Annotated in this window: 58 protein-coding genes (2 of these 58 running past the window's edge); 43 read left to right on the forward strand and 15 right to left on the reverse strand. The window is 60.1% G+C overall.

The genetic code is table 11. The features are described 5' to 3' along the window. The 4 genes from IE127_RS17690 to IE127_RS17705 all read left to right on the forward strand — a co-directional run. On the forward strand, window positions 1-23 hold the end of the coding sequence (locus IE127_RS17690) for an ectoine synthase (protein ID WP_189427108.1). Its footprint begins 382 nt before the window's first position; the window shows 23 of its 405 coding nt (coding positions 383-405); its start codon lies off the left edge, out of view; its stop codon occupies window positions 21-23. Window positions 24-64: 41 nt separating this feature from the next. After that, the gene (gene thpD, locus IE127_RS17695) at window positions 65-1,000 is read left to right on the forward strand and encodes an ectoine hydroxylase (protein WP_189427109.1); all 936 of its coding nucleotides are present in this window, start codon (window positions 65-67) and stop codon (window positions 998-1,000) included. A gap of 73 nt (window positions 1,001-1,073) precedes the next feature. Further along, on the forward strand, window positions 1,074-2,540 hold the full coding sequence (locus tag IE127_RS17700) for an aspartate kinase (protein WP_189427110.1): 1,467 nt from the start codon (window positions 1,074-1,076) through the stop codon (window positions 2,538-2,540). Between the two features lie 94 nt (window positions 2,541-2,634). Continuing rightward, window positions 2,635-3,663 carry a 4-hydroxythreonine-4-phosphate dehydrogenase PdxA gene (locus tag IE127_RS17705; protein ID WP_189427111.1) on the forward strand — a complete coding sequence of 343 codons (1,029 nt, stop codon included), beginning with the start codon at window positions 2,635-2,637 and terminating at the stop codon, window positions 3,661-3,663. Here the strand turns inward: IE127_RS17705 and otnC are convergent. From otnC to IE127_RS17720, 3 genes are all read right to left on the reverse strand, one after another. After that, the gene (gene otnC, locus IE127_RS17710) at window positions 3,660-4,301 is read right to left on the reverse strand and encodes a 3-oxo-tetronate 4-phosphate decarboxylase (protein WP_189427112.1); all 642 of its coding nucleotides are present in this window, start codon (window positions 4,299-4,301) and stop codon (window positions 3,660-3,662) included. The genes IE127_RS17705 and otnC overlap by 4 nt on opposite strands. Next, window positions 4,298-5,548: a 3-oxo-tetronate kinase gene (otnK, locus tag IE127_RS17715; protein WP_189427113.1), complete on the reverse strand. Its 1,251-nt coding sequence runs from the start codon at window positions 5,546-5,548 to the stop codon at window positions 4,298-4,300. The genes otnC and otnK overlap by 4 nt, the downstream gene beginning before the upstream one ends. Window positions 5,549-5,645: 97 nt before the next feature. After that, complete coding sequence (locus IE127_RS17720; protein ID WP_189427114.1) at window positions 5,646-6,683, reverse strand: LacI family transcriptional regulator; 1,038 nt, start codon at window positions 6,681-6,683, stop codon at window positions 5,646-5,648. Between the two features lie 244 nt (window positions 6,684-6,927). On the opposite strand from IE127_RS17720, the gene IE127_RS17725 reads away from it, so the two are divergent. The 7 genes from IE127_RS17725 (at window position 6,928) to nagA (ending at window position 16,432) form a co-directional block, all read left to right on the forward strand. Further along, complete coding sequence (locus tag IE127_RS17725) at window positions 6,928-8,247, forward strand: extracellular solute-binding protein (RefSeq protein WP_189427115.1); 1,320 nt, start codon at window positions 6,928-6,930, stop codon at window positions 8,245-8,247. 97 nt (window positions 8,248-8,344) lie between these two features. Then, the gene (locus IE127_RS17730) at window positions 8,345-9,235 is read left to right on the forward strand and encodes a carbohydrate ABC transporter permease (RefSeq protein ID WP_189427116.1); all 891 of its coding nucleotides are present in this window, start codon (window positions 8,345-8,347) and stop codon (window positions 9,233-9,235) included. Continuing rightward, complete coding sequence (locus IE127_RS17735) at window positions 9,235-10,050, forward strand: carbohydrate ABC transporter permease (RefSeq protein WP_189427117.1); 816 nt, start codon at window positions 9,235-9,237, stop codon at window positions 10,048-10,050. The genes IE127_RS17730 and IE127_RS17735 overlap by 1 nt, the downstream gene beginning before the upstream one ends. A gap of 4 nt (window positions 10,051-10,054) precedes the next feature. Next, window positions 10,055-13,219, forward strand: a complete 3,165-nt coding sequence (locus IE127_RS17740; protein ID WP_189427118.1) for an alpha-mannosidase — start codon at window positions 10,055-10,057, stop codon at window positions 13,217-13,219. Between the two features lie 274 nt (window positions 13,220-13,493). Beyond that, complete coding sequence (locus tag IE127_RS17745; protein ID WP_189427258.1) at window positions 13,494-14,258, forward strand: GntR family transcriptional regulator; 765 nt, start codon at window positions 13,494-13,496, stop codon at window positions 14,256-14,258. A 9-nt stretch (window positions 14,259-14,267) separates the two neighbouring features. Continuing rightward, the gene (locus tag IE127_RS17750; protein ID WP_189427119.1) at window positions 14,268-15,296 is read left to right on the forward strand and encodes an SIS domain-containing protein; all 1,029 of its coding nucleotides are present in this window, start codon (window positions 14,268-14,270) and stop codon (window positions 15,294-15,296) included. After that, window positions 15,293-16,432 carry an N-acetylglucosamine-6-phosphate deacetylase gene (nagA, locus tag IE127_RS17755; protein WP_189427120.1) on the forward strand — a complete coding sequence of 380 codons (1,140 nt, stop codon included), beginning with the start codon at window positions 15,293-15,295 and terminating at the stop codon, window positions 16,430-16,432. The genes IE127_RS17750 and nagA overlap by 4 nt, the downstream gene beginning before the upstream one ends. A gap of 5 nt (window positions 16,433-16,437) precedes the next feature. Here nagA and IE127_RS17760 read toward each other — a convergent pair whose 3' ends face one another. Next, window positions 16,438-17,181 carry an SDR family oxidoreductase gene (locus IE127_RS17760; RefSeq protein ID WP_189427121.1) on the reverse strand — a complete coding sequence of 248 codons (744 nt, stop codon included), beginning with the start codon at window positions 17,179-17,181 and terminating at the stop codon, window positions 16,438-16,440. 386 nt (window positions 17,182-17,567) lie between these two features. Between IE127_RS17760 and IE127_RS17765 the strand changes: the two genes are divergently transcribed. The 3 genes from IE127_RS17765 (at window position 17,568) to IE127_RS17775 (ending at window position 21,501) form a co-directional block, all read left to right on the forward strand. Then, the gene (locus IE127_RS17765; protein ID WP_189427122.1) at window positions 17,568-18,902 is read left to right on the forward strand and encodes a hypothetical protein; all 1,335 of its coding nucleotides are present in this window, start codon (window positions 17,568-17,570) and stop codon (window positions 18,900-18,902) included. Between the two features lie 165 nt (window positions 18,903-19,067). Continuing rightward, window positions 19,068-20,855: an OmpA family protein gene (locus tag IE127_RS17770; protein WP_189427123.1), complete on the forward strand. Its 1,788-nt coding sequence runs from the start codon at window positions 19,068-19,070 to the stop codon at window positions 20,853-20,855. A 154-nt stretch (window positions 20,856-21,009) separates the two neighbouring features. Then, window positions 21,010-21,501: a helix-hairpin-helix domain-containing protein gene (locus tag IE127_RS17775; RefSeq protein WP_189427124.1), complete on the forward strand. Its 492-nt coding sequence runs from the start codon at window positions 21,010-21,012 to the stop codon at window positions 21,499-21,501. On the opposite strand, the gene IE127_RS17780 is transcribed toward IE127_RS17775, so the two are convergent. Beyond that, a complete protein-coding gene (locus IE127_RS17780; protein ID WP_189427125.1) occupies window positions 21,494-22,435 on the reverse strand; it encodes an alpha/beta fold hydrolase in 942 nt (313 codons plus the stop codon). The genes IE127_RS17775 and IE127_RS17780 overlap by 8 nt on opposite strands. A 40-nt stretch (window positions 22,436-22,475) precedes the next feature. Next, window positions 22,476-24,512 carry a lytic transglycosylase domain-containing protein gene (locus tag IE127_RS17785; protein WP_189427126.1) on the reverse strand — a complete coding sequence of 679 codons (2,037 nt, stop codon included), beginning with the start codon at window positions 24,510-24,512 and terminating at the stop codon, window positions 22,476-22,478. A gap of 222 nt (window positions 24,513-24,734) precedes the next feature. Here IE127_RS17785 and dapA point away from each other — a divergent pair, with 222 nt between their 5' ends. Both dapA and smpB read left to right on the forward strand, forming a co-directional pair. After that, window positions 24,735-25,616, forward strand: coding sequence for a 4-hydroxy-tetrahydrodipicolinate synthase (gene dapA, locus IE127_RS17790; protein WP_189427127.1), 882 nt, complete (start codon window positions 24,735-24,737; stop codon window positions 25,614-25,616). Then, complete coding sequence (gene smpB, locus IE127_RS17795; protein WP_189427128.1) at window positions 25,616-26,098, forward strand: SsrA-binding protein SmpB; 483 nt, start codon at window positions 25,616-25,618, stop codon at window positions 26,096-26,098. Before dapA ends, smpB begins: the two co-directional genes overlap by 1 nt. Here smpB and IE127_RS17800 read toward each other — a convergent pair. Then, window positions 26,095-26,748 (reverse strand): uracil-DNA glycosylase, encoded by a 654-nt coding sequence (locus IE127_RS17800; RefSeq protein ID WP_244640310.1) that lies wholly within the window; start codon window positions 26,746-26,748, stop codon window positions 26,095-26,097. The genes smpB and IE127_RS17800 overlap by 4 nt on opposite strands. A gap of 61 nt (window positions 26,749-26,809) precedes the next feature. Next, window positions 26,810-27,385, reverse strand: coding sequence for a LabA-like NYN domain-containing protein (locus tag IE127_RS17805; protein WP_189427129.1), 576 nt, complete (start codon window positions 27,383-27,385; stop codon window positions 26,810-26,812). 231 nt (window positions 27,386-27,616) lie between these two features. Here IE127_RS17805 and rpoZ point away from each other — a divergent pair, with 231 nt between their 5' ends. From rpoZ to IE127_RS17855, 10 genes are all read left to right on the forward strand, one after another. Continuing rightward, window positions 27,617-27,997 (forward strand): DNA-directed RNA polymerase subunit omega, encoded by a 381-nt coding sequence (rpoZ, locus tag IE127_RS17810; RefSeq protein WP_189427130.1) that lies wholly within the window; start codon window positions 27,617-27,619, stop codon window positions 27,995-27,997. Window positions 27,998-28,139: 142 nt separating this feature from the next. Continuing rightward, a complete protein-coding gene (locus IE127_RS17815) occupies window positions 28,140-30,410 on the forward strand; it encodes a RelA/SpoT family protein (RefSeq protein WP_189427131.1) in 2,271 nt (756 codons plus the stop codon). Next, window positions 30,410-30,994 carry an orotate phosphoribosyltransferase gene (gene pyrE / locus IE127_RS17820; protein WP_189427132.1) on the forward strand — a complete coding sequence of 195 codons (585 nt, stop codon included), beginning with the start codon at window positions 30,410-30,412 and terminating at the stop codon, window positions 30,992-30,994. The genes IE127_RS17815 and pyrE overlap by 1 nt, the downstream gene beginning before the upstream one ends. Next, complete coding sequence (gene acpS / locus IE127_RS17825) at window positions 30,991-31,410, forward strand: holo-ACP synthase (RefSeq protein ID WP_189427133.1); 420 nt, start codon at window positions 30,991-30,993, stop codon at window positions 31,408-31,410. Before pyrE ends, acpS begins: the two co-directional genes overlap by 4 nt. A 30-nt stretch (window positions 31,411-31,440) precedes the next feature. Then, entirely contained in the window at window positions 31,441-32,253 is an 813-nt protein-coding gene (gene lepB / locus IE127_RS17830; protein ID WP_189427134.1) for a signal peptidase I, read from the forward strand. Window positions 32,254-32,267: 14 nt separating this feature from the next. Further along, window positions 32,268-32,975, forward strand: a complete 708-nt coding sequence (gene rnc, locus IE127_RS17835; RefSeq protein WP_189427135.1) for a ribonuclease III — start codon at window positions 32,268-32,270, stop codon at window positions 32,973-32,975. Continuing rightward, a complete protein-coding gene (era, locus tag IE127_RS17840) occupies window positions 32,972-33,889 on the forward strand; it encodes a GTPase Era (protein ID WP_189427136.1) in 918 nt (305 codons plus the stop codon). The genes rnc and era overlap by 4 nt, the downstream gene beginning before the upstream one ends. A gap of 29 nt (window positions 33,890-33,918) precedes the next feature. After that, window positions 33,919-34,626 carry a DNA repair protein RecO gene (gene recO, locus IE127_RS17845; protein WP_189427137.1) on the forward strand — a complete coding sequence of 236 codons (708 nt, stop codon included), beginning with the start codon at window positions 33,919-33,921 and terminating at the stop codon, window positions 34,624-34,626. A gap of 79 nt (window positions 34,627-34,705) precedes the next feature. Beyond that, window positions 34,706-36,955, forward strand: coding sequence for a DNA topoisomerase IV subunit A (gene parC, locus IE127_RS17850; RefSeq protein WP_189427138.1), 2,250 nt, complete (start codon window positions 34,706-34,708; stop codon window positions 36,953-36,955). An 11-nt stretch (window positions 36,956-36,966) separates the two neighbouring features. After that, entirely contained in the window at window positions 36,967-37,275 is a 309-nt protein-coding gene (locus tag IE127_RS17855; protein WP_189427139.1) for a Dabb family protein, read from the forward strand. Between the two features lie 54 nt (window positions 37,276-37,329). Here the strand turns inward: IE127_RS17855 and IE127_RS17860 are convergent, their stop codons facing one another. From IE127_RS17860 to hemB, 3 genes are all read right to left on the reverse strand, one after another. Further along, the gene (locus IE127_RS17860) at window positions 37,330-38,052 is read right to left on the reverse strand and encodes an arginyltransferase (RefSeq protein WP_189427140.1); all 723 of its coding nucleotides are present in this window, start codon (window positions 38,050-38,052) and stop codon (window positions 37,330-37,332) included. 58 nt (window positions 38,053-38,110) lie between these two features. Continuing rightward, the gene (locus tag IE127_RS17865; protein WP_189427141.1) at window positions 38,111-38,605 is read right to left on the reverse strand and encodes an RDD family protein; all 495 of its coding nucleotides are present in this window, start codon (window positions 38,603-38,605) and stop codon (window positions 38,111-38,113) included. Window positions 38,606-38,683: 78 nt separating this feature from the next. Continuing rightward, window positions 38,684-39,697, reverse strand: a complete 1,014-nt coding sequence (gene hemB, locus IE127_RS17870; RefSeq protein ID WP_189427142.1) for a porphobilinogen synthase — start codon at window positions 39,695-39,697, stop codon at window positions 38,684-38,686. A 107-nt stretch (window positions 39,698-39,804) separates the two neighbouring features. Here hemB and IE127_RS17875 point away from each other — a divergent pair, with 107 nt between their 5' ends. From IE127_RS17875 to IE127_RS17890, 4 genes are all read left to right on the forward strand, one after another. Beyond that, a complete protein-coding gene (locus IE127_RS17875; protein WP_189427143.1) occupies window positions 39,805-40,191 on the forward strand; it encodes a DUF6163 family protein in 387 nt (128 codons plus the stop codon). Between the two features lie 182 nt (window positions 40,192-40,373). Further along, on the forward strand, window positions 40,374-40,883 hold the full coding sequence (ldtR, locus tag IE127_RS17880) for a transcriptional regulator LdtR (RefSeq protein ID WP_189427144.1): 510 nt from the start codon (window positions 40,374-40,376) through the stop codon (window positions 40,881-40,883). Window positions 40,884-41,146: 263 nt separating this feature from the next. After that, window positions 41,147-42,391: a L,D-transpeptidase family protein gene (locus IE127_RS17885; protein WP_189427145.1), complete on the forward strand. Its 1,245-nt coding sequence runs from the start codon at window positions 41,147-41,149 to the stop codon at window positions 42,389-42,391. Between the two features lie 20 nt (window positions 42,392-42,411). Then, the gene (locus tag IE127_RS17890; protein WP_189427146.1) at window positions 42,412-42,627 is read left to right on the forward strand and encodes a DUF6898 family protein; all 216 of its coding nucleotides are present in this window, start codon (window positions 42,412-42,414) and stop codon (window positions 42,625-42,627) included. Between the two features lie 21 nt (window positions 42,628-42,648). On the opposite strand, the gene IE127_RS17895 is transcribed toward IE127_RS17890, so the two are convergent. After that, on the reverse strand, window positions 42,649-43,104 hold the full coding sequence (locus tag IE127_RS17895; protein ID WP_189427147.1) for a BA14K family protein: 456 nt from the start codon (window positions 43,102-43,104) through the stop codon (window positions 42,649-42,651). A gap of 147 nt (window positions 43,105-43,251) precedes the next feature. Between IE127_RS17895 and IE127_RS17900 the strand changes: the two genes are divergently transcribed. The 5 genes from IE127_RS17900 (at window position 43,252) to IE127_RS17920 (ending at window position 47,440) form a co-directional block, all read left to right on the forward strand. Next, window positions 43,252-43,626 carry a VOC family protein gene (locus IE127_RS17900; protein WP_189427148.1) on the forward strand — a complete coding sequence of 125 codons (375 nt, stop codon included), beginning with the start codon at window positions 43,252-43,254 and terminating at the stop codon, window positions 43,624-43,626. Window positions 43,627-43,759: 133 nt separating this feature from the next. Beyond that, a complete protein-coding gene (glyA, locus tag IE127_RS17905) occupies window positions 43,760-45,064 on the forward strand; it encodes a serine hydroxymethyltransferase (protein WP_189427149.1) in 1,305 nt (434 codons plus the stop codon). A gap of 3 nt (window positions 45,065-45,067) precedes the next feature. Continuing rightward, window positions 45,068-45,547 (forward strand): transcriptional regulator NrdR, encoded by a 480-nt coding sequence (gene nrdR / locus IE127_RS17910; protein ID WP_189427150.1) that lies wholly within the window; start codon window positions 45,068-45,070, stop codon window positions 45,545-45,547. 130 nt (window positions 45,548-45,677) lie between these two features. Then, entirely contained in the window at window positions 45,678-46,157 is a 480-nt protein-coding gene (gene nusB, locus IE127_RS17915; protein WP_189427151.1) for a transcription antitermination factor NusB, read from the forward strand. A 59-nt stretch (window positions 46,158-46,216) separates the two neighbouring features. Continuing rightward, the gene (locus IE127_RS17920; RefSeq protein WP_189427152.1) at window positions 46,217-47,440 is read left to right on the forward strand and encodes an MFS transporter; all 1,224 of its coding nucleotides are present in this window, start codon (window positions 46,217-46,219) and stop codon (window positions 47,438-47,440) included. On the opposite strand, the gene IE127_RS17925 is transcribed toward IE127_RS17920, so the two are convergent. Next, on the reverse strand, window positions 47,437-47,892 hold the full coding sequence (locus IE127_RS17925) for an outer membrane protein assembly factor BamE (RefSeq protein WP_189427153.1): 456 nt from the start codon (window positions 47,890-47,892) through the stop codon (window positions 47,437-47,439). The two genes, IE127_RS17920 and IE127_RS17925, sit on opposite strands and share 4 nt — an antisense overlap. A gap of 164 nt (window positions 47,893-48,056) precedes the next feature. On the opposite strand from IE127_RS17925, the gene IE127_RS17930 reads away from it, so the two are divergent. The 6 genes from IE127_RS17930 to IE127_RS17955 all read left to right on the forward strand — a co-directional run bounded on the left by IE127_RS17930 (window position 48,057) and on the right by IE127_RS17955 (window position 52,273). Further along, the gene (locus tag IE127_RS17930) at window positions 48,057-48,590 is read left to right on the forward strand and encodes a ubiquinol-cytochrome C chaperone family protein (protein ID WP_189427154.1); all 534 of its coding nucleotides are present in this window, start codon (window positions 48,057-48,059) and stop codon (window positions 48,588-48,590) included. Beyond that, entirely contained in the window at window positions 48,590-49,129 is a 540-nt protein-coding gene (locus IE127_RS17935; RefSeq protein WP_189427155.1) for a YceD family protein, read from the forward strand. Before IE127_RS17930 ends, IE127_RS17935 begins: the two co-directional genes overlap by 1 nt. A 109-nt stretch (window positions 49,130-49,238) precedes the next feature. Then, window positions 49,239-50,321, forward strand: coding sequence for a phosphate acyltransferase PlsX (gene plsX, locus IE127_RS17940; protein ID WP_189427156.1), 1,083 nt, complete (start codon window positions 49,239-49,241; stop codon window positions 50,319-50,321). After that, on the forward strand, window positions 50,318-51,295 hold the full coding sequence (locus IE127_RS17945; protein ID WP_189427157.1) for a beta-ketoacyl-ACP synthase III: 978 nt from the start codon (window positions 50,318-50,320) through the stop codon (window positions 51,293-51,295). Before plsX ends, IE127_RS17945 begins: the two co-directional genes overlap by 4 nt. A 182-nt stretch (window positions 51,296-51,477) precedes the next feature. Continuing rightward, a complete protein-coding gene (locus IE127_RS17950; RefSeq protein WP_189427158.1) occupies window positions 51,478-51,789 on the forward strand; it encodes an integration host factor subunit alpha in 312 nt (103 codons plus the stop codon). Between the two features lie 22 nt (window positions 51,790-51,811). Then, entirely contained in the window at window positions 51,812-52,273 is a 462-nt protein-coding gene (locus tag IE127_RS17955; protein WP_189427159.1) for a MerR family transcriptional regulator, read from the forward strand. A 19-nt stretch (window positions 52,274-52,292) separates the two neighbouring features. On the opposite strand, the gene IE127_RS17960 is transcribed toward IE127_RS17955, so the two are convergent. Beyond that, window positions 52,293-53,843, reverse strand: coding sequence for an MDR family MFS transporter (locus IE127_RS17960; RefSeq protein WP_189427160.1), 1,551 nt, complete (start codon window positions 53,841-53,843; stop codon window positions 52,293-52,295). 101 nt (window positions 53,844-53,944) lie between these two features. On the opposite strand from IE127_RS17960, the gene IE127_RS17965 reads away from it, so the two are divergent. Together IE127_RS17965 and iolG are read left to right on the forward strand one after the other, a co-directional pair. Continuing rightward, complete coding sequence (locus IE127_RS17965; protein WP_189427161.1) at window positions 53,945-54,505, forward strand: MarR family winged helix-turn-helix transcriptional regulator; 561 nt, start codon at window positions 53,945-53,947, stop codon at window positions 54,503-54,505. A 91-nt stretch (window positions 54,506-54,596) separates the two neighbouring features. Continuing rightward, complete coding sequence (iolG, locus tag IE127_RS17970; protein ID WP_189427162.1) at window positions 54,597-55,634, forward strand: inositol 2-dehydrogenase; 1,038 nt, start codon at window positions 54,597-54,599, stop codon at window positions 55,632-55,634. Here iolG and IE127_RS17975 read toward each other — a convergent pair. Then, window positions 55,631-56,588 carry the 3' portion of a LacI family DNA-binding transcriptional regulator gene (locus tag IE127_RS17975; protein WP_189427163.1) on the reverse strand. 89 nt of this gene lie beyond the right edge of the window, so 958 of the gene's 1,047 nt are visible here — the last part of the coding sequence; its start codon lies off the right edge, out of view — the gene reads right to left on this strand; it ends in the stop codon at window positions 55,631-55,633. The genes iolG and IE127_RS17975 overlap by 4 nt on opposite strands.

Below are 56,588 nucleotides of genomic sequence, written 5' to 3' on the forward strand. Positions count from 1 at the left end.
AGGCTGTATCCGAGAACGCGTAAAGCGCGATCAAAGTACAACCACGAACTGAAAGGCATTTCAGATGAGTATCTCTGCTGCTCAGAACAGTACCAACACAGCCGACGCCTACCCGACGCGGCTGAACGAGGAACAGTGGCTTGAGCGCAAGGATCCTGTCTTCTGGGGCAACTGGACCCCGCAGGCCCCGCTGACCCGTGCCGAAGCGGAAAGCTTCGACAAGAATGGCTATCTCGTTCTCAAGAACGTGTTTTCGCCCGCTGAAGTCGCGTCACTGCAGGAAGAATCGCGTCGTCTGCGAAGCGGCAAGGGAAATCTTGATCCGGATTCCACGATCACCGAGCCAGGCTCGGATGAAGTACGCACCGTGTTCCGGCTGGATGAACAGAATGCGCTCTTTGATCGCCTCGCACGCGACGAGCGTGTTGCTGGCCGCGTTCGTTTCCTGCTCGATGACGAGGTGTACCTTCACCAGTCCCGCCTGAACTACAAGCCGGGCTTCACGGGCAAGGAATTTTATTGGCACTCCGATTTCGAGACATGGCACGCCGAAGACGGCATGCCGCGCATGCGTGCGATCTCTGCGTCCATCCTGTTGACGGATAACGATGCCCTCAACGGTCCGCTGATGCTGATCCCCGGCTCGCAGAAGACATACGTCTCCTGTGCGGGCGAGACGCCGGATGACAACCACAAGTCCTCGCTGAAAAAGCAGGAAGTTGGTGTGCCGTCGCCGGATACCCTCAAGCAGATGGCTGACAAGTTCGGCATCGATTACGCCTCGGGCAAGGCCGGCACTGTCATCCTGTTTGACTGCAACACGCTGCACGGTTCCAACGGCAACATTACGCCGTTCCCGCGCTCCAATGCGTTCTTCGTCTACAACGCATGGTCAAACCTCGTGACCGATCCGTTCGCTGCCAACAAGCCGCGTCCGGCTTTCCTCAGCAAGCGTGACCCAGAGGGTCCGCTCAAGGTGGCTTCAGGCAAGCTCATATAACGAGCCGGCGCCAAGCACTGAATTCCATAAAGAAAGCACCCCCGACAGGCTCGGGGGTGCGGGCGGAGTAAGCATGACCAACACCTCGAGCCCATCCCATACAGTCGAAAAGATCGGCGGTACGTCGATGTCCCGCACCAGCGAATTGCTGGATACGGTTCTGATCGGCGATCGAAAAGGCGAAGACCTCTACAATCGCATCATGGTTGTTTCGGCTTACGGCGGCATGACCGATGCCTTGCTGGAGCATAAGAAATCAGGCGAGCCGGGCGTTTATTCGCTGTTCGCAAGTTCTGAAAGCGGCTGGACCTGGGGCGACGCGCTGAGCAAGGTTGCGCAGCGCATGCTCGAGAAGAACGCCGATATCTTCACCGATGATGGCCCGCGCGAAGCTGCAGATCGCTTTGTGAAGGATCGGATAGAAGGCGTCAGATCCTGTTTGATAGATCTGGCGCGGCTATGCTCATTCGGCCATTTTCAGCTTGAGCAGCACCTGCTGACCGTACGTGAGATGCTGTCTTCGCTTGGTGAGGCGCAGTCTGCCCACAACACCGCATTGCTGCTGAAGATGCATGGCGTCAATTCGCGTTTTGTCGATCTGACTGGGTGGCGCGACGAGAACCAGTACACGCTGGACGAGGTTATAGATCGCGCATTCGCCGATATCGACCTGAGCCGGGAATTGCCGATTGTCACCGGCTATGCCCAGTGCAGAGAAACGCTGATGAAGACCTATGACCGCGGCTATAGCGAGGTTACCCTGTCTCGCGTCGCAGTCGTCACCGGCGCTGCGGAAGCCGTCATTCACAAGGAATTCCACCTGTCCTCCGCCGACCCGAAGATTGTCGGCGAAGATGCAGTGCGCGTGATCGGCGAGACCAACTACGATGTCGCCGACCAGCTTTCGAACATGGGCATGGAAGCAATCCACCCACGAGCCGCCAAGAGCTTGCGTCAGGCCGGTATTCCGCTGCGGGTCAAGAATGCGTTTGATCCAGACCATCCGGGCACCGTGATCCGCTCGGATCTCGAAACCCGTGAGCCGCATGTGGAGATGGTGACAGGTCTCAAGGGCGTGTTCGCGCTTGAGTTCTACGATCAGGATATGGTCGGGGTGAAGGGTTACGACTCCGAGATCCTCGACGCGCTGACCCGGCATAAGGTTTGGATCATTGCCAAGACTTCGAATGCCAACACCATCACCCATTTTCTCAAGGGGTCGCTGCAGGCGATCAAGCGGGTTGAGACCGACTTGGCAAAGGCCTTCCCGAATTCTGATATCGGGCTGCGAAAGCTGGCACTTGTCTCCGCAATCGGTCGCAGCCTCAATGAGCCCAGCATCCTGCCCAAGGCGATCGCTTCGCTTGCCGAGGAAGGCATCATGCCCCTTGGCGTGCATGACCTGATCCGCAAGGTGGATCTGCAGGTTCTTGTTGAAGAAACCGATTTCGAAGCAACTCTGCGTGCGCTGCATCGCGGTTTGATTGAGAATTGGACCGGAGAGCGCTCGGACCAGTCTGCACTGGAAGCGGTGGCCTAAACCGTTTGCGCAGTTACCAAAAGGCCCGCGGTCTTGCCGCGGGCCTTTTTTGTGAGCAGTGTTTCAAGAGAGGCCTGCTGGAGGAGGAAGCATCGTGTCAAAGCCAGTCATTACAATCGTTCTGGGAGATCCGGGAGGGGTTGGCCCTGAATTGGTCGGTCATCTGCTCGCCGACCCTGACACTCTGGCCAGCGCCGACGTTTTGGTAATTGCCGACCAGCACGAGTTCGATGAAGGTCTGCGGATTTCCGGTGCCAGTCTCCAGTATGCGACGGTGTCTGAACGCCCCGGTTCAAGGCCGGCCGAGGGCGTGACGCTCTGGAATTTTCGCGGGTCGGAGACTCAGCCGTTCAGCCGTGCTGAAGTCAGCGCAGCCAACGGCCGCTACGCTTTGGACACGCTGGAACAGGCGGTGCTTCTCACCCAAAAGGGCATTGGCGATGCGTTTCTATTTGCGCCGCTCAACAAGTCTGCCCTGCATCTCGGTGGCCTCGATCTTGATGATGAGGGGCAGATGTTCGCCCGTGTTCTCGGCTCAAAGACGCCGCATGGGGAGCTCAATGTGCTCGATAATTTGTGGACGAGCCGCGTCACCAGCCACGTAGCCCTCAGGGATGTTTCGGCGCTGATTACGGAAGAGCGTATCCACCGCTCGATCAAGCTCTTGCACGATGCTGTGACTGACGCCGGTATCGCCAGCCCGCGCATCGCAATCTGCGGCCTCAATCCGCACAATGGCGAGAACGGCAGCTTCGGCCGCGAGGAACTGGACGTTATCATGCCCGCCGTAGAGTCGGCGAAGCGGGCAGGGTACCCCGTTGAGGGGCCGTACCCAGCCGACACCATCTTCCTCAAGGCCGCCGATTATGATGCCGTCGTGACCATGTATCACGATCAGGGCCAGATCGCCCTCAAGCTGCTTGGCTTCTCGCGCGGCGTAACAGTGGCTGGCGGTTTGCCGATCCCAATCTGTACGCCGGCGCACGGCACCGCGTTCGATATTTATGGGAAAGGGCAGGCCAATGTCGGCGCCACGCGTGCCGCGTTCGGCATTGCGGTGAAAATGGCAAACCGGCGATTGGCCTGTGAAGCCGAAGAGAGTCCCTCGGCCGCAACCGCCTAACGGGGCCGCAAGGCGTCGGCTTGATCGCGAGTTAGTGGGCGAATATCGCGGCCATGAAGCAGCAGGAAAAGCTTGGCCGTTTCCTCGAGTTCTTCAATGGCATATTGCGCCTGTCTCAGCGTTTTTCCTGAGACGACCGGGCCATGATTGGCGAGCAGCACCGCATGGTGCGCGCTCGCCTGCGCCGCCACAGCTTCCGCAAGGTCTGCGTCACCGGGCGCGTAATAAGGCACCATCGGCAATCTGCCGATGCGCATTGCGAAATAGGCCGTCAACGGTGGTAGCGCATCATCCGGGTCCGTATCGCGAAGAATGCTGACGGCCACCGAGTGCGTCGAATGCAAGTGCACGACCGCGCCGTCGCCTTCGCGTTCGCAGTACATGCAGCGGTGGAGAAACGCTTCCTTGGTCGGCTTGTCGCCGGACAAATGCCTCCCCTCTGCGTCGAGATGAGAAAGTTGGGCCGGGTCGAGATCGCCGAGTGACGCGTTGGTGGGCGTCATCAGCAACGAGCCGTCATCAAGCCGAACGCTGATATTGCCGGTCGAACCGGCCGTCAGCCCCCGATCGAACAGCGATTTGCCGACAGAGCAGATCTCCTCGCGTGCGTGTGTTGCGGCACTGCCGATGGCTGTCATTGCAAGTGCTCCCACGCCTTCAGGAAAAAGTCCTCATTGCCGAAATTGCCGGATTTGAGCGCCAGCGCAAGGGGGCCTGCCGGCCCGTCCGCCAGCGTCCACGGCACGCCCGGCGCAATTTCTGGCCCGATCTTGAGTGCTTTGAGCCCCAGGGCCGCCGAGATCGCGCCGGACGTCTCTCCACCCGCAACGATCAGCCGGCTCACCGCGCGCCTGCACAGCGCGCTTGCGACCTCAGCCATGAAGGTCTCGACAATCTCGCCGGCCTTTTCCCGGCCGAGGGCATCCTGCGCCACCCGCACGGCTTCAGGCGTTGCGCTGGAATAGACCACTGGCGTTTCGTTTTCGCCCTGAGCCAGCACAAACTCCACTGCGTGTTCCGGCACAATCTCGCCTGAAGCGATCGCCATCGCCGAAATCGGCAGGGTCGGAACTTCCGCTTTCTCTGCAAATTCGACCTGCCGGCGCGTCATCGTCGAACAGGAGCCTGCCAGTATGGCGCAACGCCCCGGCGGCGCATTCATCGTTTCGGGCAGGGGAGCGAGTTCAGCATCCTCGACGAAATTCCTCGGCAATCCGATAGCCAGCCCGGAACCGCCAGTGATCAGCTTCATGCCGCGGCAGGCTTCGCCGATGGTTTTGAGGTCCTCGTCTGTGATCGCATCGACAATCGCTATGCCGTCAAGCTCATCGAAACGCGCCTTCAGCGCGTCGGCGCCACGCGTTAACACATCGTTAGCAACGAGTGACACACGTGTTACGGATTGCCGTGCGAGAACGCGGACAAGATTGGCATCCCGCATAGGTGTCAGCGGGTGATCGCGCATGCTGCTGTCCGAGAGCAGTTCATCGCCAACAAACAGATGCCCGCGATACACCGTCCGCCCGTTTGCCGGAAACGCCGGGCAGGCAATGGTGTGGCTTGTCCCACATAGCGTCATCAACGCGTCGATCACCGGGCCGATATTGCCGCGATCGGTGGAATCGAACGTCGAGCAATACTTGAAAAACAACTGCTCTGCGCCTTGCGCGAGCAGTGTTTTCGCAGCCGCAACGCTCTGCGCCACGGCTTCGTCAGCCGCGATGGTGCGGGTCTTGAGCGACACAACGACGGCCTGCGCATCGCCCGCCTGAAAGTCAGCATCAGGCAGCCCCACCAACTGCGTCACCCGTAGCCCGCCACGGGCCAGCATGAGTGCAAGATCCGTTGCGCCGGTGAGGTCGTCGGCTATCGCGCCAATGAACATCGATCACCCGTCTTTCAAAGCTGGAGGCACAGCCAGCATAGGGGTGGCGGGCAGGTCGCCCAAGCCGTCCCGGCTAAAACATCCACGCCAGACGGGTTTATCCACTGCGCCAGTGCACCACCGGCTCGCCCAGCACCTGCAATTTCGTCGCATCCTCGCCGCCGATCGCCGAGATCAGGAGGTTGGCGATCTCGATCCCGCCGCGCGATACGTCCTCCTCGATCGTGTCGATCTGTGGAAACAGCGTTGGCAATATGTCTGATGTCTGTTTGGCCACCATCTGCACATCGCGCCCCAGTTCAGCGCCGCCCTGGCGTAGCCCGCTGAGTAGCGCCATTGTCCGCCGCTCGCTGTCGCAGATGAATCCGTCGGCCAGCTCTCCGCTAAGCGCCATCTCATAGCCAAGTCTTCTCGTCTCGTCTGCGCTGGGATCGGGCCCGCGTCCATGAATCTCCGCCTCCAGCCCGAGCTTTCGCGCCTGGTCCTCGAATGCGCTGACAATATTGTGGTGATTGGTCGTGCCGTCATTTGCGACGAGAAGAGCCACTTTTCGGCAGCCCTTCTCAGCAAGCCGCTCAACGGCGAGTTTGGTGAACCGACGTGAGTCGAAGTCGTAATAGGGGTGCGGTGTGAAAAACTGCGTGCGCCCGTGCGTGACAAACGGAAACTGCCGCTCCATCAACAAGGCAACACGCGGATCATGTGCGCTGGTATGCGTGATCACCACGCCATCAGCCGTCTTGTTGTCGAGAATGTAGCGGATGGTTTCGACCGAGCCGTCCCGGTGAAATTCCGGTGCAACGCTGAGATGGTAGCGCGTACCTCTGATCGCCTGGCCGATTCCCTGGATCAGGTGCCGTTCGAAATCGATCGAGTTGTCGGATTCATCGAGAACCAGAACCACAACATTGGTCTTGCCAGTTCTCAGACGCACGCCCGCCCGATCAGGCACATACCCCAGCTGGGCCGCCGCTTCCGCCACGCGATCGCGTGTCTCCTGCTTCAGATTGGCCCCGCCACGCAAAGACAAGGAGACAGTTGACTGGCTAAGCCCGGTCAACTCGGAGATTGTCTTAAGCGTTGGCCGGGTCTTGTCGCCGCCGACTGCCTCCCGGCTCCTTTGCTGTTTGCTCATGTGTTGCAAGTCACCATCCTCTGCAACGTTACAGCCCGAGAGCATCAAGCTCAAGCATCACATTCATTTGCTGACAATCCTTGTAAGCCACTGACACATATGACTTATCCAAGCAGCATTATCGATAGCCAGCGTCGGTTGATATTTCTCTATTGCAACGTTGCAAGAAATGTCCTTAGCTTCGCCATGCGCATTGAGGAGTGCGCATCGGGCTCAAAACGGTCCGACATTTGGGAGGAATGATATGTTCAAGAGGACCTTGTGCGTTGCTGGACTCACTGGTGCGCTCATGGCCGGCACCGCGATGCCGGCATCCGCAATCTCCATCATGTATGCCGATTGGCTCGCGAGCCTGGTCGAGCCTGGCATCGCCAATTTCGAGGAAGCCACTGGCGAAACCGTCGATGCGATCAAGCTGCCGGGGCAGGGTTATGATCAGCGCATTGCGCTCGACCTTGCAGCCGGCACTGCGGCAGACGTCGTTCAGATGGACAGCTTCATGGTTTCGGAGCTTGCGTCTGCCGGTTATCTGGCGCCGCTCGATGAGATGGCCTCGGAGTGGGATCAGTACCAGTACTACCAGGAGGGCCTGCTGGACGTGGCCTCCTATGACGGCAATGTCTACGGTCTGCCGACCGACACCGATGTCCGTATGCTGTGGTACGACAAATCCAATTTCGAAAAGGCCGGCATCGAGATGCCGTGGGAACCGAAGACTTGGGATGATGTGCTGGATGCAGCGCAAAAGCTCAAGGATGCGGGCGTAACCTACGCCTTCCAGCTGCCGGCTGGCACGAAGCAGGGTGAAGCGGCCACCATGCAGGGGTTCTATATGGCCCTACTTGGCGCCGACACGCCGGAAGATGACCGCAACCGTCTGCTCAACCGCGAAACCGGGCAATGGATTGGCAACAGCCCGGCGCTGCGCCGGACTCTTGAGCTCTACGATACCGTCTACAATGAGATGGAACTCACCCCGTCGGATCTCAACTACGCAACCGATATCGGTGCTGCGGTCCGCGAGGCGATGGCCAATGACGAAATCGGCATTCTCGCCAGCGGCTCATGGGAAGATGCATGCCTTTGGGATTGTAACGGCGTGAATCTGCCGAGCCGGGAAGAGCGCGATGCGCTCGTCGGTTGGACGCCGTGGCCGGGCTCCGGCGAGGAAGGCGCCAAGGAAACCACCAATATTTCCGGCGGCTGGACGATCGGCGTCAACGCCAATGCCTCCGACCAGGATCTTGCCTTCCAGCTCGTGACTGCCATCTTCGACGAGGAAAACTTCAAGTCCTGGACGCTTGCCAACCACCGCATGGCGGTCCGCACTGATATTTCCGAGTCGCCAGAGTACATGGAAGACAGCTACCTCGCTGCTGCAACCAAGCTGGCTGCGGACACGACGGGCCGCGATACGGTTCCTGGCTATCAAACCGTTTCGGCTCTCGTCCAGCAGGCTACCGGCGACGTCGCCGACGGTGCGCCGGTCGATGAGGTCCTGCAGGACTATCATGACGCGCTTGTCGACGAGTTCGGCGAAGAGAACGTCATCACCTACGAATAATCGGTGTCCTCCTGCGCGGCGGCGCCCCTTTTGGTGCCGCCGCGGTCCCATGCGTCCCTGACGCCGGGAAACGTAGAGCTGCGGGGCGGGTAAACGTATGAGACATCAGGGCAATCCCTGGCTGACAAGCAACCTTTTTGTGCTTGGTATCGGCATTCTGCCGGCACTTCTGATGATCGGGGTGCTGCTTTATTTCACTGCATGGGCCTTTGCCTTCAGCTTCACCGACCTTGCGCTTGTTGGGCGCAAATCGGTCGAATGGAGCTGGGTGGGTTTTGACAACTTTGAGCGGTTGTTCACCCGACGCGGCTTTCTTGAGTCGCTGTGGACCACCATCTATTTCGTGTTCTTCTCGGCAATCGTCGGCCAGTCATTGCTTGGCTTCATTCTTGCGGCCTCTCTGCGCGGCATGCGGGGAACCCTGCGGACGATGATCGAGGTCTCGATCATGCTTGGCTGGCTGGTTCCCGATATCGTTGCGGCATTCCTGTGGTCGGCCACCACCTCCGATACCGGCTTGATCAACGCGCTCATTGTTGTGCCGCTCGGCTTCCAGCCGGTCAATTTCATCAATGATTACGCCCTCGCAGTGGTGACGATCGCCAATATCTGGAAGGGGACAGCATGGTCCTACATCCTGTTCTCGGCGGCGCTGGATTCGATATCGCGTGAACTGATCGAGGCGGCCAAGGTCGACGGGGCCACTATGTGGCAACGTGTATCGCTGGTGATCCTGCCGATCATCCGGCCGCACATCGCCACCAACATGCTGTTCATCACCATCTGGACCTTCACCTATTTCCCGCTGATCTTCGCGATGACTGGTGGCGGGCCCGGCCGGCAAACGGAAACACTGGCGATCTTCCTTTACAATCAGAGCTTCTCGCGTGGAAATCTCGGCTTTGGCAGCGCCATCTCGGTGGCGATGCTGCTGATCGTGGGCGGGCTCTCGCTGATCTATCTGCGCATGCTGAGGGAGCCGACGTGATGCAGTCCGGCATAGTACATTCACGCCTCACGGCTCTCGCCCTCACGTTCATGGCGATTATCTGGGTGAGCCCGTTCACCTGGCTGCTGCTAAACGCCTTCGATACATCGTCGACCGGCCAGCTTGCGTGGCCGACGACGCCGGGTGTTGGCAACTTCGTCGCGGCCGTCAGTGGCGATTCCGGCCGTCAGTTCATCAACTCGGTGATCATTGCCGCCGGCACCGCAACCTTGAGCGTGATCGTCGGTATCGCAGCCGGCTATCCGCTCTCCCGGCTCAACATTCCCGGTCGCAATGCCTTCCTGTGGGCCCTCGTGTTGTTGCGCATGCTGCCTGCGGTCGGTGTTCTGGTGCCAATCTATTTCGCGGCGCAACGTGCCGGCCTGCTCAATCAGTTGGGTGTGATCCTTGCACTGACCATTCTGAACCTGCCGTTCACCTTGCTCTTGCTGAAGAACTTCTTCGATACCGTGCCGATCGAGATCGAGGAGGCGGCCTATGTGGAAGGCGCCTCGCTATGGCAGATCGTCACCTTTGTGGTGCTGCCTCTGTCGCGCGCCGGCATCGCGGTCGTGTGGTTCTTCACCTTCACCAGCGCCTGGAACGAGTTCCTGCTGCCGCTGATCTTTGCACGGGTTCAGGACGCCTTTCCGATGTCTGTCGGCTTGTATGCGGCCTTTGGGCGTCAGGGCGCCATCAATTACGGCTTTCTGGCCGCCTATTCGATCATCTACGCGGCGCCAGCCATCGCCGTCTATTTTCTGTTGCGGCGCAACCTCAACACAGGGTTCGCCGGTGTCGGAGTGAAGGGATAATTCTATGAATTCGCTTGCAAGCAGGCTTGGCCTCCTTGTCGATGACGTCAAACGCGAAGGCCAGCTTCTGCGCCTGTGCAATGATCTCGGGTCCAAGATTCTGACCCCGGTTCCGGGCGAAATCGCTTGGCGTTATCTCGAAGCGGACACGGACGCAGCCTCGGCGCTGGCCGCCGACTGGCGCTCTTGGGCCGCGTTCGATCAGCGGACAGTATGGAGCAAGAAGCAGGGGCCTACCTGGTTCGCGGCGGAAGTCGAGGTACCGGCAGAAGCCAAGGGCAAGACCTTTGTCCTCAGGTTCTCGTCGCAATGGCAGCAGCGCCCCGGCTCGACTGATCCACAATGCCTTGCCTATCTCGATGGCAAGATCGCTCAGGCGATCGATGGCAACCATACCGAACTCGTCATCGAGCGGAACGCGAAGCCCGGAAACAAGCATATCGTGCTGGTCAACGCCTTCACCTTCTTTGACAGGCCTCTGGCTGGGTTCGGTGTCGAGTACCTCACCCGGCACGAGCGCGTCGAAAAGCTATACTTCGATCTGATGACGCCGTTTGAGGTGGCGGGTCTGTTGCCGCAGACCGACGCACGGCGCCATGCCATTCTCAACCTGGTCGAAGAAGCGCTCTATTCTCTCGACCGTCGCGGGCAGATCACCGACGAACTCGAGGCGAGCCTGCCGGATGCCGAGAAGATTGCGTCTAAAATCTACGAGCTGTCCGATACCGAGGTGCAACCGACGATCACTGCCGTGGGCCACACCCATCTCGACGTCGGCTGGCTGTGGCGCGTCATGCACACACGCGACAAGACCGGGCGTAGCTTCGCCACGGTCTTGAACCTGATGGCCGAATATCCTGGCTTCGTGTTCATGTACAACCAGTCGGTGCTCTTCAACTTCCTCAAGACCGACTACCCGGAGATCTGGGAAGGCCTGAAGGAAAAGGTAAAGTCGGGGCAGTTCGAGATCGAAGGCGCCATGTGGGTGGAGCCTGACGTCAACATTGCTTCAGGCGAGGCGCTGGTCCGGCAGATCCTGCGCGGCAAGCGTTTTCACCAACAGGAGTTCGGTGTCACCCCGAAATGCGTATGGTTGCCGGATACATTCGGCTATTCCGCCAACCTGCCGCAAATCATGGAAAAATCCGGGCTCGAGTATTTCATCACTTCAAAGCTCTCCTGGAACGATACCGATCGGCACCCATACGATACCTTCTTCTGGCGCGGCATCGACGGCACACAGACCAAAGCGCAGCTGATTACGGCGCAGCGCTTCGATTCCGATGCGATTTTTACCACCTACAATTCGGATCTGTCGGTCAGCGAAGTCATGGGCGCGTGGAAGCGCTACGAGCCGAAATCCGTCTACGATGAGGTCGTGCTGTGCTATGGTTATGGCGACGGCGGTGGAGGCCCCACCCGCGCCATGATCGAGCGCGGCACGCGCTTGCAGAACGGCATTCCCGGGGCGCCGAAGGTGCGCATGGAAGGCATTGTGCCGTTCCTCGATCGGCTCGGCAAACGCATGACTGATGAGGCCGGGAAGTTCCCGGTCTGGAACGGTGAATTGTACCTCCAATATCACCGCGGCACGTTGACTTCGATCGCCAAGAACAAACGCAACAACCGCATTGCCGAACGCCGCCTGCGCGAACTGGAATTTGTGGGGGCGATGGCAATGGCGACCGCTGGGACCGCGTATCCCAAAGAAGCGCTTGCCCGATATTGGGATACGCTCCTGATCAACCAGTTCCACGACATTCTGCCAGGCACATCCATCCCGGAAGTCTATGAGGACTCGGATGCCGAATACGGCGCGATGTTTGCCGAACTCGATTCCTCCAACGGCCCGTTTCATGCCGCATTGGGCACCCTGAAGGCGCCCGGCGCGAAAATCTTCAACGGCACGAGCCAATCGCGCGATGGCGAACTGGTGCTGATTGATGAGGTGGCTGCAGGAACAGGAAAGGGCTTGGTGCAGGGCGGCACTGTGCGCGACTTCCAGAAAGTCACCTTGGCCGATGGATCGAGCCGCCTTGCAGCGCCCGTGCCAAATGTTCCTGCGCTGGGTTGGGCCTCTGTCGGTGTTGCGACATCCAGCGGTGATGCGCGGACGTCGCTAAGCGTATCGGCGACGCATCTGGAGAATGATCTGCTTCGCGTCCGTTTCGACGCCAATGGCGAGATCGTCTCGGTTTTCGACAAGATACGTCAGCGCGAAGCGTTGGCCGAGGGCCAGACGGCGAACCGGCTCGTCGCCTACGAAGACAAGTCGATGAACTGGGATGCCTGGGATATCGATTGGTATTTCGACAAGAAGGGCTGGGCCTTGGCCGATGGCAAGGCAAGCATCGAAGTCGTGGAAGAGGGTCCCTATCGCGCCGCGCTGCGCGTCACGCGCGAATATGGCAAGTCGCGCTTCGTTCAGGTGATCTCCCTCGCAGACGGCGCCCGCCAGCTCGATTTCGATACCTTCATCGATTGGCACGAGCAGCGCCAGGTGGTGAAGGCGCTCTTCCCCTTCGACCTCAACACTTCGGAACTGCGCTCGGAAATCCAGTTTGGGCACGTCAAGCGCGCAACCCACCGCAATACGAGTTGGGACAAGGCGCGCTTCGAAGCTTCGATGCAGCGTTGGGTGGATATCAGCGAGGCGGATTTCGGCGCAGCGCTGATCAATGACTGCAAGTACGGCTACGACGCTGTCGAGCAGACGGTGCGCATCACTCTGGTTCGTGGCAGCACGCATCCGCATCCTGAGGCGGATCAGGGCGAGCACAGACTGCGCTACGCATTGTTCATCCACGAAGGCGAAAAAGACCTGCAGCTCGTACACCGGGCGGCAGAGCGGCTGAACAACCCGCTGCAGCTTGTCGGCGCTTTGGGTGAAGCGGCAGAAGCCGCACCCTTCAGCTTTGCCGACGTCGATTGCGACACAGTCACCGTCGAAACCGTCAAGAAGGCGGAAGATAGCGACGACCTGATCGTTCGAGTGTTCGAACATGCCAACCGCCGCGCCACAGCGCACATCCAGTTCGGTGTGCCGGTGAAATCCGTATCGCGGGTCAACCTGATGGAAGAGGGCGGCGAGTCGGTCGAGTTCAACGACAACTCGCTGACGCTGTCCCTTCGTCCTTTCGAGATCGCGACCCTCAAACTGTCTCTCTAGCCGGCCTCCCACGCCTGACCTTCAAGCGCACCTTCGGGTGCGCTTTTTTCGTCACGGGCCCCTGGTGATGCCAAAGCCGTACCACTTTCGCCTCTGCCCGGTTCATCCCTTGGTCAAGTCGGGTTGAAGCCGCCGATACGCTGGCCATTCCAGACCCTCAGCGCCTGATGGATAAAGTTTCGTCTTGGCCAATGGTCTTTTATTGGTATGGTAGCTCCAAAGCCGGATCATATCGGCGAAACGGAAGCGGCCTGGTGAGGACAACTTGGGTGACATGACGGAAGACGGGTTCGGCTCAGGTCCGATCACCCTCCCTTCGGGCGGACCACTCTACCTGCAGCTCAAGCGCTGGCTTGAAGACGCGATTGCAAATGGCGGCATCAAGCCTGGCGATGCCTTGCCGTCCGAACGCGACCTTGCCCTGCGGGTCGACGTCAGCCGCGTCACCGTCCGCAAGGCGGTGCAGCAATTGGTGCAGGACGGGCTGCTTGTGCAACGGCACGGTTCCGGCACCTTCGTCGCCACGCCGGCGCCGCGGGTCGAGCAGTCCCTGTCGCAGTTGACCTCGTTCACCGAGGACATGGCTCGCCGCGGAATGGCCGTGCGCTCGCAGTGGCTGGACCGCGGCGTTTACCCCCCGTCGCCGCAGGAAACCATGGTGCTCGGCCTGACGGCTGGCGAACAGGTTTCACGTATTGCCCGCCTCCGGCTGTCTCAGGAGACGCCGCTAGCGATTGAGCGCGCCTCGCTGTCGACGCAGATCCTTCCTGACCCGGCAGCAGTTCGCGATTCCCTCTATGCCTGTCTGGAACAGGCCGGCAGCCGACCAATACGCGCCATCCAGCGTATCCGCGCCGCCAATCTCGAGGCAGACGAGGCTGCACTTCTTGGCGTCGCTCCAGGTGCGGCCGGGCTTTACATCGAGCGGGTGTCCTATCTCGCCAATGGTCGCGTCGCGGAACTGACGCGCTCGACCTATAGAGGGGACGCCTATGATTTCGTTGCCGAACTGAGGCTCGGCGACGGCAGGACGACTTAAGGAGACCAGATGTCCGATCAGACTCACATGTTACGCGAAGTCAGGGAGATCCCCGCGGCGACCGCTCGCCTGCTGGACAGTGGACGTGAGGCGATAGGCGATGCAGCAACACGCTTGCGTACAAAGGATCCAGCCTTCCTCGTGACCATCGCGCGTGGCTCGTCGGATCATGCGACTGCTTACATCAAGTACGCGATAGAGCTGACGGCAGGGCTGCCTGTGGCCTCGCTCGGGCCGTCCATTGCCTCGGTTTATCGCAAGCCGCTCAAACTCCGCACCGGCGCAGCCCTCGCCATTTCCCAATCCGGCAAGAGCCCCGACATTCTCGATCTGGTAAAGACTGCCGGGCAGGGCGGGGCGCTGACGATCGGCATCACCAACACAGCCGGCTCTCCGCTCTCCGGTGCCACCGATGTCACGATTGACATGGCCGCTGGCGAGGAAATCAGCGTTGCCGCCACGAAGACCTTCGTCAACTCGATCGTGTCCGGTCTTGCAGTTCTCGCCGAATGGCAACAGGACGCCGGTTTGCGTGATGCTGTCGCTGCGCTGCCTGAGGCCTTCGAGAAGGCTTTGGCATGCGACTGGTCGGACCTGATCACCGCACTCGACGGTCACGACTCGCTCTTCGTGCTGGGGCGCGGGCCGGCGATGGCCATCGCCAACGAGGCGGCGCTCAAGTTCAAAGAAACCTGCGGGATGCAGGGCGAGGCCTACAGTGCGGCCGAGGTGTTGCACGGACCGGTCTCTCTGGTGGCGGAAGGCTTCCCGGTTCTCGCTTTTGCGGGCCGTGACGCGGCAGAGAAGGCCGTGGCTGACACCGCCAACGACATGGCCGCAAAAGGCGCGCGGGCATTTCTCACCTCGGCACACGCCGACGCGGCGCGCAAACTGCCCTTTGCCGAGACTGGCCACCCGATCACCGACCCACTGGCATTGATCGTATCGTTCTACGGCTTCGTCGAGGCGCTCGCGCGACACCGGGGGCTCAATCCCGATACGCCTCCACGCCTCAAGAAGGTGACTGAAACGGTATGAGTTCTGCCAGCTTCCGCTGCGAGAGGCTCTTCGACGGAGCCGAGTGGCACGATGACGTAGTGATTCACGTTGAAAATGGCATGATCACCGCCCTGGAACCGACAGCGGGATTGTCAGGGGGCGCTAGCCTTGACGGCATGGTCGTGCCGGGTTTCGTGGATCTGCAGGTGAACGGCGGCGGCGGCACCTTGCTGAACGACGCGCCCACCCGCGAAAGCATCGAAACCATCTGCAGCGCGCACTGGCAGTTCGGCACCACGGCCCTGCTTCCGACCTTGATAACGGACACGCGGGAAGTCACCGCTGCCGCTATTGCCGCAGGTTCTGCTGCTGCCGGAAAGGTCCCTGGTTTCGCTGGGCTGCATCTGGAGGGCCCGCATCTTTCACTGGCGCGCAAGGGCGCACATGATCCGGCGCTGGTTCGTCCGATGGAAAACGAGGATTTGCAGCTTCTGGTCGCTGCTCGTGCGCAGCTGCCGAATCTGCTGGTCACGGTCGCCGCCGAAACCGTCATCCCGGATCAGATCAGGGCGCTGGCCGATGCCGGAATCATTGTCAGCATTGGCCACTCCGATGCCGGATTTGATACGGCGAACGCGGCGATCGATGCTGGCGCGCGGATGGTCACGCACCTGTTCAACGCCATGAGTCAGATGGGCCATCGTGAACCCGGTCTCGTTGGCGCCGCGCTTGCCAGAGGGGAAGTGTATGCTGGCTTGATCGCCGACGGAATCCATGTCCATCCCCAGGCCATCAAGATTGCCCTTGCGGCCAAGCAAGGGCCCGGACGAATCTTTCTTGTCACGGATGCGATGTCGCAAACCGGCACTGACATCCGCGAACTGACCCTGAACGGTCGGCAGATCACGCGCGCCAATGGCGCCTTGCGCTTGGCGGATGGAACGCTTGCCGGTGCCGACCTCGATATGATCGATGCGGTGGCCTTCATGCATCGCGAGATTGGACTGGGGCTTGAAGAGGCGCTGAAAATGGCGAGTTTCTATCCGGCTCAGGCGATAGGGCTGGAGGGGCACGGCCAACTGATTAAGGGTAGCCCGGCAAACTTCGTCCAGCTTTCTTCCGACCTCGCGGTGCGTAGTACGGTAATCGGCGGAGAGCAGCTCTTCTCCGCCTGATCCGCTCAGCCGCGTCCGATATAGGGCATCTTGGTCGCCATCACGGTCATGAACTGGACATTGGCCTCCAGCGGTAGCCCCGCCATATAGAGTAGGGCATCCACAAGATGCTCGATGGCGAATGTCGGCTCCGGCATCATCGTGCCGTTGGCCTGGGGAACCCCGGCACTCATGCCGCTGGTCATGTCTGTCGCCACATTGCCGATATCGATTTGCCCGCAGGCAATGTTGAAGGGGCGGCCATCAAGAGAGATGGTCTTGGTCAATCCCGTGATGGCATGCTTTGAGGCGTTGTAGGGCCCGGCACCGGGCCTCGGCGTGTAGGCCGAGATGGAACCGTTATTGATGATGCGGCCACCTTGCGGGGTCTGGTCGCGCATGCGCCTGAACGCTTCGCGCGCAACATAAAAGGCGCCATTGAGATTGGTGTCGATCATCTGACGCCAGATATCGACATCGAGATCGCCAAAGCTTGTCGCAGGCGCTCCACGGCCAGCATTGTTGAAAACTACGTCCAGGCGTCCGAAGCGCTCGTCGATCGCCGAAAAGAAGCCAGCGACCTCATCAGGGTTGGTCACATCACAAGTATATGCCAGCCCGTCCCTCAGCTCGGCGTTGACTGCCTCAAGCGCATCCGTGCGGCGCCCGCAAATGGCCACCCGGTACCCGGCACGCGACAGCCCCAGCGCTGTTGCGCGTCCAATTCCGGACGATCCGCCCGTCACCACTGCTACCTTAGACTCTGTCATCCCGTTTCCTTCACAGATGCGGCGAAATTCCCGCGCCGTTTGCCAGATGCTGCCATTATTGCGCCGCAGCACCAAGGCGGGCTCAAGACCACCTTGCCACTCAAGCCCTTATTAACCGGGCATTCACGACAGTTAAGAGGTGGTTAACGGCTGTGTGCTGAATCTGCAACAAGGGCTGCGCAACAAGACGCCGTGCGCCCCAAATCCCTCACTACGCAATTGCGTCGGCATTCGGCATGCGTAGAGTGGGCCTTGCGAATCCATGCATGGGATCGTTTGTCGGTCGCAACGCGACGGCAACACACTGCACCACAAACAAGTGTGGTCGCGTTTCGACAAACCGCTGGGTAACCGGCACCAAAATGACTGACTTTGGAGGTCAACACATGAAACTCAAGAGCCTTATCCTCGGTTCTGTCGCTGCCGCTGGTCTCTCGACCGCTGGCTACGCTGCCGATCTGGACGTTCTGACTTCGCTGGACGTGTGTGACGCGCTCGGCCTGTCGGGTCTCACCATCTCTTCCGACACCAACTGCCTGCAGATCACTGGCGGCGTGTCCTATGAATTCAACTGGGGCGACTATCGCGGTAGCGAAACTGCTGTTGACACCCTTGCTGGTACCCAGGACTTCGACAACAACGACTCCGGCCCGCTCGGCGACAAGGATTGGGAATCGCAGGTTGAGGCTTGGCTGCAGTTCGTCGGCACCGCTGACTCCGACTTCGGTCCTGCCCGCGCTGTGATCCGTCTCGAAGCCATCGACGAAGTCCGCGTCCAGAACGAAGAGTTCATGGCCGACGACGACGACACCGATGGTGTTGACCTCGACGAAGCTTACGTCTCCGTCGGTGACTCCACTGTCATCATGGCTGGTAAGAAGGGCTCGATCGCAAACTTCGGCGATGACGAACCGTTCAACTTCCTCGGCCTGTTCAACTCCTCTGAAGTTGACACCGGCGTTTCGCACGACATCGGCATCGAAGAGTTCTACACCGAGCAGTTCGACACCGGAAGCCACGTCATCCAGGTTGTTTCCGATCTCGGCAACGGCGTGAACGTCGGCCTCGGCCTCGAAAATCTCGCAGAATCCGATGAAGTCGACATGGCCGGCACCCTGGTTGGTGTTGTTGGTTATGCCGGCGAAGGCATCACTGCACACGTCACCGGCTTGATGGGCGGTATCCTCGACGGCGACGTCGATGCATACGCTGTCCATGCTGGCGCAACCGGCACCTTCGACATCTTCCGCATCCGCGGTGCGATTGCTGCCAACCACTACGTGCCGACCGACGAGTCGTTCTACAACGCCCTCGCTTCGGCTGCTGCAACGTTCGACATGTTCACCCTCGCAGTTTCGGGTGAAGTCAACGGCGGCAGCGGTCTCGACACCGACTACGGTGTTGGCGCGTCCATCGGCGCTGCTGTGACCGAAGGCGTTGCGATCAACCTCGGCGGCCGTTACTACGACAACAACAACGGTGGCACGAGCGGTTACCAGGTTGCAGCTCAGCTCGTTGCTGCTGTCACCGAGACCATCTCGCTCACCGGCGAAGTTGGCGTCTACGGCACGACCGAGCGTCCTGACGACACCACCGATTTCTACGGTGCTGCTCAGCTCGCATGGGCACCAGGCGGTGGCTTCACCTCCGCTCTGGGTGGCGAAGTGCACGAGAACGGCGCTTACAAGGTCACTTTCGAAGCCGCCAAGGAATTCAACTAATCCTTGGATCGCTTCTGGCGATTTGGAAGGGTCCGGCTTTTGCCGGGCCCTTTCTTTTTGTGCCGAAGAACCCCATCGAAGAGCGTCAAAGCCATTTTCATCCACCACCGCGCTCGTTAATTTCCCTCAAAATTCCCGCAGATTCGCGAAGGACGGCAAATGCGAATGAACGGCGCAGCGCGCAAGACTTTGGCAGCAATGGTGTTGTGTTCCGGGGCGGTCGCGCTGCCGGGGTATGCTCAGGTAACATCTCAGCCACTAGGCAACGGCGAAGGCGGCGCCGGTAGTATCGTCACTCTCGAGGCGGACGCGGCCCCCGTGTCACCTTACTGGCTGACCATCGACCGCAGCGCTGAGGATGGCTCGATAGTCTTTGGCGGGTACGCGCCGAATGAGTCGCTCTTGGAGGCGTTGGCCGTCGATATTGAGGGCGCTGACACATCAAGTGTCGAAGTGGCGCGCGGCGCTTCCGCACAATACAACGCAGCAGTGGAATTCGGACGCCAGGCTGTCTCGCGGTTGAGCGAAGGCCGCTTCTCGCTTCGTGGCAACATGGTCTCGATCAAGGGAGTGGCCGCCAGCGAAACCGATGCCGCAGCAATCGAGGAACTCTCGGGATTGCTGCCTCCAGGGCTCATCCTGATACTCAATGAAATCGAAATCGCTGAGCCCTCCGCAGACATTGCAGAGACACGCAGTCCGGTAGCGCCGGTTGTGGTCGAACAGGCGTTTGCGTTTACTGCCTCCAAGACCGATGGTGTGTGGCGTTTCGGTGGAGATGTGCCCACCGCCCAGATGCGGTCGTTCCTCGCGGTGCGCGCCGGCGACGGTGGGGAATCCGACGTTGAGGTGCGCGAGGGGGCGCCCGAGGGCTTCGTCGCCGATATCGTGCTGGCGCTTGATACGCTCGACATGATGAGCGGAGGCCAGGCGGAGTTTGTCGATGGCGACTGGTCCATCTCGGGCATAGCATCGAGCTCAGAGACCGTCAGCGCAATTGAGGCGAGCCTTGCCGATAAGGGTTGGGAACTCGAGCTTTCGCAGTCATCGCCTTCAACCGAGCCCGCTGCGGCTCCCGATCCGGTTTCTGACACTGATGATGCTGGCGGCGCCGAGGAAACGGCACTCGAAGGCGACATCAACTCTGACACGACCGCGGAGTCATCTGCCGAGGCAGCCGATGTCACTTCAGAAGAGTCTGCAGAAAACGCAGATGCGGAGCCATCGGAGCAGATGCCGTCCACCGATCCTGAGTACGCATTCATCGCCGAGAAAGGCGAGGATCAGGGAGTAGAATTGTCCGGCATGGTACCGGCAGAGCAGACGCGCGCTTACCTTCGCGTCGTGGGCAATACGGAAACCGATACGCTGGCTGTAGCTGAAGGTGCGCCGGAGGGGTTCATCCTCGCGGCAGTCGCCGGAGTTCGGGCACTCAATGCCCTCGCATCCGGCACGCTTCGCTTTGAAGATGGGGCATGGGCGCTGACAGGTCGTGCTGCCGATGAGGCAGCGCGCAACGCGGCGCTTGCCGAACTGCCTGAAGCCAATGATTGGACCGTTACGATCGAATTGCCGAGCGCGGCGGAGATCTGCCGTGATGAACTGGCGGTATTTTCGGAGCGCAACGCCATCCTGTTCTCGTCAGGATCCGCAAGGATCGCCGGGTCCGAAGGCGCTCTCGACGAACTGGTGGGTTTTTTGAGCCATTGTCCCGAGCTTCCCATCTATGTTGAGGGCCACACGGACTCAGATGGCAGCGCAGCAACAAATCTCGCACTGTCGGTTGCGCGTGCCGAGGCAGTGGTTGCGGCACTCGTCGAGCGGGGGGTATCTTCAGCACGACTTTATGCCGTAGGCTACGGTGAAAGCGCGCCGATCGCGTCAAACGATACTGCCGCCGGCAAGCAGCGCAATCGCCGTATTGTTGTGGAGCTTGAGCCGCGCGAGCCCTGATCTCTGAGGTATTTCAAAACATGCAGGCCGTGCTTTATCTGTTGAGCATCTACTGGCCCTTCATGGCGGCAGCTCTCGCTCTTGGGCTCGTCGCCGGTTGGTTTGGTGCAGCCGCGAGGCATGGTTGAGCTGATGCAGGAAAGGTAGCGCCGCAATGAATGGTTATGTCATTGAAGCAGCACTGCTCTTGCTCGCAGCTTTCACCATTGGGAGTGGACTGGGTGCTTTTGCCTGGCGGCTCGGCCACGACGAGCCGGCGCAGCGGCCACGCGATACAGTTGGCGATGACGAAGACCGCCATTTGAGCGAGACCAAACCGCTGCGGCACAGCGAAGAAAAACAGCAATCGGCATCTCAGCCGATTGCTGCGGCCGCAGAGCACCGTGGCGCTGTGTTTCTCGATGCGCCGCGCGCCAGCGGTAAGGATAATCTGAAGCGCATCGCCGGAATCGGCCCAAAGCTCGAGCGCACGCTCAACGAAGCGGGGATCTATCACCTGGATCAGATCGCCGGATGGAGCCTCGAAGATCGGCGTCTTCTCGATGAGCGTCTGGGGTTGCGCGGCCGCATCGAACGCGACGATTGGGTCGGCCAGGCTATACGGCTTACCCAGCCGGAGACGGTGGCGACCGGCCCCTCTAGCTAATTAGCTCCAGCCGCGAGGTCGCGGCATGCCGTACGAACTCAGCAAGCGCCGCGATTTCCGACGGCTCGTCCAGCAGCGCCGGCGATCCTTGCCCCTTGATGACCATCGCCCTGGCATCCGGACGCCGGTGAACCATCTCCTCGAACGTTTCCCGCCGCAGCTGATTGGTAAACTGGGTGCGAATTAGAAACAGCGGCACGTGCCGGAGCGCATCGTAAATCGGCCACTGTGCTGCCAGTACGTCGTCCAGGCTGAACTGCTTCAGAAAACTCTCAAACCTCGCGTCAAACAGCGGCCGCGCTCTGCCGCGCTTGTCGATATAGTGGCTGCGCATCGCCAACGTCTCGAGGTCCTGTTCATCCGCTCCGGGGTAATCCCGGCCAAGAATGCGATGGAAAGCGGACAAGACGTTACTCCGCCCCTTGAGACTGTTGAGAATCTCGAGGTTCGTACGCAGTCGCACCAGCCCGCGCGGGTCGCTCAGCGGGCCGGCGTCCGAAAGGATTAGCCCCGCCACAAGCAATGGGTGGTCCCGAGCCAGCAGCATCAACGCCTGTCCGCCATAGCCCTGGCCCACAAAAACGGCACGTTCGATGCCGAGTGCCATGATCACCTGCGCGACATCTGCCGCATCATTGGGGGTGCCATATTGGCTGGCGGCCGCTCGATCGCTTGAGCGTCCGCGTCCCTGCAGATCGATCAGGACGATAGGATGATCGTCTATGAAGTCTGGGTGCGAACGAGACAGCAAGCCTTTGAAGTCGCTCATGTTGCGCTCATATCCGGCAACGCAAACCAGCGGCACCTTGCCCCGCGCCAGCGTGCCGCTGATGTGAACCGCCGCATATTCGCGCGCACGGCCCAGCGTCACCGGCACCACTGGCAGGTCACGAAAAGCCGGATGATCTTCAGGTATTTTGCGCCGCGTGAACATGGGGGTCCTTACCGCGTTTTGCGCGGCGCGCGAAGGTGCTTTAGCGGATGCGCCGCAGCGCGTCGGCAATGGTGATTGGTTCCGCTCCCAGCCGTGCGCGGTAGACGAGATAGTTTCCCAGCACCCGCTGCACATAGTGCCGCGTCTCATCGAACGGTATCAGCTCAACCCATAATACGGGATCGACATTGCCGGCGCGCGGATCGCCGTAAGCTCTTATCCACCTGTCCGCGTTGCCGGGTCCGGCATTATACGCCGCGGCAGCCAGCACCAGGGAGCCGGCATAGCGGTCGAGCTGCGCTTCAAGATACGTAGAGCCGAGCAGGAGGTTATAGTCGGCATCGCGGGTAAGTCGTGCCGCTGAATACTCGAGGCCTAGCCGATCGGCCATGTCCCTTGCGGTGCCCGGCATCAATTGCATCAGCCCGCTCGCGCCGGCGTGGGAACGCGCATCGCGCCGGAACATGCTTTCCTGGCGAACCACGGCGAACACAGCCGATCGATCTGCCGCAAGACGCGCGGTTTCAGGAATAGCTTCGATGGGAAAGGAGTAGGGGTCGAGATCCACCCCGCGCCGGCGTGCAATTTCAGCGATCGCGATAGCAGCGTCCTGTGCGCCAAACTCCACAGCCAGCCGAGTGGCGGCAAGAAATGCTGAAGGTTGATCGAGTCCTTGCGCCCACTGTTTCAGAAGGCTCAGCGCCAGACCGGTCTCTCCATTTTCGGCCAGCAGCCTTGCCGCCTGCATCGGCTGTGCCCGTTCGAAGCCCGCGTCAGCGTCGCTAGGTGTTGGCAATGGTCGCACCGGCACGTCCTCGAGGCCGAGGGCAAGCCGCGCCAGCTGCCCATAATAGACAGTGTGATGCTGAGCGGCGACGCCATACGCCGCATCCGCTTCGGCAAAACGGCCGGCCTTCGCCAATGCGCGCCCCAGCCAGAAATGTGCCTTCGTCACGCTGTCGGGAATGGTCGTGTGCCCCGTCAGCTGCTGGAACTGTTCGACCGCGCTGTCAGCGTCGTCGAGCAGTGCCAGGGCAATCCAGCCGGCAAGGAAATGCGCCTCGACCAAATCAACAGCCGAACCTTGGGTGAAGCCTGCTACGGCCCGATACGCCAGTTCCGGCTTGCCATCCGCCAGCAGGTCCCGTGCAATACGATTGCGCTCGGTCCACCAGACTTCAGGTGCAACAGCATCCTCCGAAGCCTTTTCAAGCCACTCCACGGCTTGCTCATAAAGCCCAGCCATCCTTGCGCGCTGAACGCGGGTAAATATGGTCACCGGATGTTCGGCATATTCGTCGGGCAAAGCATCGAGCAGCGCCTTGCCATCCGATTGCCGCCGCGCCGTTGCAGCGCGCGCTTCGATCAGCGACTTTTGTTCGTCGCTCAACCGTTCGGCCGCGCGTTCCGCCGGGCGAATGCGGTCGTGCATGAGCAATCGTTCGACGCGCACCCAGTCGTCTTCTGCGGTCAGCAGGCCACCAAGATTTCTGGAAATTCGGTCTTCCTGCTCGTTTGTCAGCAGGTGCCCGGTCCATAAATCGCGCGCAAGCTCACTCGCTTCGTCGGTCTTACCTTCGGCCAAGTAAGCCTCGGCGAGCCTGATGCGCGCAGTCAGCGTACGCGGCATCTCGTCACCAAACCGGCTTATGATGTCGGTGTCACTGGCATCGCTGCTGAGCAGGGCCTGTTCAATGCGCAGCCGCATCAGGTCCTCATCAACAAATTCAGGCGCCTCTTCGGCAAAGACGGCGAGCGCATCGGCATCGATCGCCCCGGGCCGCGAATAGATGACTGCCCACTGCGCCGCGTGCCGCTGTACGGCGGAGGGCAGAGTGGCTGCCGTATCGAACGCAGCTTGCGCTTCACCTTCATCGAGCAGCCCCAAAGCGACCTTGAAGGCGCCCATCGACGGCGCTGAGGGCGGAGCGGGGCGCGACGGTTCCGAGCGCACCGTGCTTGTGGTGATCGGGTCAAGTGTTTCCGTCGCCGGCGCGCGCACGGAATGCAACGTCGTGCCAACCCCAAGCGTGGTGGCGATAATCAGGCCGGCTGCCAGAACAGTCGATCTCGGCATTCGCTCGTAGGTCCTCGAGAGCTTGCGGTTAACGCGATATTACCCGGTCCGGGTGAACATTCGGTTTCGGAGCCGGTTGACGCCCCGGTTGCATGCTTGTGATCGGCGGGGCCAATCAGTATGGTGCGCGACTTCTGCACCTATGTGTGCGCGACACCATCGGGGCGTGCTTATGGCATCGCCCCGCGGCTGATTTGTGGCAAACCAAGGAAAGACTGACTCATGTTGAGAGGTTCGATTACGGCACTCCTCACCCCCTTCAAGGATGGGGCGGTGGACGAGAAAGCCTACTCGGACTTTGTCGACTGGCAGATCAGGGAAGGCACGCACGGTCTCGTCCCTGTCGGTACCACCGGCGAAAGCCCGACAGTGACGCACGAAGAGCACCGGCGTGTCGTGAAGATTTGTATCGAGGCCGCCGATGGTCGCGTGCCGGTTGTGGCCGGCGCCGGGTCGAACTCGACCGCCGAAGCTGTAGCGCTTGCGCGTTTCGCCCAGGAAGCCGGGGCCGATGCTATTCTGTCGCTTGTGCCGTACTACAACAAGCCGAACCAGGAAGGCATTTTCCAGCACTTCTCGGCGATTGCCTCTGCGATCGACCTGCCGGTCGTGCTCTACAGCGTGCCGGGCCGCACGGTTGTCGATGTTACGGTGGATACCATTGCTCGGCTGCGAGATGCGCATAGCAATATTATCGGCGTCAAGGATGCCACTGCCGATATGGGCAAGGCCAGCCAGGAACGCGCCAAGTTGGGAGAGGATTTCATCCTGCTTTCTGGCGAGGACATGACCGCCCTCGGCTTCAATGCACACGGCGGAACCGGCTGCATTTCCGTGACCTCGAACGTTGCTCCGCGTCTGTGCGCGCAAATGCAGGATGCCTGCCACCAGGGTGATTTCAAGACGGCGCTGTCGATCCAGGATAGGCTGGTGCACCTTCACAGGGCGCTGTTCATCGATCCTAACCCGATAGGGGTGAAGTACGCCGCCTCGCGCCTTGGTCTTTGCCGGAACGAACTGCGTCTGCCTCTCGTTCCTGCGTCCGAAACCACGATGGCGGCTGTCGATGCCGCGCTGGTTCATGCCGGACTACTGGAGGGCTGATGGCGACGAAGAAGGAAAGCAAGAGCTATATCAGCCACGGCCAGGTTGCGGACAATCGCCGCGCTCGCTTCGATTACGAGATCGGCGACACGCTCGAAGCCGGAATCGTTCTGACCGGCACAGAGGTTAAGTCGTTGCGGCTTGGAAAGGCGCAGATCGCTGAAAGCTATGCATCACCCGAGCGGGGTGAGTTGTGGTGGATCAACGCGCATATTCCCGAGTATCTCGAAGCGAATCGTTTCAACCATGAGGAAACGAGACCCCGCAAACTGCTGGTTTCGAAAAAGGAACTTTCGCGGTTGGGGGCCGAGGTCACACGCGCCGGCAACACCATCGTGCCGCTGAAGCTCTATTTTAACGATCACGGCAAAGCCAAGCTGCTCATCGGTCTTGGCAAGGGCAAGAAGACGGTCGACAAGCGCGAAACGCAGAAAAAACGCGACTGGAACCGCGAAAAGCAGCGCCTGCTCAAGCAGGGCTAGCTTTCCGCATGCTTCAACGCATGACGCGCTGCAGCTCCGACGACATCTTCGAACATCTGCTCCGTCAGAACCCCGGTGTTCGTATTGTATCGTGAGCAGTGATAGCTGTCGAAAACGGTCACCCCATGAACGCCGATCGTGTGCTGTGCGCCGTGCTTGAAGGGAAAAGCTGACAGCTTTTGCCCAAGCGCCCTCAAAACCGACTCATGTGCAATACGCCCCAGCACCAAATAGGTCTTTGCCTGCGGCTCTGCATCGAACACCGCCTGCAGGAATGGTCGGCAGGTGTGGATTTCCGCCGGTGTCGGCTTGTTCTGCGGGGGCACACAGCGCACTGCATTGACGATTGAAGCGCCGTCGAGCGTAAGGCTGTCGTCCTGCCTTTGCTCGTATTCACCATGCGCCAGTCCGTACTTCTTCAGCGTTGCATAAAGAAGATCGCCCGCATAATCGCCAGTAAATGGTCGACCGGTCCGGTTGGCACCTTTGAGCCCGGGCGCAAGGCCCACCACCACAAGCCGTGTAGCCGCACCCGTCCAGACCGGCACCGGGGCGTTGAAATACTCGGGGAATTTCTGCTGGTTCTCGTCGCGGAACGCGGCGAGGCGCGGGCATAGCGGGCAATCGGGCGGGGGATTGATATCGGTCACGGCGAACTCTGGCGGAATGGCTTTATCCGCTTAGACGAAATGCCGTGCCGCTGCAAAATTCTCAGTCGTCGTCGCTGTCCTGCGCATGGCTGCTGACACGGGGCGCGCTCGGAGCGCGGCCAACTGTCTTTGTCAGTTCCGCAAGATCGAGGAAGAAATCCGCCTGCCTGCGCAACTCGTCGGAAATCATTGGCGTCGGGGTACTCAGTGTCGAGGCGACTGTTACCCGCTTGCCGCGCCTCTGTAACGAAGCGACAAGAGCGGTGAAGTCACCATCGCCGGAAAACAGCACCATGTGATCGTAGTAGGGCGCCATGTCCATGGCATCGACGGTCAGCTCGATATCCATGTTGCCCTTCACCTTGCGGCGTCCGGTTGCATCGGTGAACTCTTTCGCCGGCTTCGTCACGACTGTGTAGCCGTTATAATCTAGCCAATCGATCAGTGGCCGAATCGAAGAGTATTCCTGGTCCTCGACTAGGGCCGTGTAGTAATAAGCCCGAACCAGATACGCTTTCGATTGAAACTCTGAAAGCAAGCGACGATAGTCGATGTCCGTGCCGATTGCGCGCGAGGCCGCATAGAGATTTGCGCCGTCGATGAACAAAGCTATCTTTTCTCTGGGATCTATGGACACGCAATACTCCTAATAAACGGCAGCTGCCGGAACGACCGGCGATCAGCACTCACATTATATGCCAAGCTGGAACATATTCGCTTTTCGCACAGTCGACTGGCATTGCGCAACTGGAACGTTAGTCGCATGCGGAGGTGACCGCGAATTATCGCGGTGACACAGCTCGCTTGTAATGCTTGCAGGGCTCGTGTAATGAGGGTGTCAATCCCCAAACAATGATTGGAGACGCCAGTGGCCCGCGTCACCGTTGAAGACTGCATTGAGAAGGTCAATAACCGTTTTGACCTCGTCCTGATGGCAGCTCATCGCGCCCGCATGATTTCATCGGGTGCCCAGATCACCGTCCCGCGCGACAACGACAAGAATCCCGTCGTATCGCTACGCGAGATCGGCGATGGCACCATCTCCCCCGACGATCTGCGTGAAGATCTTATTCACTCGCTCCAGAAGTATGTGGAAGTGGATGAGCCCGAACAGCACACCGCACCGCTTATCGAAGGTGGTTCACGCGGTGGCGACGATGATGATGCGATCAACTTTGACACGATGAGTGAAGACGAGTTGCTGCGCTCGATCGAAAGCCTGGCGCCCCCTGAGCGCCGCGACGATTGATCGGATCGATATCACGATCCATATGAGGAGGCGTTCGGCGATTGCCGGGCGCCTTCTTCGTTGTGGTTGACATCGTTCGCCATCCGCAGCCCGATGGGCGTCGAAAGCAAAGGCAGCGTGAAGGAAAGGCGCACCTTTAGTCATGATGCGTCAGTATGAGCTTGTGGAGCGGGTTGCGGCGTATAATCCCGCCGTGGATGAGGCGCTCCTCAATAGGGCCTATGTCTATGCCATGCAAAAGCATGGTAGCCAGAAGCGCGCCTCCGGTGACCCGTACTTCAATCATCCACTGGAAGTTGCCGCGATCCTGACCGAGCTGAAGCTCGATGATGCTTCTGTGGCTGTCGGGCTGTTGCACGACACCATCGAGGATACGGACGCCACCCGCGCCGAAATCGATCAGCTCTTCGGCCCCGAGATTGGCGCCATCGTTGATGGTCTCACCAAGATCGAACGCCTGAACCTTGTTAGTCGGGAAGAAGCGCAGGCCGAAAATCTGCGCAAGCTTCTGTTGGCGATCGCCCAGGATGTGCGCGTCCTGCTGGTGAAACTCGCAGACCGTCTGCACAATATGCGGACGCTGCAATATGTGCCGCCGAACAAGCGCGCGCGCATTGCGCAGGAAACCATGGATATCTACGCGCCTCTGGCCGGGCGCATGGGTATGCAGGATATGCGTAACGAGCTCGAGGATATCGCATTTCAGATCCTGCAGCCGGATCACCACGCCGCGATCACCCGACGGCTTTCCGAAATGCAGTCGGCTTACGCCGAGACCATCAAGACGATCAGCGCCGAATTGACCGAGCGGCTGCAGCTCGAAGGGATCGAGGCTGTCGTCAAGGCACGTGTGAAGTCGCCGTTTTCGATCTTCAACAAGATCGAACGCAAGCAGATCGCGCTGGAGCAGCTATCGGACATGATCGGCTTTCGGATCATCGTCGATACACTCGCCAATTGCTACCAGACCCTCGGGATCGTCCACACCAACTGGAAGGTCGTGCCGGGACGCTTCAAGGACTATATTTCGGTCCCGAAGCACAATGACTACCGCTCGATCCACACAACGATCGTCGGACCCGGCCGTCAGCGCGTGGAATTGCAGATCCGCACCCATGAAATGCATCAGGTTGCCGAACTCGGTATCGCGGCGCATGCGCTTTACAAGGACGGCGTCTCGGCAGACCTCAACCGGCTAGAGAATGAGAGCCGCGCCTATAGCTGGCTTCGCAACACCATCGGCCATCTGACAACCGGCGCCTCGGCGGAGGACTTTCTCGAGTACACGCGGCTTGAGCTGTTCCAGGATCAGGTCTTCGCATTCACGCCGCGTGGACGTCTCATTGCGCTTCCGCGCGGCGCGACACCGATCGACTTTGCCTATGCGCTCCACACCGATATCGGCGACACCTGCGTAGGCGCGAAGATCAACGGCAATATTCTGCCGCTGGTGACGCAGCTGCGCTCGGGCGATGAAGTCGAGATCATCCGCAATCAGAATCACCGGCCGCCCGCTAACTGGATCGGAATCGCCGCGACCGGCAAGGCTCGTGCCGCCATCCGGCGCGCCGTGCGAAATGCCGCAGCGCAACGTGCCCACGCCTTGGGTGAACACGTGTTGTCCGTCATGCTGGAACGTGAAGGTGTGCTTCTCGACGAGGCTGAGGGTCGTGAACTTGGCGAACGCCTGGGCTATGCCGGCAAGCGTGAACTTCTGATTGCCGTTGGCGAAGGCAAGGTCAGCAGTGAGTCGCTGGCCGCCGAGCTCGATGAGGTCAAAGGTCTCAAGCGCCGCCGCAAACGTATCGATCTGCCCGTCGCCGATAAGGCCGATGGCTGGTTCGCGTTGCGCGATACCGATTGGTTCCGGTTCCGCGTACCAGGCGGGCAGCGCTCCGGCGAACGTGCCAAGGCGGCCCTAGCGGGCTTGGATTTCCATATTCCTGTGACCGTTTCTCCCGAAGGTGTTCTGCCAGGAGACAGGCTTGTCGGTATTTTGGAGCCCGATCAGCCAATGCGCGTCTACCCGATTCACTCGGAAGCGCTGGTTGAGTTGCACAATAGCGACGTGGCCTGGGTCGATGTGCGCTGGAACCTGCTCGGACGCGAAGATCAGCAGCATCCGACAGTCATCACGATGGAGTCGGTGAACCGTCCGGGATCGCTGGCGCAAATCTCTTCGGCCATTGCCGCATGTGACGCCAACATCAACAATCTCATCATGCGCATGATATCGCCGGACTTCCATCAATTGACCTTCGAGATCGAGGTGCGCGACCTCGCGCAATTGACGGATGTGCTGGCAACCCTCAAACGTAGCCCCGGTGTTTCAGCCGTGCAGCGCGCAACGGCTGCGGAAGCCGCATTGATTTCGACACTCGAGTGGGACGGCGAAAAGGGGACTGTCGACTGATGACACGTGACGAGGTTCTGGAAGTTTTCCGGTCATGTGATGCAATCCTTGAGGGGCACTTCATCCTCTCGTCCGGGCTGCATTCACCGATGTTCCTGCAAAAGACGCTGGTGTTCCGTCGTCCGGAAAAGACCGAGATCCTGTGTCGCGCCCTCGCGGAGAAGATCCGTGCCGAGGGATTCGGTCATGTGTCGCAGGTCGTCTCGCCCGCCGTGGGCGGTATCATCCCCGGCTATGAAACAGCGCGGCATCTCGGTAAACCCGCCGTCTACACCGAACGGGTGGACGGCCAGTTCCAGCTTCGCCGCAACTTTTCGGTCGAGAAGGGGGAGCGCGTGATCGTCGTCGAGGATATCGTCTCGACCGGTTTGTCTATCCGCGAATGCATCGAGGCGTTGCGAGGGCTGGGTGCCGATGTCGTCGCCGCGGCGGCCATCATCGACCGTTCCGCTGGCAAGGCTGAGCTTGATGTGCCGCTGGTCTCGCTGATCGATTTCGAAGTTCCGGCCTATCCGGCCGATGCCCTGCCGCCGGAGCTCGCGGCAATTCCAGCGGTCAAGCCGGGAAGCAGGGGGCTGTCGTGATTGTTGGGCTAGGGTCGGATCTTATCCAGATCCATCGGGTGCAAGAGGTTCTTGATCGCTATGGCGAGCGGTTCACCAATCGCTGCTTTACCGAGATCGAACGGCGCAAGTCGGATCGCCGCGCCCAGCGGGCAGCCTCCTACGCCAAGCGTTTTGCAGCCAAGGAGGCGTGCTCCAAGGCGCTCGGCACCGGGCTCAGCTCCGGCGTCTATTGGCGCGACATGGGTGTCGTCAACCTGCCATCGGGCAAACCCACCATGGCTTTGAGCAATGGCGCTGCCCGTGCGCTCGAGCGGATCATGCCCGAGGGCCACATCCCGCATATTCATCTCACCATTACAGACGATGCCGGGCTGGCCCAGGCCTTCGTGATCATCGAAGCGCTCAAGGTTGACCAGACAGGCGGCGCGTCTTAACCACGGCGCCAAAGGCGCAAAGGAACAATCATGAGCCAGTCCGACGAGAAGGCCGGAAAGAACGCGAAGTCGGCCCAGCCAAAATCGGCGGCAGGCGAGGTATGGGAGACGTTTGTCGTCATCGTCGAGGCGCTGCTGATCGCGATCGTCATCCGCTGCTTCCTGTTCCAGCCGTTCTCTATTCCGACCGCATCGATGCAGCAGACCCTGATGATCGGCGACTATTTCATCGCCAACAAATTCGTCTGGGGCTACGGCAAGCATTCGTTCTCGCTCGGCCGTTACGGCGATTTCACCTTGCTCGATTTCGAATTGCCGATCTCGGGCCGCATTCTTGGCCGCGAACCCAATCGCGGCGATATCGCGATCTTCCGGCCGGTGCCTGAGGACATTGAATACATCAAGCGCGTGGTCGGCATGCCGGGCGACGAGATCCAGGTTCGCGAGGGGCGCCTTTATATCAACGGCGATATCGTGCCGCGCGAAGAGATCGGCACCGCTCTCGACACTGATTCCAATGGAGACACGCGCGAAGTCACTGTCTACCAGGAAACCTTTCCGAATGGCACGACACACACCATTCAGGAAATCAGCGACAACCAGCCGCTTGATAACACCCCCGTTTATCGCGTGCCAGCCGGGCATTATTTCATGATGGGCGACAATCGCGATCGCTCGGCCGACAGCCGTGTGCTGTCTGCCGTCGGTTACGTGCCCTACACCAATCTGATCGCCAAGGCCGAGGCGCGCTTCTTCTCGATCCAGGACAACATTCCGCCCTGGCAGATTTGGCAGTGGCCGGCGAATGTGCGTTGGGACCGCATGTTCAGGTCAGTCTACTAAAGAGCTGGCTGAAGATGTCGGCTCAATCGGACGGACGTGACAAACTGCAATCGAGGCTCGGCTATCGCTTTGCCGATCCCGACTTGCTGGATCGCGCGCTGACGCATTCGAGCGCGGTGCCGCCCTCACGGCGGATCGAGCGCTCTTACCAGCGGCTTGAGTTCCTGGGGGATCGGGTGCTCGGTCTCGTGGTCGCCGACATGCTGTTCCGCAAATTCCCCAAATCCAACGAGGGAGCGCTCTCCCGCTCGCTGAACACGCTTGTGCGCAAGGAAACCTGTGCGATCATCGCCAAGAAGCTCGATCTCGGCCGGGAACTGGTACTGGGCGAGAGCGAGGCGCGGACGGGCGGAGCGGGCAAGGAGGCGATACTGGCCGATGTCTGCGAAGCCGTGATTGGTGCGATCTACTGTGACGGCGGGCTCGGAAAGGCATATAGCTTCGTTGAGCAGCTGTTCTCTGAGCATCTCGGCGATACCGGCACATCACGCGCTGATGCCAAGACGACCTTGCAGGAATGGGCACAGGCCCAAGGGCTCGAACCGCCGACCTACACGGAGGTCGATCGCACCGGCCCCGACCACGCACCACAGTTCACCATTTCGGTGGCTGCCAAAGGATTTGAACCGATGGTGGCGACAGGCCCCTCCAAACGCATCGCCGAACACCAAGCGGCAGAAAAGTTTCTGATCCGCGAAAAGGTCTGGAAGGAGCCGTCATGAGCGAGTTGCCACCCGACACCTCATGCGGGTTCGTTGCCCTCGTCGGGGCCCCCAATGCTGGCAAGTCCACCCTGATGAATTCGCTTGTCGGCACCAAGGTGTCGATTGTCACCCATAAGGCGCAAACCACACGCGCCCAGATACGTGGCGTGGTGACGGAAGGCGATGGACAAGTCATCTTCATCGATACACCCGGCATTTTCGCGCCTCGTCGGCGGCTCGACCGGGCGATGGTGCACGCCGCTTGGACCGGTGCCGGCGACGCCGATCTCGTGGCGTTCATCGTCGATGCCGAAAGGGGTTTGACGGCGGAAGTTGAATCTCTACTTGAAGGTTTGCTGGCGGTTCGCCATCCCAAGATGCTGGTCCTCAACAAGGTGGACGCGGTCAAGCGCGAGACCTTGCTCGAACTGTCGCAAAAGCTGAACGAGCATCAGCGGTTTGAGGCGACCTTCATGATCTCGGCCTTACGCGGCGATGGTGTTGCCGATTTCCTGTCGTGGTGCATGGAGCATTTGCCGCCCGGCCCATGGCACTTCCCCGAGGATCATCTTACCGACCTGACGCTGGCGCTGACTGCCGCCGAGGTGACGCGCGAAAAGCTGTTCCTGCGCATTCACGATGAAATCCCCTATAACGCCACGGTCGAGACCGAGCGGTTCCAGGAACAAAAGGACGGCTCCTATCGTATCGATCAGGTGGTCTATGTCAGCCGCGACAGCCACAAGAAGATCGTGATCGGTGACAAGGGCCAGACGCTGAAGGCCATCGGTGCCGAGGCGCGGCGCGAACTGATGGAAATCTTCGAGACGAAGGTTCACCTCTTTATTTTCGTCAAGGTCCGAGAGCGCTGGGGTGATGATCCCGAGCGCTATCGCGAAATGGGGCTGGAATACCCGCAGGGCAAAAAGTGAGGTTGCGCGCTTTGCGGCGCTGCTGAGCGATGGAGTGGACTGGCGAAGGCCTTCTGATCGGTGTGCGTCGCCACGGCGAGACAAGCGTTATCGCCGAAGCCATGGTTGTCGGACGCGGGCGCTGGCTGGGCCTCGTGCGCGGTGGTCGCTCGCGAAAGCTCACGGCAACGCTACAGCCGGGCAACAGCGTGCAGCTGGTCTGGCGCGCACGGCTTGAGGATCATCTCGGGGCTTTCGCTGTCGAATTGCTGCAAGCCCGCGCGTCTGCCCTGTTTGCCGACCGTAACCGGCTCTACCTCAGCCAGCTCCTCTGTGATCATCTGCACCTGCTGCCGGAGCGCGATCCACACGATCGGCTCCTTGCCCATGCCCTGCGGCTTCTCGATGGCGAGATCGACGCTGCCGATGTTGCCCGGTTCGAGCTGATGCTGCTGGACGAACTGGGGTTTGGGTTGGACCTCACGCATTGCGCGGCGACGGGGCGCACCAGCAATCTCACCCATGTCTCCCCAAAATCCGGCAGGGCGGTTTCACAAGAGGCTGCCGAGCCGTATAAGGATAAGCTCTTGCCGCTGCCGGAGCTTTTGTTTGGCACAGCGCCGGCTGACGATGAAGCGCTGCGTCAGGCGTTCGCGCTCACCGGGTTTTTTCTCGATCGTCACGTATGGGGTGCCCGCAACATCGATCCGCCGCCCACCCGTGACGCGCTGGTTGATCAGCTTGTGCAGTCTGCCTGACGGAACGCCCGGAAATTCTGGCATTTGTGCCGGAAGCCCTATACTCCGTTCCTGATTCGTCTACATCCCGGAGCCACGTATGTCCGATACCGACCTGCTACCGCCCGACGGTGAAGACAATGGGTATGTCGATCTGCGCGCCGCGCTCGAAGAGCGCTATCTTAGCTACGCGCTTTCGACCATCACCCAGCGTGCACTGCCGGATGCGCGGGACGGGCTGAAGCCTGTTCACCGCCGCATCATTCACGCCATGCGCCTGCTGCGGCTCGACCCTAACCAGGGGTACAAGAAGTCTGCCCGTATCGTCGGCGACGTGATCGGTAAGTTTCACCCGCACGGTGACCAGTCGATCTACGATGCGCTGGTGCGTCTGGCGCAGGATTTCGCGCAGCGCTACCCGCTCGTCGATGGTCAGGGCAATTTCGGCAATATCGATGGCGATAGCCCGGCGGCCATGCGCTACACCGAAAGCCGCATGACCGATGTGGCGACGCGTCTGCTCGAAGGCATCGGCGAAGACGCCATCGACTTCAAGGCGACCTATGACGGCGAAGACGAAGAGCCCGTCGTCCTGCCGGCGAACTTCCCGAACCTGCTCGCCAACGGCTCCACCGGCATCGCGGTCGGCATGGCGACGTCCATTCCGCCGCACAACGTCGCCGAACTGTGCGAGGCCGCAACGCATCTGATCCACAACCCGGATGCGACGGCTGAAGAACTGATGCGATTTGTACCGGGGCCGGACTTTCCCACCGGCGGCATCATGGTGGAAAGCTCCAGCTCGATCGCCAATGCATATGCGACCGGTCGCGGCTCGTTCCGCGTTCGCTCCAAATGGCATGTCGAGGAAACGGGCAGGGGCCTCTACATCATCGTCGTCACGGAAATCCCGTACGGCGTTCAGAAATCGCGGCTGGTCGAAAAGATTGCCGAACTGCTGCTGGCGCGCAAACTGCCCCTGTTGAAAGACGTGCGCGACGAAAGCGCGGACGATATCCGTCTCGTTCTCGAACCGCGCGCCCGTACCGTCGATGCCGTCATCCTGATGGAGCAGCTGTTCAAGGTGTCGGAACTGGAGTCCCGGTTTCCTCTGAACCTGAATGTCCTCGACAAAGGCATGGTGCCGAAGGTGATGAGCCTCGGCCAGGCCTTGAAGGCCTGGCTTGAACATCGCAAGCAGGTTCTCGTTCGTCGCAGCCAGTACCGTCTCGGCCAGATCGAGCACCGGCTCGAGGTTCTGGCCGGCTACATCGTCGCGTTCCTCAACCTCGATGAGGTCATTCGCATCATTCGCGAGGAAGACGATGCCAAGGCGTCGTTGATGGCGACGTTCGAGCTGACTGACGTTCAGGCCGAAGCGATCCTCAACATGCGCCTCCGCTCTTTGCGCAAGCTGGAAGAGCTGGAGCTGCGCAAGGAACATGACGCTCTCAGTGCAGAGAAGAAGCAGGTCGAAGGCTTGCTGGCGTCTGAGAAGCGGCAATGGGGCGCGATCTCAACCGAGATTGCCGAGATCCAGAAAGCCTATGGCAAGGACACGCCGCTCGGGGCACGGCGCACTGAATTCGCCGAAGCGCCGACGACAGACCTCGCAGCGCTCGAGACCGCCTTTATCGAGCGTGAGCCAATCACCGTCATCCTGTCTGAGAAGGGCTGGATCCGTGCCGTTAAGGGCCACACCGCCGAGGTGGACGAGAAGGGCTTCAAGGCGGGCGACAAGCTCAAGCTTTTTGTTCAGGCTGAAACCACCGACAAGCTGCTGTTGCTGACGACAGGCGGCAAGGTATTCACGCTCGCAGGTGACAGGTTGCCCGGCGGCCGGGGGCAGGGGGAACCCGTACGGCTTATGGTCGACATCGAGGAAGGCCAGGAAGTGGTCGAGCTCTTCGTGCACAAACCTGGGACGACGCGGCTGATCGTTTCCTCCAGCGGCAACGGCTTCCTGGTCGCCGAAAACGACATGGTCGCGAATACCCGCAAGGGCAAGCAGGTGTTGAACGTCAAGGCACCCGACGAGGCGCGCCTTCTCGTACCAGCCGAGGGCGACCGGGTCGCGGTGATCGGACAGAACCGCAAGCTTTTGATTTTCCCGGCCAGTCAACTCGTCACCATGGCACGGGGCAAGGGCGTCCGGCTTCAGCGCTACAAGGATGGTGGCATCTCGGACATCAAGATGTTCTATGCTGCCGATGGCCTTTCCTGGACCGACAGTTCCGGCCGGACGCACCAGCGTCCGATGGAAGACCTGCACGGCTGGCTGGGCGATCGTGCGGCCGCCGGCCGGCAGCCGCCCAGCGGGTTCCCGCGTAACAACAAGTTCGGAAGCTAGGAGCTCGGCACATGATCCGTCATTGCGTGTTCGTCAAATTCAGACCCGATATTACCTCGGAAGAGCGCCAGTCGATCTTCCGTCAGCTGGCGGATCTCCGGGAAACGGTCGATGGAATCGTAGCCGTGCATTTCGGCGCGAACGTGTCGCCCGAAGGGCTCGCTAAAGGTTTCGCGCACGGTTTCATCATGGATTTTGCCTCAGCGGAGGCGCGTGACGCTTACCTTGTCCACCCGGATCACAAGGCAGCGGGCGGACGACTGGTCGCGGCCCTTGAAGGTGGACGCGACGGCCTCATGGTCTTCGATATGGAGATCTAAGTTTGTTCGAAAAATCAAAGCTCTGAGCGTTTGGCCGGATTCTTATTCAGAACCTTAGGTGAGCGGTATCCAGCCCAGCGAACCCTTTTGAACTTCCAATGGCTGAAAGCTGCGCTTGTACGCCATCTTCGGTGAATTCTCGACCCAATAGCCGAGATAGACATATTTCAGCCCCGCCGAGCGCACCTGCGAAATATGATCGAGGATCAGGTGGTTGCCGAGCCCGCGCTTGCGCTGTTCGGGATCGAAGAAGCTGTAGACCATCGACAGCCCGTCCGGCATCACGTCGGTCAGTGCAACGGCAACCAGCTCTTCGGTTTCTCGTTGCCGATACTCCACCACTACCGAATGCACCGGGGTGTCCTCGACCATATATTCATAGTCGAGGTGGCTCATCTGGGTCATGCCGCCGCCATCGTGACGTGCCGCCAGATAGCGTTTGAAGAGCTCATACTGCTCGGGAGTTGCCGTAGGCGGCTTCACATCGGCGCGGATGTCGGCATTTGTCCGTAATACGCGCCTGAATCGCGACGAGGGCTCGAAATCATCGGCGACGATCCGCACGGATTGGCACGCGGAGCACCCTTCGCAGGCCGGCCGGTAAATCAGGTTTTGGCTGCGCCGAAAGCCATTGTCGCTCAGCAATTGGTGCAGGCCTGCGGCGCGTTTGCCGTGCAGGTGCGTAAACAGCTTTCTTTCCTGCCGATCTGGCAGGTAAGGGCACGGCATCGCCGCCGTCAGGAAAAGCTGTGTGTTCTCGGGAGAATGTTCGATCATTCAGCACCCTGTGCCGACAGATCCGTGAGTGTAGCGCGGCTTTGTAGTGCCTGCAATCTTACTGATCCTGGAAACGGCGCCAATGCGCTTCCATCGGCGAGCGACGCAGCATCAATGTGCCGGTCAGCAGGTCGTGGATCATCTGGCGGCGCGGCGTGAAAAGCGCGAACAGCAGCGAAATCGGCCAGGAAATCCAGAATGTCACGTAAAAGATCAATGCATGCAGGAACGCCATCGCCCCATCGAGCCGCGTTCCGCGCGTCGGCGTCAGCACCAGGTCCATCATCCGCATGCCCCAGGTGGCCCGCTGCGGGGAGCCGAGCGTGAAGGTGTAGTAAGCGATCAGCGCCAGCGGCACCACCACAATCAGCCCGAGCCATGCCAGCCCGAAGGTGAAAAAGCCGAGGATAAGTGAAACGAACCCGAATACCACCGTCAGCAATGCGATGGGAACAAGGTCGATCAGATAGGCAACGACGCGCCGCGTCAGTACCCCTTCAAAAAGTTGGGGCGCCGTTGTCGGATCAGGAAGCTGAGGTGTTGCGGAAGTCATGGTTGCCTGCGTCATGACGTAGAGATCGGATGGCGATCAAGAGATTGCAAGAGCTTGATACGGCGAGCCAGCTCTAATTCAATCAAGCAGGTCGCGCGCGACTTCAAGCGCGAAGTAACTCAAGATTCCGTTGCACCCCGCACGCTTGAACGCATGCAGGCTTTCGAGAATTGCCGGCTCGCGCGCGATCGCCCCGGCCTGCGCTGCGAACTCGATCATCGCGAACTCGCCGCTCACCTGATAGGCGTAAATCGGCACGTTAAACGTGTCCTTGGTGCGCCGGATCACGTCGAGATATGGTAGCCCCGGCTTGATCATGACCGAATCCGCGCCTTCCTCGAGGTCCTGCGCGATTTCGCGCAATGCTTCATCCGAATTGGCAAAGTCCATCTGATAGGTGCGCTTGTCTCCCACGAGGCGCGAGCCGGAGCCGACGGCCTCTCGGAAGGGCCCATAATAGCACGAGGCATATTTGGCCGCGTATGACATGATCTGGCGGTCCTCGAAGCCTTCCGCGTCGAGAGCCTGCCGTATGGCAGCCACGCGGCCATCCATCATGTCCGAGGGTGCAATGATGTCGGCACCAGCCTTCGCCTGCACCAGTGCCGAGCGTATCATCACCTCGATCGTTTCATCGTTGAGAATGACCCCTTCTCTCACAAGCCCGTCCTGGCCGTTCGCCGAATACTCGTCGAGCGCCACATCCGCGATCAGTCCGATATCCGGCACCGCTGATTTGATAGCGGAAAGCGCGCGACACATCAGATTGTCGGGGTTGTAAGCTTCCGCGGCATCTTCGCTACGCTTGTCATCGGGCGTGTTGGGAAACAACGCCAAGGCAGGAATGCCCGCATCACGTGCCGCGCGCGCTGCCTCGACAGCAAGATCGATGCTCAGCCGCTCGACATTCGGCATGGTCTTGATCGGCGTGCGCGCGTTTTGTCCTTCGATGATGAACAGCGGCCAGATCAGGTCGGCCGGCGTCAGCGTCGTCTCGCGCACCATGGCGCGACTCCAGGCGCTGGCGCGGCTGCGGCGCAGTCGGCGACCCTCGAGAAAGGACATGTCGTGACGTTGCCAGGTGCTGCTCATCATTGGTCTCCGCTCGTGTGCCTGCCTGTCTAGCCGCGTGCGGGGCACGAGGAAAGAGGTGGAAATGCCGCCTTGTCGCTCGCCTTGGTTGCCGCTAGGAAACGGCGATGGAATTCATCGCCCCTTATATCGGACGCTATGTCCGCGCGATCGCGCTGATCAGCCTGCTCTTGGGACTGAACGATGCGGCGCGTCTGTTGGGCGTCTACAATTCCTCCAACAGCCCCATCCTGATGATGGGTGTCGATGCCTTCGTGCTCCTGGCAATTTTTGCCGTCTCTCGGCTGTTCGCCGCCGTCGGCTTGTGGATCGGCGCCAGCTGGGGCGCGGTCCTTCTGGTCGGTGCGACCAGCGCCGAACTGGTTCTTTATATCGTCGGATCCGAGGTTCAGATGAGCCTGTTCGGGTTCGTGCTGCGCCTGTTTCTCCTCGCCAGCATCATTGGCGTATTCATGCTCGGTTTGCGTACGAAACGCGCCGAAGCGGGCGACTGAGGGTTCGTAACGGGCTGTTTAGGTTACAACTTTATGTCCAGGTGTAACCAATCATAAAGCCAATTTCCCGAACTTTTTCAGTAAGATAGTTTTAAGTGTGCCGTTTAAGCCTACCTTATCGGGCGTGGGGTAGTTTGAGCACATGAGACGCGGAAAACGCGCAGAACCACAGTGAGGCAGAAATGGCAATCAAATCCAACGCAGCAGAGGTGCAGCAGACCGAAGCCCCCGCTCGGCTAAAGCCTGCTTACCTCGAAGCCGTCTCCCGCGTGGAACGGCTCCACCGCCGCCTACTCGACCTGATCAAGGACGAGTTTGACCGTATGGGGTGGGACGATATCAATCCGGTTCAGGCATTGTTGATGTTCAACATCGGCGACTCTGAGCTGACAGCCGGTGAGTTGCGCTCGCGCGGCTACTACCTTGGCTCGAATGTGTCGTACAACCTCAAGAAGCTTGTCGAGACCGGCTACATCTTCCAGGAGCGTTCGCGCACCGATCGTCGCTCGGTTCGCATCCGCCTGACTCCGAAGGGTGAGGAAGTGGCTGAGGTGATTGACGAACTCTATGATCGTCACCTGAAGTCGATCGATAAGGTCGGCGGTCTCGGAGACGAAGAGTTTGAGGGTCTGAACAAGTCGCTGGCACGTCTCGAGCGTTTCTGGGTCGATCAGATTCTCTACAAGCTCTAGAACCGAGCCTGAAGGTAGCCGTATTGGATTGGTGTTGCGCGGCGGTCACAGAGTGACGCCGCTCGCCGCCATCTGGGCCGAGGGACCATATTTGCGCCGCAAACTGGCGCAATTTGGCATGGTAGTGCTTTGGCAACCATTCTCCGGCAGTGTGTAGATGCTGCTTAACAGAGCTTCACAGCTGGTTGAGCAACATTGTGAGCCCACCGGGCTGGTGCTAGGCAATCACCCAATCCTCATGCGCGGCACTTCAGGTTACTCAAATGCGGTTGAATAGACGTACGCTGCTTCGGTCCATGGCGCTTCTGGGGGCTTCGGCCGCCATTCCGGCCCGGGCTCAGGAATCTATCTGGGACATGTTTGCGCGCAACCGCGTGTTGCGCGAGGCGGATACGGAAGGGGCAAGCCAGGCGGCGCGTCAGCTGATTGCGACGCCCGAGCCGATCCTGTCCTACGATACAGCTCAGAATCTGCAGTTCGCCATTTCGCAGTATGAGCCGTTCGTTGCCGCCGGTGGCTGGGAAGAGATTCCCCGCGAAGTTTATGGTCTGCGCCTTGGTCATGATCGCAAGGGCGGTGTGGCCCTCAAGCGGCGCCTGATGTCATCAGCTGACATGCCTTATCAAGAGCGTGTGAATGAGATGATCGATGAGCAGACGGATGCCGCCATCCGCCTGTTCCAAGCTCGTCATGGCCTTCAGTTGACGGGTGAAGTCGATGAAGCGACATTCTACGCCATGGCTGTGCCGGCCGGCACGCGCCTGCAGCAGCTTTATCTTAACCTGCAGCGCGTCAATAACATGGCGCCAAATCTGTCAGATCGTTACGTCAACGTGAACATCCCCGCAGCGACGATCGAAGCGGTGGAAGGTGGCATGGTCGTCCAGCGGCACATTGCCGTCGTCGGCCGCGTTGATCGCGCCACGCCAATCTTGGAAAGCAAGATCCACCAGATCAACTTCAACCCATACTGGCACGTCCCGACGTCGATCATTCGCAAGGACCTTATTCCCTACATGAATAAGGATCCGCAGTACCTCACGAACAACCGCATCCATATCTTCGACGGCAACGGCAACGAAATTCTGCCGACTCAGATCAACTGGCAGACCGAGGAAGCGGTGAATTACCTCTTCCGTCAGGAGCCTGGTGCGGAAAACTCCATGGGGCACGTGAAGATCAACTTCCATAACCCCCACAACGTCTATCTGCACGACACGCCCAGCAAGGCGCTGTTCGGCGAGAATGCACGTTTCCATTCGTCGGGCTGTGTCCGCGTGGAAGGCGTTCAGGATCTGGTCGCCTGGCTGCTGCGCGATAACGGTTGGGATCCGACGCGGGTGTCCGGCATGTTCAGCAGCGCAGAGCGCCTCGACGTGTCGATCAACAATCCGGTGCCGATCCACACCACCTACATCACAGCGTGGGCGAACCGGAACGGTACTGTCAGTTTCCGCGACGACGTTTACAATTTCGACTCTCAGGGTAGGGTAGCTTTCGAGGCTTAAGGATCGAGCCGGAGGCAGAGATGGGCGAAATCCTCTACGAATTCGCCCAGCTGGGCCAGCAAATGCGTGTATCGGCGATAGATACCGAAACCAACGTCGAAGTCGTAATTCTGGCGCCGGTGACGGCAACGCGCCTTCAGATGCAAAACGTTGCCGGAGCCAAGCTGCGCCGCACTCTCGAAAAAAGATCACAAAACCAAACGGCCGCTACCAAAAGTAGCGGCCGATATGCGTGATTCTAGCAGGGTTTAGCCCGACTATAGCCGGCAGGGATGACGAATGCCGTCATATCCCAGATACGTATCAGTCTCGACATCGTACGACCGATAGCGATCATAGCAGGCGCGAATATGTGCGTTGCTGCGTGAGCCGCGGTCGAGATAGATCACGTCGTTGTCGCGCTGCGAGTTGGCGATTGCGCCGCCGATGATCGCACCGAACGTAAACCCGAATAGCCCGGAAGCAATGTTGTCGAGATCATTGTTGTGGCGGCGATAAAATCGATCATAATCACGCCGATCCCATCGGCCACTACGATAATCGCGGCAGTCTTCGAGATTGCTGTGGCGACTGCAGAAAGTCGTTACGACGCGGTCACGTTCGTCTGGCTTGGCCTGCACCAGGGAAGACTGTGCCGAGGCCGGCACAATTGCGCTGATCGATACCAGGCCGCATAAAGCGGCTGCACAAATGCTCTTGGAAAACGCTTTCATTGCTCAATGCTCCTTGCGCTGCCCCCGCAACCGAAGCTTCGGTCATGCGCCTTAAACTGCGCAACCGGCCCGGCGGTTGCGCAGTACGATCACCTTGTCGCTCGGGATTGTCTTGACGAGGTCCGCCACCTGCTCAACAGTACATAGATGAGTTACAAGCCCGCCGGATATTCCGATCTTTCAGCGTACTTGCTGGTCAAGAACGCGGAAGAGGTGCTGACATTCTGTGAAACCGTTTTTGAAGCAACACGACTTAGGGTCTTTCCCGACGGCAAAGGCGGCATCATGCATGCCGAGTGCCGGATCGGGGATACCGTCTTGATGATGGGCGAGGCCGAAGGCCCGCCTGCGATGTTGCACCTTTATGTTGATGATCCGGATGCCGCGTTCGATCGCGCCATTGCGGCAGGCGCCGAGGTGCTACAGCCCATGCTTGAAAAAGGCGATGGGGACAGGCGGGGCGGTGTTCGCGCCCCGGATGGCACGCAATGGTTCATCTCGAGGCAAATTGCGGACGACTAGACGCCGCTCGCTGAACACTGGTCACTGACTTGCGACGTATTGGGCGCTTGGCCCGATGCTGTGCACATGCTAGAGCCTGCGCCCGGATCACCCTTCAGCCACCATATATCGGGCCAGCCCGAGGAGACCGCCAATGAGCGCAGCTGCTTCTGTTCCGCTGTTTCCGCGCTTTTTCAGCGATACGCTAGCGCAGACCGACCCTGAGATCGCCGACGCCATCAAGAAGGAACTCGGTCGCCAGCAGCATGAGATCGAACTCATCGCATCCGAGAATATCGTCTCGCGCGCTGTTCTTGAAGCACAGGGCTCGGTGCTCACCAACAAGTACGCAGAAGGGTATCCGGGCAAGCGCTACTATGGTGGATGCCAGTACGTCGATATCGCTGAAAACTTGGCGATTGACCGCGCGAAGGAACTGTTCGGCGCGCAGTTTGCCAATGTCCAGCCGAACTCCGGCAGCCAGATGAACCAGGCGGTATTCCTCGCCCTGTTGCAGCCCGGCGATACCTTCATGGGGCTCGATCTCAACTCCGGCGGACACCTGACGCACGGCTCACCTGTGAACATGAGCGGCAAGTGGTTCAATGTTGTGTCTTACGGCGTTCGTGAAGACGACCATCTCGTCGATCTCGACGAAGTCGAGCGCAAAGCCCACGAACACAAGCCAAAGCTGATCCTTGCCGGTGGCACCGCCTATTCGCGCATCTGGGATTGGAAGCGCTTCCGTGAGATCGCCGATTCGATTGGCGCCTATCTCATGGTCGACATGGCGCACATCGCAGGTCTGGTGGCTGGGGGCGTGCATCCATCGCCAGTGCCGCATGCGCACGTCACAACCACCACGACGCACAAATCACTTCGTGGACCGCGTGGCGGCTTGATCCTGACCAATGACGAGGACATCGCGAAAAAAGTCAATTCGGCGGTGTTCCCGGGGCTTCAGGGTGGCCCGCTCATGCACGTTATTGCCGCCAAGGCGGTTGCGTTCAAGGAAGCGCTGCAGCCCGAGTTCAAGAGCTATGCCGCGCAGATCGTTGCCAACGCCCGTGCCCTTGCGGCGAGCCTGACGGAGAACGGTCTCGATGTTGTCTCCGGCGGCACCGACAACCACTCGATGCTGGTCGATCTGCGCAAGAAGAACGCGACCGGCAAGCGGGCCGAGCAGGCCCTCGGCCGTGCATGGATCACCTGCAACAAGAACAGCATTCCGTTTGATCCGGAAAAGCCGTTCGTCACCTCCGGTGTCCGTCTCGGCACGCCCGCAGGCACTACACGTGGCTTCGGCGAGGCCGAATACCGCCAGATCGGTGAGCTGATCGTCGAGGTGCTCGATGGTCTGCGCGAAGCCAATACTGACGAAAGCAATGCGGCAGTCGAGGCTGCGGTGCGCGCAAAGGTTCAGGACCTGACCGACCGCTTCCCGATCTACGCGGACTAAAGCATGCGCTGTCCCTATTGCGGAAACGACGACACGCAGGTCAAGGACAGCCGTCCCACCGAAGACTCCGGCGCCATCAGGCGCCGGCGTGTCTGCAATGCGTGTGGTGGCCGGTTCACCACCTTCGAGCGCGTGCAGCTGCGCGACATGACTGTCGTCAAAAAGTCGGGTCGGAAAGTGCCGTTTGATCGCGAGAAGCTGTCGCGCTCCGTATTCACAGCCCTGCGCAAGCGTTCCGTTGATCCGGAACGGGTGGAGCGCATGATTTCCGGTATCGTGCGTCAGCTCGAAAGCCTCGGCGACACGGAAATCACCTCGGACCAGATCGGCACCTTCGTCATGGAAGGGCTGAAGAGCCTGGATGATGTGGCATTCGTACGGTTCGCCTCGGTGTACAAGAACTTTTCGTCTGCCGACGATTTCCGGTCATTCCTCGCGGAACTCGGGCCCGGTGAGAACGACTTGCGCGACCAGCACCACTGAGTTGTCTTTTTGACGGTTGAAACTGCCGGGTCAGGCCTTTATTGGAGGCGACCTGCGGAGTTCGTCGGCCCAACAGCTGTGCTTTGTCGAGCCCCGGCCTTCAATAAAGCCACCACTACTCGGAGCCCGCATGTCCGGTCCGTCCAAACGCGATCCTGAATCAGCGCCCGTTGCCAACCAGCGCGGTGTGGCGCGCCTTGCCGCCGTTCAGGCGCTCTACCAGATGGACGTGGGCCGGATTACCCTCGAGGAGACATTGAGCCAGTTCGGCATGTATCGGCTCGGACAGGATATCGAGGGCGACGAGTATCTGCCCGCGGATGAAGACTATTTCCGCCAGATCGTGAGAGGCGTCATCAAGCACCAGCTCGATATTGACCCCGCGGTCAATCGATCGCTTGATGCCGATTGGCCGGTCAATCGTGTAGACGCCACAATCCGCGCCATCTTGCGCGCTGCCACATACGAGATGCTCAAGCGCCAGGATGTGCCGCCGCGCGTAGTGATCTCCGAATATGTCGATATCACCAAGGCTTTCCACGAGGATGATGCGGCAGGCCTGGTCAACGCCTCGCTCGATGCCATAGGCCGGCGCGCCAACATCTTCTGACAGCGGCACTGGCGCCAATGAGGCAGCGGTGACAGAGTTCCGGTTCCCGGAGATCCCTCATGACCACCGAAGCAGCCCAGTCTCATTCCACCCGAAACATCGCGCTATTGTCGATCGCGCAGGCTATCGGCGGTTCGAATCAAGCAATCGTCATGTCGATCGCAGCGCTCACGGCTGCTGCTATGTCGCCCGACCAGGGCCTCGCGACCTTGCCGGTGACGATGATGATCATCGGCCTCGCGCTCGGCACCGGGCCGGCGGCGTTTCTGATCCACCGTCTGGGCCGCAAGAATGGCTTCATGCTGGCGGGTGCCGTGGCAATCCCGGCAGGCATACTTGCCTCTGTTGCGGTGATCATATCGAGCTTCATTCTGTTTTGCGGCGCGCTCTTCATCGCTGGCGGCGCGGCTGCTTTCTTTCAGCAGGTCCGGTTCGCCGCGGCCGATAGCGTCGAGCCGGCGCTGAAGGGCAGGGCCGTCTCGTGGGTCATGTTCGGAGGCGTTGCCGCCGGGTTCTTCGGGCCGCAGCTCAGCAATTTGTCGCGCGATTGGATACCGGGAGCACCCTTCGCCGCCGGCTATCTGGTGATCGCCGCCTTGGCGGCACTTTCGATTCTGGTGTTCTCGCAAACCCGTCTGGCACCGACCCATAAGCCTCTTGCCGGAGCGCCGTCCGGACGCAAGGCAAAACAGCTGTTGCGGGCGCCGGAGGTCTTCGTGCCGATGGTGGTTGCCGCCATCACCTACTCACTGATGACCCTCGTCATGGTGGCGGCCCCGCTGGCTATGGTCTATGTCTGCGGGCACCCCGCCAGCGCGGCGAGCGGCGCCATTCAATGGCACATTATCGCAATGTTCGCGCCAAGCTTTGTGACGGGCATGATCATCAACCGGATCGGGGCAGAACTCACCGCCGCAATCGGCCTCACTCTGATCATCGGCTGCGCGCTTGCGGCGCTGCACGGCATCACCATCGATCACTTCAATCTGGCGCTGGTGCTGCTCGGCGTCGGCTGGAATTTCGGCTTCATCGGGGCCACGACCCTGCTGACTGCCAGCTATAGGCCGGAAGAAGCCGCGCGGGTTCAGGGCATGAACGAGCAGTTGGTGTTCGGCAGTATGGCCGTGGCCTCGATCGGCTCAGGCGTATTGCTGCGGACCATTGGCTGGGAGTCGATCAACGCTCTGGCGATTCCGTTCGCCAGCATCGGCATCGCGCTACTCGGCTGGCTGCACATCCGGCGCCTGCATGGCGCCGAAATGCGAAGCGAAGAACGTGGCTAGAGGCCGACCGAGGAGAGGATCGATTCGATGAAGGTGCGGTCCTCGCCATAGGATGGCGTACGCTGGCCTTCCATCGTGATCACGCGGCCATCTTCAAGGCTGTATGTGGCCTTGTCGGTAACGCGGTTGTCGGCACCAAAATACACCGCCAGCACCGTGCGCGACTGGATGGTCTCAAGGCCGAACGAGGTACTCTGCAGCTTGGTCTGCACATAGTACCAGGCACTCTGGTTGCCGAAGGTGTTGGTCGTCTGCGGCGAACCAAGCACCGTACGCACCAGCTCCTGGCTCTGGCCCGGACGAACCTGGGCGAGGGCGCTGTCTGAAATCTCATATCCCTGCGTGCGCGAGGTCACCAGGCTGTTGCTGGCGGTGCACCCGGCGAGCACCGTGACGCTGGCAAATGCGGCCGCTATGAAAACGGTGCGGCGGGAGACGGTGGGCAGGTGCATGATTTGACTTTCCCGATGGCTCTCGACTATAGGCGTTGAACTAAGGCAGCAGTCTTTTGAGAAGTTCGGCCGGCGGAATGTGTAGCGGCCAACATTGCGAAAGGCAAGGCGAGCGGAGCCATGTCCCCCAAGGTCTGCCGACTGCAAGAGCGCAGAGCATTTTGATGTTTCAATCCTTGTTTCGCAGGGGATCAGGTTCTGATTCCGTTTACGCGGCCTACACTGCCATTGTGGCGCAATCCCGTCAGCCGGTGTTCTACGCCGAATGGGGCGTCCCCGACACGGTGACCGGCCGCTTCGACATGATCAGCCTCCATATGGCGATGCTGTTTCGGCGCCTGCGTGGCGGCAGTGAGCAGCAGCGCAATTTCAGCCAGGCTGTGTTCGACCTGTTCTTCAAGGACATGGATCGCTCGCTGCGCGAGATGGGCGTAACAGATATGGGCGTGCCGAAGAAGATCCAGAAAATGGGCAATATCTTCTTCGGCTTGCTGGCAGCGCTCAATGAGGCTCTGGACGCCGGAGAAGAGGCGGCTCTTGTCGATGTGCTGAGGCGCAATATCTACGATGAGGACGATGATGCCGACGGCCAAAAGGCGATACTGCTGGCCCAGTACCTGGCTCGCCAGGACCAGCTGCTGGCACAGCAGGACACGAAGAGCATCGTGGCCGGAACCATGCAATTCGAGAGCGTGTGATGACCAAAACAACAATCGAGATGTTCCCGGATGCGGTCGTCCGGCTCGACCGCGTGCCGATTGACGGTCGGCGTGTCGAGTTTACTGCCGACTCCGAGGCTCTCGCGCAATTGACCGAGCGGCTGAAAGTGCAATCGGTCGAGGCCTTATCAGCCACGCTGACGGCAAAACGTCTTCGTGGCGGGCTTCAGGTCGTGGGGCAGGTGTCCGCAGCCATCACTCAGGCCTGTGTCGTTACACTCGACCCGGTGACCCAGCGGATTGATGAGACGGTCGATCGTGTGTTCCTTCCCGCAAGCCAGAAACCGAAGGAGCCGGAGCCCGGTACCGAAACCTTCGTCGACTTGGAAGGGGATGATCCTCCGGACTATATCGAGGGAAACGAAGTCGACCTTACAGAACTCGTCATCGAAACAGTGGCACTCGCAGTCGATCCCTACCCGCGCGCCGAAGGCGTTAGCGTCGAGGATGTCATTGAAACCGATGCGCCGGCTGAAGAGTCGCCGTTCGCAAAACTCAAGCAATTGAAAAGCAAGTGAATTTTTCAAGACATTCAGCGCCTCCCGGTTGCTCCGCAAGGGCTTGCACCGGGTCCACTATTGGCTATGGTGAATGCGGCCCGTTGTTCTCGGGCCGAAGTGGGCGGACATGACCGACACAATACGCATATCTGTTGACGCCATGGGCGGCGATAACGGTCCACGTATCGCACTTCATGGCGCGCAGTTGTCGCTGCGAGAACGCCGCAACACCAGCTATATCTTCCATGGCCGCGAGGAAGTCCTGAAGCCGTTGCTCGAGGAGTTCCCTGACCTCAAGGCTGTCTCTACCATTCGCCATTCCGAAACGGTCATCGCGATGGACGACAAACCGAGCCAGGCGCTACGCAAGGGCCGCGGAAACTCGTCCATGTGGGCGGCGCTGCAGTCCGTCAAGGATGGCGAGGCCGACGTTGCCATTTCGGGTGGCAATACCGGGGCTCTCATGGCAATGGCGACGTTCTGCCTGCGTCCGATCGAAGGCGTCTCGCGTCCGGGCATCGCGGCAATCTGGCCGACCTTGCGCTCCGATATCATTGTACTCGATGTTGGTGCCACCATCGGTGCCGATGCCCGCCAGCTTGTCGATTTCTCCATTCTCGGGGCTGCTCTGGCCCGGGCGCTGTTTGACCAGCAGCAGCCCAGCGTCGGGCTGCTCAATGTCGGCACCGAGGAAGTGAAGGGGCTCGATGAAGTACGTGAGGCCGCGCGCTACCTCTCGGAGGCCAGTGGCGCCGGTTTTAGGTATCACGGGTTCGTCGAAGGCGACGATCTCGGCAAGGGTACAGTTGACGTGGTGGTCACCGAAGGCTTCACCGGCAATATCGCGCTCAAGACTGCAGAGGGCACGGCGCGGCAAGTGGGGACCTATCTGCGCAACGCACTCAAGGCCAACTTCATGTCGCGGGTCGGCGCGCTGTTCGCCAGCAGCGCCCTCAATGCCCTCCGCCGCAAGATGGATCCTCGCTCGGTGAATGGCGGTGTGTTTCTCGGACTCAATGGCATCGTCATCAAGTCTCACGGCGGCACCGACGAAGTCGGCTACAAGAGCGCTGTGGGCCTTGCCTACGAGATGGCTCGGAGCCGGCTGATCGACAAGATCGATGAAGGGCTCAAGCGTTTTCCAATCAAACCCGCCGACAGCACTGCCGAAGACGGGAAAGCCAGTAAACCGGAGGCCAACCCGGCGTGACCAGAACGCGATCAATTGTCCGCGGCATAGGCGGCTATCTGCCCGAAAAAGTGCTGACAAACGCGGATCTCGCCAAGCTCGTCGATACATCCGACGAGTGGATTGTGCAGCGCACCGGTATCCGGCAGAGGCATATTGCGGCGGAGGGCGAGTTTACCTCTGATCTTGCCGTTTCGGCCGCCAGGAAAGCGCTGGCGCACGCTGGGCTTGATGCTGGGGATATCGATCTCGTCATCGTCGCGACAACCACGCCGGATTACACCTTTCCCGCAACTGCAGCCCTCGTACAGAACAAGCTCGGGATCACCCGCGGCATGGCATTCGACCTGCAGGCGGTTTGTTCCGGATTCGTCTATGCGGTGGCGACAGCTGACAGCTACCTCAAGAATGGGCTGGCGAACCGGGCGCTGGTCATCGGCGCCGAAACCTTCTCGCGCCTGCTCGACTGGACCGACCGCGCAACATGCGTTCTGTTTGGCGATGGCGCGGGCGCTGCAATCCTTGAACGGGTAGACTTGGCCGATGACGCGCCGGAGCGTGGTGTTCTGGCCTCGTCCCTGCGCTCGGATGGGCAGCATTGGCAAAAGCTTTATGTCGACGGAGGTCCGTCATCGACGCTTGGCGTAGGCCATGTGCGCATGGAGGGGCGGGAGGTGTTTCGCCATGCCGTCGGCATGATTACCGACGTTGTCCACAGCACACTGGAACAATCGGGTCATCAGGTCGAAGATCTCGATTGGTTCGTGCCGCACCAGGCCAATAAGCGCATCATCGACGGCGTCGGCCATAAACTCGGGCTTTCTGCCGATAAGGTCGTCGCAACAGTCGATCAGCACGCCAATACCTCTGCCGCATCAGTTCCGCTCGCGCTGTCGACCGCGGTCGAAGACGGCAGAATCAAACCGGGGCAGCTTGTTATGCTTGAGGCAATGGGCGGCGGTTTTACCTGGGGCGCATCGCTGATCCGCTGGTGACAGTGAATGTGCTGGATTGACCTCTAGTATTTCAGAGGTCTACAGTTTTTCGGGTTGAGGAGGCAGGCGTCGGGGCCGTGAAGAACCGACCTCGAGCATGATCGTGCCAGTTCTACTCGGACATACGGTTGCCGGTGGCGCCCGTTCCGGAAAATAGCCTTGAGGCGTACACGGAGGTGCGGATGACTCGGAAGACGGTTACTCGGGCGGATTTGGCTGAGGCAGTTTATGGGACTGTCGGACTGTCGCGCACCGAATCGGCGGAGCTCGTTGAGCGCGTGCTGGACATGATCACCGACGCGCTTGTCGAAGGCGAGAACGTCAAGCTGTCATCGTTTGGATCGTTCCAGGTCCGTTCGAAAAACGAGCGGATCGGCCGCAATCCCAAGACGGGCGAAGAGGTGCCGATCCTGCCGAGGCAGGTTCTTGTGTTCAAACCAAGCAACGTGTTGAAATCCCGGATCAACAAATCTATGATCGCCCCTGTCAAATAAGGCTTTTTTGCTGGGGTGAGTGGTGGACAAGTCGCCCGACGCCTTTCGAACGATCTCGGAAGCGGCCGAAGAACTGGATCTGCCGCAGCACGTGCTCCGTTTCTGGGAGACGCGCTTTTCAACGATCAAGCCGCTGAAGCGCGGCGGTGGTCGGCGCTACTACAGGCCGGACGACGTGATGCTCCTGAAGGGCATTCGTCACCTGCTTTATGACAAGGGCTTCACCATCAAGGGCGTGCAGAAAATCCTGAAGGATCAGGGGCCGCGCTACGTCGTGTCGATGGCCGAGGGCAAACCACTTGAAGAAATCCTGCCGGAAATAGAAAGCGCTCAGAACGCCAGCGACGCGGCTGTCATCGAGGATGCCAAGCTCGGCGTAGGCGCTGCCGGCGGCCTCGACCAGGATGCGCGTGACAAGCTGTCCGATGTCCTCAAGGATCTGCTCGAATGCAAGCGGATGCTCGAGCGCGCTCGCGAAACCTGACGCTTAACTTACCTGCCGCTTACTCTGCGGCAGGCTGCAGCTGTGCGCTGTCTTCACCTGCCTCTTTGGAGCCCAGCTTCACGTTGGGCAGGAACAGCGCGGCGACAAACCCGACTGCAAACAGCAACGCTCCGAAGTGGAACAGATCGGCGAACGCAAGCGTGAATCCGGTCACCACTTCGCCAGCCGCTTGTGCCGGTAGGATGGCGATCGCTGCTGGTGTCATATCGTTCATCGTGCCGGGCATGACGCTTGCGGTCGCCTCGGACAGGCCATTGCCCACCCGGGTCAAAGCCGCCGTCAGCAGCCCGCCATTCGCGGCGAGACCAAGCGACGCGCCGATCATGCGCGCCAGCGTGATGGTGCCGGTCGCCGCACCAACGTCGCGGTGCGGGGCGGCTGCCTGAACCGCCACCATCAGCGTCTGCATCTGCAGTCCGATGGAAAACGAAAAGAAGAACATCATCACGCAGATCATCCACAGCGGTGTCGTCGATTGCACCTGCGTGAAGGCCATCAGAACCACGACGCCGATTGCCATCGCAGCCACCGGGAACATTTTGTACCGCCCCGTGCGCGCAACCAAGTAGCCCGAGCCAATGGAAGCGACCAGTGAGCCAATTGCCGAAGGCACGAACAGTAGCCCTGCCATTGCAGGCTCAAGACCTGTCACCGTTTGCAGGAACAGAGCGAAATAGTTGAGCATCCCGAGCGTCGCCACGCCCGAGATCACCGAGATCGACAAGGCGAGTGTGATCGTGCGGGTCGAGAACAACCTGAGTGGGACGATAGGCTCCTCAGCGCGGCGCTCGACAAGGATGAAGCCCACAATCGCGACCAGGGCGATCACCGGCAGGATATAGGGCACAATGCCCCCGTAGCCGCTACCAAGCGCTTCTTCGGCCCAGAACACGGTTGTCGTGACGGCAAGCGCCAGCAGCAGGCCGCCAGGCACGTCGATCGTTGGCTGCCGCCCGGTTTCGAATCGCGGCATGACCAGCGCCAGCGCCAAGATCACCCCGACGCCGATCGGCAGGTTGATGAGGAAGATGTATTCCCATCCCGCCGTCTGGCTGATCAGCCCACCTGCAACAGGGCCGATCAGGCTCGAAAGCGTGAACACGGCCGCAGCATAGCCCTGGTATTTGGCGCGCTCGCGCGGCTCGAACAGATCCGCCAGAATGCCAAAGGCCGAGGTCATCAGCCCGCCGCCGCCAAGCCCTTGTAGCACCCTGGCTGCAATCAGGCTCTCCATCGACCAGGCCATGCCGCAGGCCAGCGACCCGAGTGTGAAGATGGTGATCGCCGTAATGAACACCGGCTTGCGGCCGAACAGATCCCCGAGCTTGCCGTAGAACGGCGTCACCGACGCAGTCGCCAGCAGGTATGCGGCACCCACCCAGCCGAACAGCTCGAGTTTGCCAAGATCGGCTGCGATCGTGGGCAGAGCAGTCGCGACGATCTGCATGTCGAGCGCTGCCATGAACATACCGACCAGCACCGCAAAGTAGATGGTCATCCTTCGCCGTGTGCTCATTTGCGGTCGGGCGTCGGCTGTGGTCGCAGACATAGGGCTCTCCTGGACAAGCGGCGTATTTCTGTGCCGTTGTCAAACATATGTCAATGACATACACACTCGGCGTGATATTGGAACTTCAACGATCGTGTCAGATGGCCAAGCCAGTCTCCACCGAAACGTCGCTTCACCATAAGCAGCTGCAATTCCTGCAGCAGGAGGGAATGTCATCGGCTTCTGCACAGGCAACGATCGTTATCGACCGCATTATGCAGGACCTTCGAAAGTCGATAGCTCGGCGCGAGCTCGGCCGGATGATTATCGAGCAACTTGACCTCGATATCGAAGCATCGGCTCTCGACATTCTGTTTCTGGTCGAAGGCAAACCCGAACTCGATGAGGTCACTGTCGGCACGGTGGCGGAGCGATTGGGGGTAGACCCCTCTCGTGCCAGCAGGTTGGTGGCCGATGCCGTGTCGCGCGGCGTTCTCAAGCGGGTTGCGTCACAGGCTGATGCGCGCAGGATTTGCCTTGAGTTGACCGATAAGGGCGCGGATTACGCCCGGCGCTTTAGAACCCACAAGCTGAAGCTGTTTGCGGAGGCGCTAGGCGGCTGGTCGGAGGCAGATCTTGTTCAGTTCTCGGCACTGTTTGAGCGCTTCAGCCAATGGGTTTCAGAAGCGCGAACCCGCAATCTTTCAGGGCCAGGCAATTAGCCGTCGAATTGTGCCGATTGCCCATTGATTGCGTCGGCTTGCGCCGATTAAGTCCGCACACAAAACCGCACTCACAATTGGAGTAATTTGCATGAGCATTCGTTTCGGCCTGCTTGGCGCAGGGCGCATCGGTAAGGTTCACGCCCGCGCTGTCTCGTCCAACAGCAGAGCGCAGCTCGTCGCCGTTGCCGACGCTTTCGAGCAAGCGGCGTCTGATCTCGCCGGACAATATGGCTGCGAAGTGCGGAGCATTGATGCCATCGAGTCCGCTGCCGATATCGATGCCGTTATCATCTGCACGCCCACCGACACACATGCCGACCTGATCGAACGTTTCGCGCGCGCCGGCAAGGCGATCTTCTGCGAAAAGCCGATCGATCTCATCATCGAACGCGTCGAAGCTTGCCTGAAGGTTGTGGATGCGGAAGCGGCGACATTGATGGTCGGGTTCAACCGTCGCTTCGATCCGCACTTCATGGCGCTGAAATCCGTCATCGAGCGCGGCGAGATCGGTGCGGTCGAGATGGTGCAGATCGTCTCGCGTGACCCCGGCGCGCCCCCGGTCGACTACATCAAGCGCTCCGGCGGCATCTTCCGCGACATGACCATTCATGATTTCGACATGGCCCGGTTTCTCCTTGGCGAGGCTGTCGAGACCGTCACGGCGCACGCTTCCAACCTCGTCGACAAGGCAATCGGCGAGGCCGGCGATTTCGATAGCGCCAGCATCATTCTGACCACCGCCAGTGGTCGGCATGCCTCAATTTCCAACTCGCGCCGCGCCACCTATGGGTATGATCAGCGCATCGAGGTGCACGGCGCCAAGGGGGCCGTCTCCGCAGAAAATCAGCGTCCGGTGTCCATTGAGATCGCAACAGCCGACGGTTACACGCGCCCGCCGTTGCATGATTTCTTCATGACCCGCTACACCGAAGCATATGCCAACGAAATCAGCGCATTCGTTGATGCGGTTGAATCAAAATCTCTACCGACGCCGAGCGGCCTCGACGGCATGTTGGCGCTCGCACTCGCCGAAGCCGCGCTCAAGTCCGTCAAGGAGCAGCGTGCCGTAAAGATCTCGGAGGTCACCGGCGCCCTCGCAACGCGTGACGTGTTTCAGGGCCGCTAGCGCTCCGCCTCCTGCGTGCCGACGCTGGCCACCGAGCCACGTATCATCAGTTCGCCTGACAGCGCGACGTGGCGCTGTTGGGCTTCCGGGTGTTCGAGGCGGGCAATGATCGTCGCAGCGATCGCTTCCGCCAATCTCGGAACCGGTTGCGCTACGGCAGTGATGCCTGGCCGATGCAGGGCGAACAGTTCGACGTCATCGAAACTCGCCAGCGAAATGTCCCAGCCTATTGTCAGGCCATTATCGCGAAGCCAGCGTAGAACACCGACTGTCATATTGTAGTTGGCGCTGAAAACTGCTGTTGGCGGGGCCTCGAGCGCCATCAAGCGAGAGACGGCGAAATAGCCGCCTTCTTCAGTCCAATCGCCATTGCAGATGTACTCGGCGACCGTGGGTACGTTGTGCGCAGCCAATGCGCTTTTGTATCCGGCGAGGCGATCGCGTGCCACGGACCGGTGCAGGGGGCCATGAACGGTAGCAATTCTCCTGTGGCCGGCAGCAATTATCTGCTCCACCAGCAGGGCGCTTGATGCACGATTGTCGACCAGCACTCTGTCCGCAACAATACCGGGCAGATCGTTGTCGAACAGGATTACGGGTACGTTGTCAGGAAGCTGCTCCTTGGCCGCCTCCCAAAGCTGTTCATTGCCATCCATCACCACGGCGTCGACGCGATGGTTTGCAAAAAAATCCAGGCCGTCAGCAAACGATCGCGCGTCCTGCTCGTGCCGATAAAGCAGTACCGTCCTGCCACGCAATCGCAGCAATCGTATGAGATCATCAATCAGCCGCGCATGCACTTGGCCAAGCGAAGGAACCATGAGGCCGACAAACTGCGACTTGTTCGACTTCATTGAGGCAGCAGCAGCATTGCGGCGATAGCCCAGCGCCGCAATCGCGTCGGCGATCATGCGGCGGTTGCTTTCGCGCATAGGCCGGTCATTGAGGTATCTC

Origin of the sequence: Devosia pacifica, assembly GCF_014652635.1 — a bacterium.
In the GTDB taxonomy this organism is placed as follows: domain Bacteria; phylum Pseudomonadota; class Alphaproteobacteria; order Rhizobiales; family Devosiaceae; genus Devosia; species Devosia pacifica.

Coding starts and splice junctions, on each gene's coding strand:
- IE127_RS17815 (WP_189427131.1), top strand. CDS start 28,140: ATGATGCGTCAGTATGAGCTTGTGGAGCGGGTTGCGGCGTATAATCCC.
- IE127_RS17860 (WP_189427140.1), bottom strand. CDS start 38,052: ATGATCGAACATTCTCCCGAGAACACACAGCTTTTCCTGACGGCGGCG.
- IE127_RS17885 (WP_189427145.1), top strand. CDS start 41,147: ATGCGGTTGAATAGACGTACGCTGCTTCGGTCCATGGCGCTTCTGGGG.
- IE127_RS17735 (WP_189427117.1), top strand. CDS start 9,235: ATGCAGTCCGGCATAGTACATTCACGCCTCACGGCTCTCGCCCTCACG.
- otnK (WP_189427113.1), bottom strand. CDS start 5,548: ATGTTCATTGGCGCGATAGCCGACGACCTCACCGGCGCAACGGATCTT.
- nrdR (WP_189427150.1), top strand. CDS start 45,068: ATGCGCTGTCCCTATTGCGGAAACGACGACACGCAGGTCAAGGACAGC.
- IE127_RS17875 (WP_189427143.1), top strand. CDS start 39,805: ATGGAATTCATCGCCCCTTATATCGGACGCTATGTCCGCGCGATCGCG.
- iolG (WP_189427162.1), top strand. CDS start 54,597: ATGAGCATTCGTTTCGGCCTGCTTGGCGCAGGGCGCATCGGTAAGGTT.
- IE127_RS17775 (WP_189427124.1), top strand. CDS start 21,010: ATGAATGGTTATGTCATTGAAGCAGCACTGCTCTTGCTCGCAGCTTTC.
- era (WP_189427136.1), top strand. CDS start 32,972: ATGAGCGAGTTGCCACCCGACACCTCATGCGGGTTCGTTGCCCTCGTC.
- IE127_RS17855 (WP_189427139.1), top strand. CDS start 36,967: ATGATCCGTCATTGCGTGTTCGTCAAATTCAGACCCGATATTACCTCG.
- IE127_RS17785 (WP_189427126.1), bottom strand. CDS start 24,512: ATGCCGAGATCGACTGTTCTGGCAGCCGGCCTGATTATCGCCACCACG.
- IE127_RS17935 (WP_189427155.1), top strand. CDS start 48,590: ATGACCAAAACAACAATCGAGATGTTCCCGGATGCGGTCGTCCGGCTC.
- IE127_RS17730 (WP_189427116.1), top strand. CDS start 8,345: ATGAGACATCAGGGCAATCCCTGGCTGACAAGCAACCTTTTTGTGCTT.
- IE127_RS17745 (WP_189427258.1), top strand. CDS start 13,494: ATGACGGAAGACGGGTTCGGCTCAGGTCCGATCACCCTCCCTTCGGGC.
- IE127_RS17890 (WP_189427146.1), top strand. CDS start 42,412: ATGGGCGAAATCCTCTACGAATTCGCCCAGCTGGGCCAGCAAATGCGT.
- lepB (WP_189427134.1), top strand. CDS start 31,441: ATGAGCCAGTCCGACGAGAAGGCCGGAAAGAACGCGAAGTCGGCCCAG.
- ldtR (WP_189427144.1), top strand. CDS start 40,374: ATGGCAATCAAATCCAACGCAGCAGAGGTGCAGCAGACCGAAGCCCCC.
- dapA (WP_189427127.1), top strand. CDS start 24,735: ATGTTGAGAGGTTCGATTACGGCACTCCTCACCCCCTTCAAGGATGGG.
- rnc (WP_189427135.1), top strand. CDS start 32,268: ATGTCGGCTCAATCGGACGGACGTGACAAACTGCAATCGAGGCTCGGC.
- IE127_RS17920 (WP_189427152.1), top strand. CDS start 46,217: ATGACCACCGAAGCAGCCCAGTCTCATTCCACCCGAAACATCGCGCTA.
- IE127_RS17950 (WP_189427158.1), top strand. CDS start 51,478: ATGACTCGGAAGACGGTTACTCGGGCGGATTTGGCTGAGGCAGTTTAT.
- IE127_RS17925 (WP_189427153.1), bottom strand. CDS start 47,892: ATGCACCTGCCCACCGTCTCCCGCCGCACCGTTTTCATAGCGGCCGCA.
- hemB (WP_189427142.1), bottom strand. CDS start 39,697: ATGAGCAGCACCTGGCAACGTCACGACATGTCCTTTCTCGAGGGTCGC.
- IE127_RS17770 (WP_189427123.1), top strand. CDS start 19,068: ATGAACGGCGCAGCGCGCAAGACTTTGGCAGCAATGGTGTTGTGTTCC.
- recO (WP_189427137.1), top strand. CDS start 33,919: ATGGAGTGGACTGGCGAAGGCCTTCTGATCGGTGTGCGTCGCCACGGC.
- IE127_RS17725 (WP_189427115.1), top strand. CDS start 6,928: ATGTTCAAGAGGACCTTGTGCGTTGCTGGACTCACTGGTGCGCTCATG.
- IE127_RS17700 (WP_189427110.1), top strand. CDS start 1,074: ATGACCAACACCTCGAGCCCATCCCATACAGTCGAAAAGATCGGCGGT.
- IE127_RS17760 (WP_189427121.1), bottom strand. CDS start 17,181: ATGACAGAGTCTAAGGTAGCAGTGGTGACGGGCGGATCGTCCGGAATT.
- IE127_RS17765 (WP_189427122.1), top strand. CDS start 17,568: ATGAAACTCAAGAGCCTTATCCTCGGTTCTGTCGCTGCCGCTGGTCTC.
- nusB (WP_189427151.1), top strand. CDS start 45,678: ATGTCCGGTCCGTCCAAACGCGATCCTGAATCAGCGCCCGTTGCCAAC.
- IE127_RS17780 (WP_189427125.1), bottom strand. CDS start 22,435: ATGTTCACGCGGCGCAAAATACCTGAAGATCATCCGGCTTTTCGTGAC.
- parC (WP_189427138.1), top strand. CDS start 34,706: ATGTCCGATACCGACCTGCTACCGCCCGACGGTGAAGACAATGGGTAT.
- smpB (WP_189427128.1), top strand. CDS start 25,616: ATGGCGACGAAGAAGGAAAGCAAGAGCTATATCAGCCACGGCCAGGTT.
- otnC (WP_189427112.1), bottom strand. CDS start 4,301: ATGACAGCCATCGGCAGTGCCGCAACACACGCACGCGAGGAGATCTGC.
- IE127_RS17750 (WP_189427119.1), top strand. CDS start 14,268: ATGTCCGATCAGACTCACATGTTACGCGAAGTCAGGGAGATCCCCGCG.
- IE127_RS17965 (WP_189427161.1), top strand. CDS start 53,945: ATGGCCAAGCCAGTCTCCACCGAAACGTCGCTTCACCATAAGCAGCTG.
- IE127_RS17865 (WP_189427141.1), bottom strand. CDS start 38,605: ATGACTTCCGCAACACCTCAGCTTCCTGATCCGACAACGGCGCCCCAA.
- thpD (WP_189427109.1), top strand. CDS start 65: ATGAGTATCTCTGCTGCTCAGAACAGTACCAACACAGCCGACGCCTAC.
- glyA (WP_189427149.1), top strand. CDS start 43,760: ATGAGCGCAGCTGCTTCTGTTCCGCTGTTTCCGCGCTTTTTCAGCGAT.
- nagA (WP_189427120.1), top strand. CDS start 15,293: ATGAGTTCTGCCAGCTTCCGCTGCGAGAGGCTCTTCGACGGAGCCGAG.
- IE127_RS17930 (WP_189427154.1), top strand. CDS start 48,057: ATGTTTCAATCCTTGTTTCGCAGGGGATCAGGTTCTGATTCCGTTTAC.
- IE127_RS17740 (WP_189427118.1), top strand. CDS start 10,055: ATGAATTCGCTTGCAAGCAGGCTTGGCCTCCTTGTCGATGACGTCAAA.
- IE127_RS17960 (WP_189427160.1), bottom strand. CDS start 53,843: ATGTCTGCGACCACAGCCGACGCCCGACCGCAAATGAGCACACGGCGA.
- plsX (WP_189427156.1), top strand. CDS start 49,239: ATGACCGACACAATACGCATATCTGTTGACGCCATGGGCGGCGATAAC.
- IE127_RS17900 (WP_189427148.1), top strand. CDS start 43,252: ATGAGTTACAAGCCCGCCGGATATTCCGATCTTTCAGCGTACTTGCTG.
- IE127_RS17895 (WP_189427147.1), bottom strand. CDS start 43,104: ATGAAAGCGTTTTCCAAGAGCATTTGTGCAGCCGCTTTATGCGGCCTG.
- IE127_RS17720 (WP_189427114.1), bottom strand. CDS start 6,683: ATGAGCAAACAGCAAAGGAGCCGGGAGGCAGTCGGCGGCGACAAGACC.
- pyrE (WP_189427132.1), top strand. CDS start 30,410: ATGACACGTGACGAGGTTCTGGAAGTTTTCCGGTCATGTGATGCAATC.